At 62.8% G+C, this 55,846-nt stretch carries 54 protein-coding genes and 5 pseudogenes (2 of these 59 cut by a window edge); 30 read left to right on the top strand and 29 right to left on the bottom strand.

Translation table 11 applies throughout. The features are described from left to right. The 5 genes in view from CT676_RS18875 to CT676_RS18855 are tightly spaced (at most 11 nt apart) and all read right to left on the bottom strand, a layout consistent with a single transcriptional unit that may run on beyond the window. Window positions 1-1,102, bottom strand: the 5' portion of a protein-coding gene (locus CT676_RS18875; protein WP_135215150.1) for an ABC transporter ATP-binding protein. It extends 431 nt beyond the left edge of the window; only the first 1,102 of its 1,533 coding nucleotides appear in the window; the start codon lies at window positions 1,100-1,102; its stop codon lies beyond the left edge, outside the window. Next, window positions 1,099-1,782: an isochorismatase family cysteine hydrolase gene (locus CT676_RS18870; protein WP_135215149.1), complete on the bottom strand. Its 684-nt coding sequence runs from the start codon at window positions 1,780-1,782 to the stop codon at window positions 1,099-1,101. Before CT676_RS18870 ends, CT676_RS18875 begins: the two co-directional genes overlap by 4 nt. 11 nt (window positions 1,783-1,793) lie before the next feature. Continuing rightward, window positions 1,794-2,720 (bottom strand): ABC transporter permease, encoded by a 927-nt coding sequence (locus CT676_RS18865; RefSeq protein WP_135215148.1) that lies wholly within the window; start codon window positions 2,718-2,720, stop codon window positions 1,794-1,796. A gap of 1 nt (window position 2,721) precedes the next feature. Continuing rightward, window positions 2,722-3,834 carry an ABC transporter permease gene (locus tag CT676_RS18860; protein ID WP_135215147.1) on the bottom strand — a complete coding sequence of 371 codons (1,113 nt, stop codon included), beginning with the start codon at window positions 3,832-3,834 and terminating at the stop codon, window positions 2,722-2,724. Next, window positions 3,831-4,943, bottom strand: coding sequence for a BMP family ABC transporter substrate-binding protein (locus CT676_RS18855; protein WP_135215146.1), 1,113 nt, complete (start codon window positions 4,941-4,943; stop codon window positions 3,831-3,833). The genes CT676_RS18860 and CT676_RS18855 overlap by 4 nt, the downstream gene beginning before the upstream one ends. Before the next feature lie 395 nt (window positions 4,944-5,338). Between CT676_RS18855 and CT676_RS18850 the strand changes: the two genes are divergently transcribed. Both CT676_RS18850 and CT676_RS18845 read left to right on the top strand, forming a co-directional pair. Next, a complete protein-coding gene (locus CT676_RS18850) occupies window positions 5,339-6,613 on the top strand; it encodes an allantoate amidohydrolase (protein WP_135215145.1) in 1,275 nt (424 codons plus the stop codon). 101 nt (window positions 6,614-6,714) lie between these two features. After that, entirely contained in the window at window positions 6,715-8,088 is a 1,374-nt protein-coding gene (locus CT676_RS18845) for a hypothetical protein (protein WP_135215181.1), read from the top strand. Between the two features lie 8 nt (window positions 8,089-8,096). On the opposite strand, the gene CT676_RS18840 is transcribed toward CT676_RS18845, so the two are convergent. After that, window positions 8,097-9,416, bottom strand: coding sequence for a dicarboxylate/amino acid:cation symporter (locus CT676_RS18840; protein ID WP_063982032.1), 1,320 nt, complete (start codon window positions 9,414-9,416; stop codon window positions 8,097-8,099). A 181-nt stretch (window positions 9,417-9,597) separates the two neighbouring features. On the opposite strand from CT676_RS18840, the gene map reads away from it, so the two are divergent. Next, window positions 9,598-10,350, top strand: a complete 753-nt coding sequence (gene map, locus CT676_RS18835) for a type I methionyl aminopeptidase (protein ID WP_135215180.1) — start codon at window positions 9,598-9,600, stop codon at window positions 10,348-10,350. A gap of 86 nt (window positions 10,351-10,436) precedes the next feature. Here the strand turns inward: map and CT676_RS18830 are convergent, their stop codons facing one another. Next, window positions 10,437-10,658 carry a hypothetical protein gene (locus CT676_RS18830; protein ID WP_028152899.1) on the bottom strand — a complete coding sequence of 74 codons (222 nt, stop codon included), beginning with the start codon at window positions 10,656-10,658 and terminating at the stop codon, window positions 10,437-10,439. Between the two features lie 365 nt (window positions 10,659-11,023). Between CT676_RS18830 and CT676_RS44085 the strand changes: the two genes are divergently transcribed. After that, window positions 11,024-11,206, top strand: coding sequence for a hypothetical protein (locus tag CT676_RS44085; RefSeq protein ID WP_028152900.1), 183 nt, complete (start codon window positions 11,024-11,026; stop codon window positions 11,204-11,206). Window positions 11,207-11,231: 25 nt separating this feature from the next. Here the strand turns inward: CT676_RS44085 and CT676_RS18820 are convergent, their stop codons facing one another. The 3 genes from CT676_RS18820 to CT676_RS18810 all read right to left on the bottom strand — a co-directional run bounded on the left by CT676_RS18820 (window position 11,232) and on the right by CT676_RS18810 (window position 13,908). Then, window positions 11,232-12,611 (bottom strand): VWA domain-containing protein, encoded by a 1,380-nt coding sequence (locus tag CT676_RS18820; RefSeq protein ID WP_085405918.1) that lies wholly within the window; start codon window positions 12,609-12,611, stop codon window positions 11,232-11,234. Between the two features lie 5 nt (window positions 12,612-12,616). Continuing rightward, entirely contained in the window at window positions 12,617-13,564 is a 948-nt protein-coding gene (locus CT676_RS18815) for a MoxR family ATPase (RefSeq protein WP_085405733.1), read from the bottom strand. Between the two features lie 146 nt (window positions 13,565-13,710). Then, window positions 13,711-13,908, bottom strand: coding sequence for a hypothetical protein (locus CT676_RS18810; RefSeq protein WP_028152902.1), 198 nt, complete (start codon window positions 13,906-13,908; stop codon window positions 13,711-13,713). A 227-nt stretch (window positions 13,909-14,135) separates the two neighbouring features. Here CT676_RS18810 and CT676_RS18805 point away from each other — a divergent pair, with 227 nt between their 5' ends. After that, window positions 14,136-15,110, top strand: coding sequence for a quinone oxidoreductase (locus CT676_RS18805; RefSeq protein WP_135215143.1), 975 nt, complete (start codon window positions 14,136-14,138; stop codon window positions 15,108-15,110). Between the two features lie 44 nt (window positions 15,111-15,154). On the opposite strand, the gene CT676_RS18800 is transcribed toward CT676_RS18805, so the two are convergent. Continuing rightward, window positions 15,155-15,430, bottom strand: coding sequence for a hypothetical protein (locus CT676_RS18800; RefSeq protein WP_063982037.1), 276 nt, complete (start codon window positions 15,428-15,430; stop codon window positions 15,155-15,157). A 99-nt stretch (window positions 15,431-15,529) separates the two neighbouring features. Continuing rightward, a complete protein-coding gene (locus CT676_RS18795) occupies window positions 15,530-16,138 on the bottom strand; it encodes a S24 family peptidase (RefSeq protein WP_028152904.1) in 609 nt (202 codons plus the stop codon). A 166-nt stretch (window positions 16,139-16,304) separates the two neighbouring features. On the opposite strand from CT676_RS18795, the pseudogene CT676_RS18790 reads away from it, so the two are divergent. Both CT676_RS18790 and CT676_RS18785 read left to right on the top strand, forming a co-directional pair. Continuing rightward, window positions 16,305-16,834, top strand: a pseudogene (locus CT676_RS18790) (GcrA family cell cycle regulator). Window positions 16,835-16,869: 35 nt separating this feature from the next. Continuing rightward, complete coding sequence (locus tag CT676_RS18785) at window positions 16,870-17,442, top strand: hypothetical protein (protein ID WP_135215142.1); 573 nt, start codon at window positions 16,870-16,872, stop codon at window positions 17,440-17,442. Window positions 17,443-17,492: 50 nt separating this feature from the next. On the opposite strand, the gene CT676_RS18780 is transcribed toward CT676_RS18785, so the two are convergent. After that, window positions 17,493-17,849 (bottom strand): hypothetical protein, encoded by a 357-nt coding sequence (locus CT676_RS18780; protein ID WP_063982040.1) that lies wholly within the window; start codon window positions 17,847-17,849, stop codon window positions 17,493-17,495. Between the two features lie 672 nt (window positions 17,850-18,521). Between CT676_RS18780 and CT676_RS18775 the strand changes: the two genes are divergently transcribed. Together CT676_RS18775 and CT676_RS18770 are read left to right on the top strand one after the other, a co-directional pair. Next, window positions 18,522-18,707 (top strand): hypothetical protein, encoded by a 186-nt coding sequence (locus CT676_RS18775; protein ID WP_135215141.1) that lies wholly within the window; start codon window positions 18,522-18,524, stop codon window positions 18,705-18,707. A gap of 146 nt (window positions 18,708-18,853) precedes the next feature. Next, window positions 18,854-19,195 (top strand): phasin, encoded by a 342-nt coding sequence (locus tag CT676_RS18770; protein ID WP_135215140.1) that lies wholly within the window; start codon window positions 18,854-18,856, stop codon window positions 19,193-19,195. A 50-nt stretch (window positions 19,196-19,245) separates the two neighbouring features. Here CT676_RS18770 and CT676_RS44080 read toward each other — a convergent pair whose 3' ends face one another. The 3 genes and pseudogenes from CT676_RS44080 to CT676_RS18760 all read right to left on the bottom strand — a co-directional run bounded on the left by CT676_RS44080 (window position 19,246) and on the right by CT676_RS18760 (window position 22,274). Further along, entirely contained in the window at window positions 19,246-19,422 is a 177-nt protein-coding gene (locus tag CT676_RS44080) for a hypothetical protein (RefSeq protein WP_167768088.1), read from the bottom strand. Between the two features lie 78 nt (window positions 19,423-19,500). Continuing rightward, a complete protein-coding gene (locus CT676_RS18765; protein ID WP_135215139.1) occupies window positions 19,501-20,331 on the bottom strand; it encodes an alpha/beta hydrolase in 831 nt (276 codons plus the stop codon). A gap of 148 nt (window positions 20,332-20,479) precedes the next feature. Continuing rightward, window positions 20,480-22,274: pseudogene (locus CT676_RS18760) on the bottom strand (POTRA domain-containing protein). A 131-nt stretch (window positions 22,275-22,405) separates the two neighbouring features. Between CT676_RS18760 and CT676_RS18755 the strand changes: the two are divergent. Together CT676_RS18755 and CT676_RS18750 are read left to right on the top strand one after the other, a co-directional pair. Next, complete coding sequence (locus CT676_RS18755; protein ID WP_167768087.1) at window positions 22,406-23,653, top strand: FecR family protein; 1,248 nt, start codon at window positions 22,406-22,408, stop codon at window positions 23,651-23,653. 61 nt (window positions 23,654-23,714) lie between these two features. Next, window positions 23,715-26,460: pseudogene (locus CT676_RS18750) on the top strand (EAL domain-containing protein). Between the two features lie 19 nt (window positions 26,461-26,479). Here CT676_RS18750 and CT676_RS18745 read toward each other — a convergent pair. Continuing rightward, a complete protein-coding gene (locus CT676_RS18745; protein WP_135215137.1) occupies window positions 26,480-26,740 on the bottom strand; it encodes a hypothetical protein in 261 nt (86 codons plus the stop codon). Window positions 26,741-27,017: 277 nt separating this feature from the next. On the opposite strand from CT676_RS18745, the gene rocF reads away from it, so the two are divergent. The 4 genes from rocF (at window position 27,018) to CT676_RS18725 (ending at window position 30,354) form a co-directional block, all read left to right on the top strand. Next, complete coding sequence (gene rocF, locus CT676_RS18740; protein ID WP_135215136.1) at window positions 27,018-27,995, top strand: arginase; 978 nt, start codon at window positions 27,018-27,020, stop codon at window positions 27,993-27,995. 160 nt (window positions 27,996-28,155) lie between these two features. Then, entirely contained in the window at window positions 28,156-29,427 is a 1,272-nt protein-coding gene (gene soxC, locus CT676_RS18735; protein ID WP_135215135.1) for a sulfite dehydrogenase, read from the top strand. Then, entirely contained in the window at window positions 29,414-29,956 is a 543-nt protein-coding gene (locus tag CT676_RS18730) for a cytochrome c (protein WP_135215134.1), read from the top strand. Before soxC ends, CT676_RS18730 begins: the two co-directional genes overlap by 14 nt. 113 nt (window positions 29,957-30,069) lie before the next feature. After that, a complete protein-coding gene (locus CT676_RS18725; protein WP_135215133.1) occupies window positions 30,070-30,354 on the top strand; it encodes a hypothetical protein in 285 nt (94 codons plus the stop codon). 116 nt (window positions 30,355-30,470) lie between these two features. On the opposite strand, the pseudogene CT676_RS18720 reads toward CT676_RS18725, so the two are convergent. Next, a pseudogene (locus CT676_RS18720) lies at window positions 30,471-31,704 on the bottom strand (divalent metal cation transporter). An 816-nt stretch (window positions 31,705-32,520) separates the two neighbouring features. Here CT676_RS18720 and CT676_RS18715 point away from each other — a divergent pair. Further along, complete coding sequence (locus CT676_RS18715) at window positions 32,521-32,694, top strand: DUF3606 domain-containing protein (RefSeq protein ID WP_085405743.1); 174 nt, start codon at window positions 32,521-32,523, stop codon at window positions 32,692-32,694. Between the two features lie 34 nt (window positions 32,695-32,728). On the opposite strand, the gene CT676_RS18710 is transcribed toward CT676_RS18715, so the two are convergent. Both CT676_RS18710 and CT676_RS18705 read right to left on the bottom strand, forming a co-directional pair. Then, a complete protein-coding gene (locus CT676_RS18710; RefSeq protein WP_014493715.1) occupies window positions 32,729-32,914 on the bottom strand; it encodes a hypothetical protein in 186 nt (61 codons plus the stop codon). Between the two features lie 167 nt (window positions 32,915-33,081). After that, entirely contained in the window at window positions 33,082-33,240 is a 159-nt protein-coding gene (locus tag CT676_RS18705; protein WP_193560894.1) for a hypothetical protein, read from the bottom strand. 127 nt (window positions 33,241-33,367) lie between these two features. On the opposite strand from CT676_RS18705, the gene CT676_RS18700 reads away from it, so the two are divergent. The 3 genes from CT676_RS18700 (at window position 33,368) to CT676_RS18685 (ending at window position 34,619) form a co-directional block, all read left to right on the top strand. Beyond that, window positions 33,368-33,682 carry a hypothetical protein gene (locus CT676_RS18700; protein ID WP_135215132.1) on the top strand — a complete coding sequence of 105 codons (315 nt, stop codon included), beginning with the start codon at window positions 33,368-33,370 and terminating at the stop codon, window positions 33,680-33,682. Window positions 33,683-33,724: 42 nt separating this feature from the next. Continuing rightward, window positions 33,725-33,916 (top strand): hypothetical protein, encoded by a 192-nt coding sequence (locus CT676_RS18695; RefSeq protein ID WP_231142698.1) that lies wholly within the window; start codon window positions 33,725-33,727, stop codon window positions 33,914-33,916. A gap of 454 nt (window positions 33,917-34,370) precedes the next feature. Next, on the top strand, window positions 34,371-34,619 hold the full coding sequence (locus CT676_RS18685; protein WP_014493719.1) for a hypothetical protein: 249 nt from the start codon (window positions 34,371-34,373) through the stop codon (window positions 34,617-34,619). A gap of 38 nt (window positions 34,620-34,657) precedes the next feature. Here CT676_RS18685 and CT676_RS18680 read toward each other — a convergent pair whose 3' ends face one another. The 4 genes and pseudogenes from CT676_RS18680 to CT676_RS18665 form a co-directional block, all read right to left on the bottom strand. Then, window positions 34,658-34,855, bottom strand: coding sequence for a hypothetical protein (locus CT676_RS18680; protein WP_028153017.1), 198 nt, complete (start codon window positions 34,853-34,855; stop codon window positions 34,658-34,660). Next, complete coding sequence (locus tag CT676_RS18675) at window positions 34,852-35,052, bottom strand: hypothetical protein (protein ID WP_135215131.1); 201 nt, start codon at window positions 35,050-35,052, stop codon at window positions 34,852-34,854. The genes CT676_RS18680 and CT676_RS18675 overlap by 4 nt, the downstream gene beginning before the upstream one ends. 126 nt (window positions 35,053-35,178) lie before the next feature. Next, window positions 35,179-35,496 (bottom strand): annotated as a pseudogene (locus CT676_RS45270) (hypothetical protein); the annotation flags it as partial. A gap of 371 nt (window positions 35,497-35,867) precedes the next feature. After that, window positions 35,868-36,470 (bottom strand): transcriptional regulator, encoded by a 603-nt coding sequence (locus CT676_RS18665; RefSeq protein WP_135215130.1) that lies wholly within the window; start codon window positions 36,468-36,470, stop codon window positions 35,868-35,870. A gap of 111 nt (window positions 36,471-36,581) precedes the next feature. On the opposite strand from CT676_RS18665, the gene CT676_RS18660 reads away from it, so the two are divergent. After that, entirely contained in the window at window positions 36,582-37,364 is a 783-nt protein-coding gene (locus tag CT676_RS18660) for an outer membrane beta-barrel protein (protein ID WP_071911808.1), read from the top strand. A gap of 914 nt (window positions 37,365-38,278) precedes the next feature. On the opposite strand, the gene CT676_RS18655 is transcribed toward CT676_RS18660, so the two are convergent. The 3 genes from CT676_RS18655 to CT676_RS18640 form a co-directional block, all read right to left on the bottom strand. Beyond that, window positions 38,279-40,267, bottom strand: a complete 1,989-nt coding sequence (locus CT676_RS18655) for an acyltransferase family protein (protein ID WP_135215129.1) — start codon at window positions 40,265-40,267, stop codon at window positions 38,279-38,281. A 1,004-nt stretch (window positions 40,268-41,271) separates the two neighbouring features. Continuing rightward, the gene (locus CT676_RS18645; protein WP_135215127.1) at window positions 41,272-42,801 is read right to left on the bottom strand and encodes an FAD-dependent monooxygenase; all 1,530 of its coding nucleotides are present in this window, start codon (window positions 42,799-42,801) and stop codon (window positions 41,272-41,274) included. A gap of 239 nt (window positions 42,802-43,040) precedes the next feature. After that, the gene (locus CT676_RS18640; protein ID WP_244623197.1) at window positions 43,041-43,475 is read right to left on the bottom strand and encodes a response regulator; all 435 of its coding nucleotides are present in this window, start codon (window positions 43,473-43,475) and stop codon (window positions 43,041-43,043) included. Window positions 43,476-43,936: 461 nt separating this feature from the next. Here CT676_RS18640 and CT676_RS18635 point away from each other — a divergent pair, with 461 nt between their 5' ends. The 4 genes from CT676_RS18635 to CT676_RS18615 all read left to right on the top strand — a co-directional run bounded on the left by CT676_RS18635 (window position 43,937) and on the right by CT676_RS18615 (window position 48,181). Further along, window positions 43,937-44,260 carry a hypothetical protein gene (locus CT676_RS18635; protein WP_135215178.1) on the top strand — a complete coding sequence of 108 codons (324 nt, stop codon included), beginning with the start codon at window positions 43,937-43,939 and terminating at the stop codon, window positions 44,258-44,260. Between the two features lie 660 nt (window positions 44,261-44,920). Then, entirely contained in the window at window positions 44,921-46,189 is a 1,269-nt protein-coding gene (locus CT676_RS18625) for a CoA transferase (RefSeq protein WP_167768092.1), read from the top strand. Window positions 46,190-46,378: 189 nt separating this feature from the next. Next, on the top strand, window positions 46,379-47,608 hold the full coding sequence (locus tag CT676_RS18620) for an acyl-CoA dehydrogenase family protein (protein ID WP_135215125.1): 1,230 nt from the start codon (window positions 46,379-46,381) through the stop codon (window positions 47,606-47,608). 9 nt (window positions 47,609-47,617) lie between these two features. Beyond that, complete coding sequence (locus CT676_RS18615) at window positions 47,618-48,181, top strand: flavin reductase family protein (protein ID WP_135215124.1); 564 nt, start codon at window positions 47,618-47,620, stop codon at window positions 48,179-48,181. A 24-nt stretch (window positions 48,182-48,205) separates the two neighbouring features. Here CT676_RS18615 and CT676_RS18610 read toward each other — a convergent pair whose 3' ends face one another. After that, the gene (locus CT676_RS18610; protein ID WP_167768086.1) at window positions 48,206-49,114 is read right to left on the bottom strand and encodes an NAD(P)-dependent oxidoreductase; all 909 of its coding nucleotides are present in this window, start codon (window positions 49,112-49,114) and stop codon (window positions 48,206-48,208) included. 166 nt (window positions 49,115-49,280) lie between these two features. Between CT676_RS18610 and CT676_RS18605 the strand changes: the two genes are divergently transcribed. The 6 genes from CT676_RS18605 (at window position 49,281) to CT676_RS18580 (ending at window position 55,633) form a co-directional block, all read left to right on the top strand. Next, window positions 49,281-50,264: an ABC transporter substrate-binding protein gene (locus tag CT676_RS18605; RefSeq protein WP_135215122.1), complete on the top strand. Its 984-nt coding sequence runs from the start codon at window positions 49,281-49,283 to the stop codon at window positions 50,262-50,264. 75 nt (window positions 50,265-50,339) lie between these two features. Beyond that, entirely contained in the window at window positions 50,340-52,034 is a 1,695-nt protein-coding gene (ilvD, locus tag CT676_RS18600) for a dihydroxy-acid dehydratase (RefSeq protein WP_135215121.1), read from the top strand. 121 nt (window positions 52,035-52,155) lie between these two features. Then, window positions 52,156-53,001, top strand: a complete 846-nt coding sequence (locus CT676_RS18595; protein WP_167768085.1) for an ABC transporter ATP-binding protein — start codon at window positions 52,156-52,158, stop codon at window positions 52,999-53,001. Further along, window positions 52,998-53,783, top strand: a complete 786-nt coding sequence (locus CT676_RS18590; RefSeq protein ID WP_135215119.1) for an ABC transporter permease — start codon at window positions 52,998-53,000, stop codon at window positions 53,781-53,783. The genes CT676_RS18595 and CT676_RS18590 overlap by 4 nt, the downstream gene beginning before the upstream one ends. Next, on the top strand, window positions 53,780-54,547 hold the full coding sequence (locus tag CT676_RS18585) for an ABC transporter permease subunit (RefSeq protein WP_135215118.1): 768 nt from the start codon (window positions 53,780-53,782) through the stop codon (window positions 54,545-54,547). Before CT676_RS18590 ends, CT676_RS18585 begins: the two co-directional genes overlap by 4 nt. A 39-nt stretch (window positions 54,548-54,586) precedes the next feature. After that, entirely contained in the window at window positions 54,587-55,633 is a 1,047-nt protein-coding gene (locus CT676_RS18580; RefSeq protein WP_028156630.1) for a peptidase M29, read from the top strand. Here the strand turns inward: CT676_RS18580 and CT676_RS18575 are convergent. Then, window positions 55,630-55,846 carry the 3' end of a 3-hydroxybutyryl-CoA dehydrogenase gene (locus CT676_RS18575; RefSeq protein ID WP_135215117.1) on the bottom strand. It continues 776 nt past the right edge of the window, so 217 of the gene's 993 nt are visible here — the last part of the coding sequence; the start codon falls outside the window, past its right edge; it ends in the stop codon at window positions 55,630-55,632. The two genes, CT676_RS18580 and CT676_RS18575, sit on opposite strands and share 4 nt — an antisense overlap.

Raw genomic sequence — 55,846 nt, 5'->3', positions numbered from 1 at the left:
GGAAGGCGATGTTGTCGGCGACGCTCATGCCGCCGACGCAGGCGTTCTTCAGCGGCTCCTCGGGCAGGAGCGACATCTTGTGGCGGCGCATTTCTTCGCGGCTGGCATGATAGGAATCGCCGGCGACGCGGACTTCCCCGCTCTCCGCCTCGCGCTGGCCGGCCAACACCTCGACCAGCTGGCGCTGGCCATTGCCGGAGACGCCGGCAATGCCGACGATCTCGCCGGCGCGGACCGTGAGTGAGACGTCATGCACGGCGATGGCGCCTGCGTCGTCGAGCGCGCGGACTTTCGCCAATTCCAGTTGGGCCCGGCCGGCTTCGCCGGTGCGCGGCGGCTGCACGGTCAGTTCCTCGGCGCCGATCATGGTTCGCGCCATCGCATCCGGGGTGAGTTCGGAAACCTTGCCGGCACCTGCGAGCTTGCCGCGGCGCAGGATCGTGACGTCGTCGGCGAAGGCCATGACCTCGCGGAATTTATGCGTGATCATCAGGATGGTCAGTTCGCCCTTGACGACCATGTCGCGGAGCATGCCGAGCACTTCGTCGGCCTCCGCCGGCGTCAGTACCGAAGTCGGCTCGTCCAGGATCAGGAAGCGGCGCTGCAGATAGAGCTGCTTGAGGATCTCGCATTTCTGCCGCTCCCCGGCGGAGATGTCGGAGACCTTGGCGCCGAGCGGCACCTTGAACGGCATCCGCGCCAGAAAAGCCTCGAGCTCCTTCATCTCCTTTGGCCAGTTCACCACGGCCGGCACATCGTCGCGGGCCAGCACGAGGTTTTCGGCGACCGTCATGGCCGGCACCAGGGTAAAATGCTGGTAGACCATGCCGAGGCCGAGCGCGTGAGCGTCCTTTGGATTTGCGATCGACTGCTCGCGGCCGCCGACCAGGATGTCGCCTTCGGTCGCGTGGTAATAGCCCATGATGCATTTGACGAGCGTCGACTTGCCGGCGCCGTTCTCGCCGAGCAGCGCGTGGAACGAGCCCGGCCGCACCTTCAGCTCGACATTGTCGAGCGCGAGGAAATCGCCGAAGCGCATGGTCATGGCGATGGCGTCGACGCCGAAGGCGCCTGCTGGCGGCGGCGTTTCGCCGATGATCACGAAATAGCTCCGATGAAGGCGTCGGACGTCGAGACCGCGCCGAACACGCCGCCCTGCATCTTGATCATCTTCAGCGCGTGCTCGTGGTTGCTCTTGTCGGTGGCGCCGCAGCAATCGTGCAGCAGGACGCATTCGAAGCCGCGGTCGTTGGCCTCGCGCATGGTGGTGTGGACGCAGACGTCGGTGGTGATCCCGGTCAGCACGATATTCTCGATGCCGCGCACGCGCAGGATCAGCTCCAGGTCGGTGGCGCAGAACGAGCCCTTGCCGGGCTTGTCGATGATGGGCTCGCCCGGCAGTGGTGCAAGCTCTTCGATGATGTCCCAGCCCGGCTCGCCGCGCACCAGGATACGGCCGCAGGGACCAGGATCGCCGATGCCGGCGCCGATCTGGCGCGAGCGCCAGCGCTTGTTGGCGGGAAGGTCGGAGAGATCGGGGCGATGGCCCTCGCGGGTATGGATGATGTGAAAGCCTTGGGCGCGCATGGCCGCGAGCAGCTTCTTGATCGGCTCGATCGGCGCCCGCGTCAGCGAGAGGTCGTAGCCCATCTTGTCGACATAGCCGCCGATGCCGCAGAAATCGGTCTGCATGTCGATGATGACGAGCGCGGTGTTTTGGGGGCGGAGATCGCCATTGTAGGGCCAGGCGTAGGGCTCGGACTTGATATAGCGCGCGGGCATGATTTCGTTCTCTAACGGGTGATCGACAATTCGGCCGGGGCTCCGGTCAGTGTGCGTTTCGGCGAGCAGGTGATGATCATGATCGCCAGCGTCAGGATGTAGGGGGCGGCGTTGAAGAGGTGATAGCCGGAGGTGACGCCGACCGATTGCAGTGCAGGGCCCAGGGCCGCGGCACCGCCGAAGGCGAGCGAGGCCCACAGGCAGAGCAGAGGATCCCAGCGCGCGAAGATCACGAGGGCCACGGCCGTGATGCCCTGGCCTGAGGAGAGGCCCTCGTTCCAGCTTCCGGGATAAAACAGCGACAGGAAGGAGCCGCCGATGCCGGCGAGGAAGCCTCCGACCATGGTCGCGCGCAGGCGGATCAGCAGCACTGAATGGCCCATGGCGCGCGCGGCATCGGAGCTCTCGCCGGCGGTACGGATCAAAAGGCCCCAGCGCGTGGTGCGGAAGGCCCAATAGAGGATCGGCGCCAGCGCGACGCCGATCAGGAACAGGACGTTGACGCGCAGCGCGGCGCGGACCTGCGGGATGTCGCTCCACCAGCCGAAATCGATCGCGGGCAGGCGCGGCGCGGTGGGCTCGATCAGCGGCTTGCCGAGATAGAAGGCAAGGCCGGTGCCAAGCAGCATCAGCGCGATGCCGACCGCGATATCGTTGACGCGCGGCAGCGAGCAGATACCGGCGTGCAATGCGCCCAGCAGTGCACCTGTGATGCCGGCGGCGAGCACGCCAAGCCAGGGCGATCCCGTGAGATACGAGATGCCGTAGGCGCTCATCGCCCCCATCACCAGCGTGCCCTCGAGGCCGAGATTGATGCGGCCGGAGCGCTCGGTGATGCATTCGCCCAGGCTCACGAACAGGAACGGCGTCGAGACGCGGATGGCGCCGCCGAGCACAGCGAGGGGGACAGTCCAGAGCCCGATCGATCCGTCTGCCATCTCAGGATTTTCCCTTCAACAATCCGATGCGGCCGTAGAGCGCGTCGCTGGCCAGCACGAAGACGAAGATGATGCCCTGAAGCACCAGAACGGATGCGTCGGGCAATCCGAGGCGGCGCTGCAAAAGGCCGCCGCTGGCGCTGATGCCGCCGAGCAGGATCGCGACGGGAATGATCGCGAGCGGATTCTGCCGGGCGAGGAACGCGACGAGGATGCCGGTGAATCCGTAGCCCGCCGCAAGGTTGGCGTTGGTGCGTCCCTGCACCGCGGCGACCTCGACCATGCCGGCAAGGCCCGCGGCGCCGCCGGCGAGGAAACAGATGGTCAGGATCAGCTTGCTGACGCCGAGACCGACGATCTTTGCGGCGCGGATGTTGCCGCCGGCGACCCGCGCGGCGAAGCCGAACACGGTGTGATAGATCAGGACGTAGGCAGCGATCGCGGCGATCAGGCCGAAGACGAGGCCCCAATGCACGTCGGTGCCGGGAATGCTGCCGATCATGTTGGCGGCGCCGATCTCGCGCGTCGACGGCTTGTTGAGGCTGGCGGGGTCGCGCATCAGCCCCTCAACGAGATGGTTGAGGATCGCGAGCGCGATGTAGACGAGCAGCAGGCTCGAGATGGTCTCGTTGACGCCGCGATACTGGCGCAAGCCGCCCGACAGCATGATCCACAGGCCGCCCCCGATCACGCCGCCGATAACCATGGCAATTTGGACGACGAGCGGCGGCATGCCCTGAAGCGCCAGCGCGGCGCTGGTCGCCGACAGCGCGCCGATCAGGAGCGCGCCTTCGCCGCCGATGATGACCATGCCGAGCTGTGCCGGCAGTGCGGTGCAGAGCGCGGTGAGGATCAGCGGCGCGGCACGCGTCAACGTGTTTTGCCAGGAGAACCAGGTGCCGAAAGCGCCGTAGTACATGTAGAAATAGAGGTCGAGCGGGTTCTTGCCGAACATCGCGACGAAGATGCCGAAGATCACGAGCGCGCCGGCCAGCGCCGTGCCCGGGATCAGGATGTATTCGATTGTCGCGCCGTGGCGCTGGAGAAAGCCGGGACCGGCGGCCGGGGCGATTGTCCCGGCCGCTTCAGTGGAATCCGCGGCTTCCGTTGTCACGAAGTCGCTCCGATCACACCGTCGACCAGGTAGTCCATCTTCTCCAGCTCAGGATCCTTCTGGCCGCGATCGGTGCCGGCCGCGATCACCGTCTTGCCCTTGTTGTCGACCAGCCCGCCCTTGAAGATGGCGTAGCCCTCCGCCGACAGGAATTTGGCCTTGACCTCGTCGGCGTGCTTGCGCGCCTCGGCGGAGACTGCCTCACCGTAGGGCGAGGTCTTGACGATCTCTTCCTTGAGTCCGCCGCGATAGAAGTTCGGGATGTTTTCGCCGGCGGCGATCATCTTGACGAACTTCGGATAGAGCGCTTCCCAATTCCACTCGGCGCCCGTGAGATACGCCTTCGGCGCCAGCGGCGACTGGTTGGTGTGATAACCGCAGACGAAGGCGCCGCGGCGGGCCGCATTCTCGACCATGGTCTTCGGACCGTCGACGTGGCAGGTGAGTACGTCGACGCCCTGATCGATCAGGCTGTTGGTGGCTTCGGCCTCCTTGACCGGCATCGACCAATCGCCGGTGAAAATAACCTGGGTGGTGGCCTTGGGATTGGCGAGCCTGGCGCCGAGCGCGAAGGCGTTGATGTTGCGCAGCACCTGCGGGATCGGCTTGGCGGCAACGAAGCCGAGCTTGCCGCTCTTGGAGGTGTAGCCGGCGACGATGCCCGAGATGTACTGGGCCTCGTCGATATAGCCAAAATAGCTGCCGGCGTTCTTTGGATCCTTGTCGCTCCACAGACCGCCGCAGTGCTCGAAGCGCAGCTTCGGGAACTTGGTGGCCATCTTGATCATGTGCGGGTTGTAGTAGCCGAACGAGGTCGGGAAGAGCAGGGTGGCGCCGTCGAGGTTGATCATCGACTCGATCGTCTTCTCGACCGCGTCGGTCTCCGGCACCTTCTCTTCCTCGACGACCTTCAGCCCCGGAATTTTCTTCAGTGCCGCCGCGCCCTGCGCATGCGCCTGGTTGTAGCCGTAGTCATCGCGCGAGCCGACATAGATGAAGCCGATGGTGGTATCGGCCGCGAAGGCGGGACGGACGCCCGCTGCCGCACCGAGGGTCAGGGCCGCGCCGCCCTGCAACAAATGACGTCGTGAAATCTTGCCGAAATCCATTGCTCGCTCCCCTTGGCGGATGTCCCGCCTTAATCTCGCGGCCGCGCCAGTCTGGCGGAGCCCGGGGATAAGATGTCGCAAGCTTCGTGCCAGAGGCCACGGAGTGATCAATTGATCTGAAGCCGTTGAAAAGTATCGTGTTTATGGATTCTCAGAATCCTGCCGAGTAAACCGTCAGATTAATTTTTGAGCAAAATATAGAAGTTGTATGCAATGGAGTTGAGCAGCCAGGCCAGGTCGCGTGTGTGCGTGACGGGAGCTACGGTCTGCCGGCCGCATTCATGCTACCCACTCGCGGATCGGGACCACGGTCGTGATTTTTTGCTGGCACCGAACTTGTATCGATCGCCGCCAGGACCGCCGCCGCGGTCCCAAGAGATGGGAAGCTCGCCGAGATGGTTGCTGGTAACGCCGTTCAGAATGCATCGCTCGGCGGGGAGATCGTGCGACGGATCGACGAGCTCGCCGCGATCTCGGAAGACGGCGACAAGCTCACCCGCATCTATCTCACCAACGAGCTGCGCAAGGCCGCTGACCTCATCCTGGGCTGGATGCGCGAAGCCGGCATGAGCGCGCATCTCGATGCGATCGGGAATGTCTGCGGACGCTACGAAGGCGAGCAGTTGGGGGCGCCCTGCCTGATGCTCGGCTCGCACTACGACACGGTGCGCGATGCCGGCAAATGGGACGGGCCGCTGGGGGTGATCACGGCGATCGCCTGCGTCGCCGATCTCAACCGCTGCGGCAAGCGCCTGCCGTTCGCGATCGAGGTGATCGGCTTTGCCGATGAAGAGGGGGTACGATTCGCTTCGACGCTGCTCGGAAGCCGGGCGGTGGCCGGCACCTTCGACGAGAGCGTCCTGAACACGCGCGACCGCGACGGCGTGTCGATGCGCGATGCGCTCGTCGCGTTCGGCCTCGATCCCGATCACATCGGCGCGGCCGCGCGGGCCCGGCGCGAGCTGCTCGCCTATCTCGAATTGCACATCGAGCAGGGCCCGGTGCTGGAAGCCCAGAACCTGCCCGTCGGTGTCGTCACTGCGATTGCGGGCGCGACACGGCTCGCTGCGCGGCTGACCGGAATGGCCGGTCATGCCGGCACCGTGCCGATGGCGCTGCGCCGCGATGCGCTCGCCGGCGCGGCCGAATGCATCGGCGCGATCGAGCAGTTTTGCCGCACCGACGCGGACGGGCTGGTCGGCACCGTCGGCTATATCCAGGCGAGGCCCGGGGCGACCAATGTCATTCCGGGCGAAGTATCGTTCACCATCGACATGCGGGCACCGACCGACATGCATCGCAAGCGCGCGGTCGCCGACGTCGTTCGGCAGATCGAGGCCATCGCCAAGCGCCGGCATTTGGCGCTTCAGCTCGACGTCACTCACGAGAACCGCACCGCGCCTTGCGCACCCTGGTTGAAGGACCAGATCGCGCAGGCAATCGCCGCCGAAGGCGCGTCGGTGTTCGAGCTGCCGAGCGGGGCAGGGCACGACGGCATGGCGATGATCGATATCGCCGATGTCGGCATGATCTTCGTCCGCTGCCGCGACGGCATCAGCCACCACCCGGACGAGCACGTCGAGCTCGCCGATGCCGACGCCGGCGCGCGCGTGCTGCTGCGGGTGATCGAGAATTTCAGGCCGCGGGAGGGCCGCGCCGGCGCGAAGTGATTGCCTGAAGCCCGCAAGTCACCGGGTAGAGATACGAATCAGTCATGTTTAAAATGGTGGCCGCCATCACGGGGTCACGAGACATCAGCCGATTGACGCATATGAACAGCGACATCTCTTTCCCATCACATCGTGAGAACCGGTTCTACCAGGGAATGGCTGCGACCTTTGTCGCCAACGCGCTTCAGGCGGTCAATTTTCTCGGTGATCGCTTCCTGAGACAATCGCATCATGCGTTGTCGGACATAGAGGACCTCTACCGGCACTCGATGGACAGTGCCTTTTCGGTGACCGAGGCCTTCCTCGTCACGGGAGCGCCGCACGCCTCCGCCTATTACCCGCGCGACTTCGCCTGGTTTTACCCCGACGTCCTGGACCCTGAAACCATCATGGATGCGCAGGACGCGGTCCGTCGGGCGCGCCTGCTCGAAAAGAGCGTTCGCCTCCTGCTGGAGGCGGTTCGCGCCGACGTGGTCACGACGACCATCGTTCCTGCAGGGCGCGGGCGGTACCTCGGCGTGAATTATTTCTCGCGGCCCTCGGATACGCTGCTCGGCATTCTCGCCGGTCTCCAGCAGATGATAGGTGCCGACGAGAGAGTGTCTTCCTATCTGGCAATGTCGCAATGCGCACATGCCGGCCGCCTGCTGCTGACCGAATATGGCGTCGACCTGAAGCGCGCGATCCTTCAGCTCGCGAGTGAGCTTGAGCCATTCGACGCTGACAGCACCAGATATTTGCTGTGCGATGCCGGCGGGCCTCGCTCCGCGGCAACGGATACGCGGGCCGAGCGCAGGCGCTTCGTCACCAACGCCTGCGTCTACACGACGTTCGTGTGGGGCGTGCAGCTCGGGATCGTCGACGAGAACGAACTGAAGCGGCTGCTCGGTCGCGACCTTGCGCAGTACAAGCGAGATCTGCTCCGCCTGTTCGGCAAGGACGGCCATATCAGGCATTCGCTTGACGGCCCGGCGGGCGCACCGGTGTCCTTGGTGGCCCTGGATTTCGTCAGCGTGCATCGCGGCTTCTGGGACATGAACGATGCCAGCGAGCGGGCGCTGTTTGCGGCTACGACGGATCTGATCATCGCCGAGCCGCGATTTCGCATCCCCAGCACGTTCCACTTCCTGGTGTCGGCGGATAATCCACGGAACAAGATGATCCACAGGATCGCGGCGCCGGCCTATCAGGGGCGTTCGTCGTGGCCGACATTCAATGTCGAATTCGCGGATCGGATGCTGGATTTTGATGAAGCCTCAGGGAGCGATACCTATCGGGCTTGCGCGCAGGGGATATTGAAGGACATTCGGACCGCGACCGAGGTCCATGGCGGCTATCAGGAGCTGATCTCGGAGCAGGGCCTGAAGTATCGCACGTGGGCGTATAAGGGCGCCGTGGCGCACTCCTGGTTTCCGCGCTTCCTGTCGGTCTGGAGGAGGGCGTATGGAACGCCACTCCTCCAGTGGGATGATTGATCCGCGGCCTATCCCGCGGTCACGTCCACCAGCTCGCCGCCCTCCAGCACCTTGGCCGCCTTGGCGCGGTCGAGATCGCCTTCCCAGGCGGCGACCACCACCGTCGCCACGCAATTGCCGACGAGGTTGCCGACCGCGCGGGCCATGCCGATGAACCAATCGACCGACAACACCAGCACGAGACCGATGGCGGGAATGCTCGGCACCGCGTTGAGCGTCGCGGCCAGGATCACGATCGCCGAGCCCGGCACGCCGTGCGCGCCCTTCGACGTGATCAGCGAGACGCCGAGCACCAGCAGGAGGTCGCCGAAGGACAGCGGCGTGTTGGTCGCCTGCGCGATGAAGACGACGGCGAGCGTCAGGTAGATCGAGAAAGCGTCGAGGTTGAAGGAATAGCCGGTCGGGATGACGAGGCCGACGACGGAATCCTTCACGCCCATCCGCTCCAGTTTCTTCATGATCTGCGGCAGCACGGCATCGGAGGACGCGGTCGCGAGCACGATGGTCAGCTCTTCGCGCAAGTAAGCGAGGAATTTGAGGATGTTGATTCCGGCGAGCGCCATCACGCCGCCGAGCACGCCCAGCACGAAGATGCCGACCGAGACGTAGAACAGCATCACCAGCGAGACGAGCTGCTTCAGCGAGCCGACGCCGTATTTGCCGACGGTATAGGCGACCGCGCCGAGCACGCCGAGCGGCGCGACCCGCACGATCAGCCCCATGACCCGAAACAGCACGGTGGAGGCCGCGTCGATGATCGATGTGACCAGCGCGCCCTTCTCGCCGCCGACGAGCGCAAGGCCGACACCGAACAGGACCGCGAAGAACAGCACCTGGAGCACGTCGTTGCGCGACAGCGCATCGAAGGAGGTGCTGGGGATCACGTTCATCAGGAAGGCGCCGATGCCGCCGCCGGACAGCTTGTGCGCGTTGTCGGCATAGGTGTTGAGCGCCTTGGCGTCGAGCGTCGAGGGATCGATGTTCATGCCGTGGCCGGGACCGAAGAGATAGGCGAGCAGCAGACCGACCACGAGGGCGACCGTCGTCATCACCTCGAAATAGACCAGCGCCTTGACGCCGACCCGGCCGACCTTCTTGAGGTCGCCGGCGCCGGCAATGCCGTGCACGACGACGCAGAACACGATCGGGGCCACGATCATCGAGATCAGCTTCAGGAAGGCGTCGCTGAGGATCTTGAGCCCGATGGCGAAGTCCGGAACGGCCATCCCCAGGATGACGCCAAGCACCAGCGCGGCGAGGACCTGGACGAACAGCGAGGTGTAGAGCGGCTTCGGCTCGGCGGTAGGTGCCGCGGTGATGGTCGACATGGTGGACTCCCCCGGTTTGACGCGTCTTGGACGTCAAAAAGGAGCAACAACCGTGCCAGATTGTCGCGGCCTAGTCTTGAGGTCATCCAGGGCGCCGCATAATCGGGGATTCTTGTGCGCGCTCTTCCGTTTGCAAGTCGGCATCGCAACAGCTATGCCCCGGCTTTCGCAAGAGCTCGATATGACAATCTCGAATGAGAACGATCTGATCTGCCTGAAAGAGGTCGGGCGTATCGTCGCCAATGCCCTTGAGGCGATGGGGAAGGCCCTCGAGCCCGGCATGACCACCGCGGAACTCGACCGGATCGGACGAGAGCTCCTCGAGGCCGCCGGAGCGCGATCGGCGCCGGAACTGGCCTATGCCTTTCCTGGCGCAACCTGCATCAGCGTGAACGAAGAGATCGCTCATGGCATCCCGGGTGCCCGGCGGATCGAGCGTGGCGACCTCGTCAACATCGACGTCTCGGCCGAGAAGAGCGGCTTCTTTGCCGATACGGGAGCCTCGTTCGCCGTTCCGCCTGTGACCCGTTCGATCGAGCGTCTTTGCAGGGATGGTCGGCGGGCGATGTGGACGGGCCTGCGGCAGGTCGGCGCCGGCAAACCGATTGCCGGCATCGGTCAGGCCATCGGGACGTTTGCGCGGAAAAACGGCTACATGCTCGTCAAGAACCTAGCCAGTCACGGTGTCGGCTTGTCGCTCCACGAGGAGCCGACGGAGATCGCGACATGGCCCGATCGCTCCGAGCGCCGCATCATGAGCGATGGCCTGGTGTTCACCGTCGAGCCGTTCCTGTCGCTTGGCGCGGAGTGGGCCGAGAACGGTGATGACGATCCATGGACGCTCTACAGCAACCCCGAGGCGCCAACCGTTCAGTACGAGCACACGGTTATCGCAACCCGAAATGGACCTTTGATCGTTACGTTGGCGGGTTGAGGTCATCCCCACGACACGCCGTCAGCGGGAACGCAAAAGACAATTTTCAGGCGATCATGCAGAGCTGTTGCGCGCGGACAGTCTCGTCACGCCACGAGATCCAGTAGCCGGCACGATCCGCGCACCAGCACCTTGCGTCCCGTCGGCGTCATCGAAGGTACGCCGTCATTGACAACAACGAGACCGAGCTTGACGAGACCTTCGACGAGATAGGCCTTCGAGAGGCGACCATTCGACACGGGGTTGCGAAGCGCTTTCAGCGCTTCCCATTGGTCCGGCGAAAGATCGAAGTCGATGTCGTTGCTCATGTTGCCTCAAGCGATAGTCCAAGTTCGCGAGCCCCTGTTAGCGGCGCCGCATGAACACCGTGCGACGACAATGAGTCGGGAATTCGGTAAGCTGTTTAGAACCTCTCTTCACGAATTGCCGCACTTCATTGCGCCACAACAGTTAAGATCGTTCGCGCACGAAAATGGTCCCGGTCTCCGATCACTAATTGATGATGTGCGCTTGATCGTGCAGCGAGAGTTACCGCAGTGCACGGGAAGCATCACTGTCCCATTGCGCGTCGCGATATGCACAGAAATCGTGAAGCGAGGGCGATTGGACTCTGTCTGGACTCTGCTACGTTGATTCGCAGGGGATTGGCTTCACACGACAGGAGTGTGAGTGCATGAACAGGCTGATGGCAATTCGCAGTCAGGAATTCCTCTGCCGAGAGCGCGCGGCGCTGGATTCGGAACGACGGGCGTTCTGGCTCGCGCAGGCCCAGGAATGGGAGCAGCGCGCGCTCGACGAAATTGCGCATCACTTTCGGGAGTGCAACCTCGTCCAGGCCGAGCTGACTGCCGCCTGACGCCAGCGGCGGACGTGATTGCCGTCTACTGATAAGTCGCCACGATGTCGGACACGGCGCGTTCGAGCTGCTGTGCGGTGGCGCATTGGCGCACGACAGTGCAGAAGGTCGCGTAGCGCGGCATCTCGGAATCACCGAAGCCCCAGGCGAGCCGTCCTTCGGGATTGAGCCAGACCACGCGCTTCGAGCGTTCGGAGATGCGGCGCAGGATGTCGGCGCGCGGGTCGAGATTGTTGCTGCGGGCGTCACCGAGCACGATCACCGTGGTCTGCGGCGTCAGCGTGCTCATAAACTCCTTCTCGAAATCGACGAGAGAGGAGCCGTAGTCGGATGAGCCGAAGCCGACCTTGGACATGATCTCGGCCATCGCCTCTTCGGGCGACTTCTTCTCCAGGATCTCGCTGACCTCGATCAGATGCGAGGAGAAGGCGAAGGAGTGGACGTCGTCGACCACCTCGTGCAGCGAGTGGATCAGGAGCAGGAAGAAATCGGAGACCTGCGCGACCGAGCCTGAGACGTCGCAGATTGCGACGATCTTGGGCCGGTCGCGGTGCTTGCGCTTCCACGCGGTGAGGAAGGGCACGCCGCCCCAGGCCGCGTTGCGGCGCAGTGTGCGGCGGACGTCGAGATGGCCGCGGCGCTGGCGCTTGCGCGGCTTCGAGTAGCGCTCGCGCAGGCGCCGCGCGATCTGGCGGATGAGCGCGCGCATCTCCGCGACTTGGCGCCGCTCGATGCGGGCGAGAGGCGCGTTGCGCAGGATCTCGTTGCGGAGGTTTTCGGCCTCTTCGCGGGCATAAAGCGCAAGGCCTTGCGAGACCGTGTCACGGACTGCTTCGCGCAACGCGTCCAGCGCGCCGCGCAGACGCTCGGCCAGCGACGGATTGGTCGCGGTGAGCGCGTCGAGATCGTCGCGCAGGCGCTGAAGGCCCATGGCGTCGAGGATGCGGCTGGAAAAGATCCCGCGCTGAGTCGAATAGCGGATGTCGGACAGCGAAGCCACACCGGAAGCGCTGGCGATCGCCGCTGCGATCGCGTTGCGATCCTGCGACAGCAGCATCTGCGCAAGCGGGCCCAATGCTTCGGAAGCCTGGCCTTCGCCTGCTTCACTGGCCGAGCTGGGTGAGGGGGTCTGATCCGCGTCCTGCGATGCGTCGTCGTTGTCGTCGGCCTCGGGTTGATCTTGCCGCGGCTCTGGTTGGCTGAAGAAGAGATCAAAGCAGTCGCCGAGGGCGAGCTTCTCGTCCTGCGACTTGGCGAGCGTCAGGAGCAGCGCATCGCGCAGGATGGCCCGGTCGGAAAAGCCGACCTCCTTGACCGCGCGCATCGCATCGATGCTTTCGGCGGGCGAGACATGCACGCCGGCACCGCGCGCCGCTCGAAAGAAACGATGGAGATTCTCGCGCATCGGCGTCAACCGAAGACGTTGGACCGTGCCGCCTTGGCAATGAAGGTCGTAACTTGCGGCGTTGCTGCCTCGATGTCGGCCTCGTACTTCAGGAGCACATTGAGCGTGTCCTTGACGATATCGGTGTCTAGCTCCGTGGCCTGAAGTAGAACCAGGACGCGCGCCCAGTCGATGGTCTCACTGACCGAGGGCAGTTTCTTCAGGTCGAGCGAGCGGATCTCGTGGATGAAGCCGACCATCTGCCGGCGCAGCGCCTGCGAGATGCCGGAGACGCGGCTCTCGACGATGCGTTCTTCGAGCCGCTGCTCGGGGAAGCCGATATGCAGATGCAGGCAGCGCCGCTTCAGGGCGTCGCCGAGGTCACGCTCGCTGTTCGAGGTGAGGATCACCGTCGGCGGCGTGATCGCCGCGACCGTGCCGAGCTCCGGGATCGTGACCTGGAAATCGGAGAGGATTTCCAGCAGCAGCGATTCGAATTCAGCGTCGGACTTGTCGATCTCGTCGATCAGGAGCACGCAGCCGCCCGGCTGCTCCAGCGCCTGCAGCAGAGGGCGCGGCTCGACGAACTCCTTGGAGAAGAACACGTCGCCGAAATCGTGGAGCTGATTGAGTGCGTCATGCAGCGTCTGCGCACCGCCGAGGACTTCGCCGAGCTTGTCCTTGAGGATCTGGGTGTAGAGAAGCTGTTTTGCGTATTTCCACTCGTAGAGCGCCTTGGCCTCGTCGAGGCCCTCGTAACACTGCAGGCGGATCATCTTCATGCCGCGCCAGGCGGCAATGGCCTTGGCAAGCTCGGTCTTGCCGACGCCCGCGGGGCCTTCGACCAGGATCGGTTTCTCGATCTGCTGCGACAAATAGACGGCGGTCGCGATCTGCCGGCTCGCGATATAGCCCTGCGCGGCGAGGCCGCTCTCCACTGCCTCGATCGAGGTCGAGGCCTTCTGTTCAGCCACGAAAGGGCGCTCCCAAAGGTCTTGCTTGAGGCTTGTTCTGCCTGCGTTCCCGGCAAAGAACAAGCCTCGTTTGGGACGGCCTGACCCGCGCTGAACGTCGCTTTTTCCGTTCAGCGCAAATACTTAAGCGATGGCTGATCGTGCGGTCAGTGCCGCAGCTCCGGCTTGCGGATGGTCTGCCGGACTTCCGCGCCGCAGTCCGCGCATTCATAGACGAAGTCGATCCTGGCAAGGCCCCAATGCGGTTCGACCTCGCGGACGTACATCGGCAGGAACCCCATGCAGGCGGGACAAATTACAGGCGCGATTTCGATATCCTGATGATGCTGTACATAAGCTGGCATCTCGGCTCTCCTTCGCAGGCGACCACCAAACCCCGCGAAAAGGCTACTGCCGGAACGCGCCGGTGCCGTCATCAACTCTTTCGAACAGAGGCGGAACGGCAGGCGTTTGTCGTTCGCTGTGACATTCTTGTTACGTCTCTGTACTGTAACGGGCCGACCGAATTCCTATTTCACAGGCCGATCCGTTTTCCACGGACCTTCACTGCAACAATAAGGGAGCAACGCCCATGACGCATGCCATTCGCTTTCACAAGACCGGCGGTCCTGAAGTCCTGGTCTGGGAGGAAGTCAGTGTCGGCAAGCCCGGGCCGGGCGAGGCGCGCATCCGCCACACGGCGGTCGGCCTCAACTTCGTCGACATCTACAATCGCTCCGGGGTGTATCCGGTACAATTGCCGAGCGGTCTCGGCAGCGAGGGTGCCGGCGTCGTCGAGGAAGTCGGGGCCGGTGTCACCGATTTGAAGCCCGGTGATCGCGTTGCCTACGGCGCCTCACCGCTCGGAGCCTATGCCGAGGCGCGGCTGATCCCGGCCGACCGGCTGTTGAAGCTGCCCGACGGTGTCGATGACAAGACCGCGGCGGCCATGATGCTGAAGGGGCTCACCACCCAATACCTGATCCGGCAGACCTATCGCGTGAAGGCCGGCGACACCATCCTGCTCCACGCCGCAGCCGGCGGCGTTGGTCTCATCTTGAGCCAGTGGGCAAAACATCTCGGCGCGACAGTGATCGGCACCGTCAGCAGCGACGAGAAGGCAAAGCTCGCCAAGGCACATGGCTGCGATCATGTGATCATCTATACGCGCGAGGATTTCGTGAAGCGCGTGGACGAGATCACGGGCGGCAAGAAGGTGCCGGTGGTCTATGATTCCGTCGGCAAGGATACGTTCCTGAAGTCGCTGGATTGTCTTGCGCCGCTCGGTGTTGCCGCGCTGTTCGGTGCGTCCTCCGGCGCTGTCGAGCCGCTCAACCTCGGCCTGCTCGCGCAGAAGGGCTCGCTCTACGTCACCCGTCCGACGCTGTTCACCTACGCTGCCAAGCGCGAGGCCCTGGTCGCCATGGCGAACGAGCTGTTCGACGTCGTGAAGTCCGGCGCAGTCAAGATCGAGGTGCACCAGACCTACCCGCTGAAGGATGCCGCCAAAGCGCATGCCGATCTCGCTGCGCGCAAGACCACGGGATCGACCGTTCTCACGGTGTGATATCCGGCCGGGCAGTGACGTGACGCAGGCCGCTTGGGCCTGCGTCACGTCTTCTCGTGCTTGCGCAGGTCGCGGGCGTGATCGAGGCGGATGGCCTGGAGGTCGACTTCTTCAGGCGGAACCTGGGGGAGGGCGGCCTCGGTCAGGATCGCCTCGGTCACGTCCTCGACCGCATTCTCCGCGATTTCGTGGATGAACGAGATGTTTCGATATTCACCCGAAACGACGCGGGAGATGACCTCGCGCCTTGTGATTTCGGGATCGACGACCGCCTCGCGTCCGCGCCGCCCATAGTCGATCATCACGACGAAATACTGCATGAAACGATCCTGCCGCGCCCCGTAGCCGGGAGTGCGGCGGAGTATTTCCGAAAAACAGAATTAAGTCAAGGGTGATTTCCGTAAATCGGAAATCGATGCCTACTTGCTCTTCTTGCGAGGGCGTGCCGATTTGGCGCGCAGCCGCTCGAGCTGGCCCTTGGGCATGGACAGGCAGATCTCGCCGACCCACTCGAGCTTGACGCCGACGATCGGCTTGGCGTTGAAGCTATTGAGATTGACGACGGAGGGAGTTTTTCCGCGTTCGATGGTCTTCAAATAGCGTTCACCGGTCTTGAGCCGGACCACGGCCTCTTCACCGTAGAAGCTCGACAGCGGATGGCGCTGGTCCTTGTAGACGACGATCACGTCGCCGCTCTCGTATTTGGGCAGCATCGAATCGCCAACGATCTCGAAGGCGACGGTCTCTTCCATGATCGGGAACGGCAGCGCGATATCGCCGAGGCCTTCCGGGGGAACCTGTTCATAATCGGGCTCGATCACAGCGCCGGCCCCGACGCGGCCCATGATCGGCGCGAGATTGAGCTCAAGATATTCCATGATCGGAATGATTTCAGACGCCTTCACCAGGCGCTCGCCGCCCAGGATCTCCGACACCGCGCCGGGCCGCACGCCCATGGCCGCCGCCAGGCCGCCCTTGCTCTTGCCCGTCTTCTCCAGGCCCCGCTCGATCATTGCAACGTCCAGCATGGTGATTCCCTCGATTGCCCATCGTCCCGCCTCTTGTAATCCGAAATTCGGAATTGATGCAATTATGAATATCAGAATTGTCGCTTGACATTCGCTTCGGAATAACGGAATGTAGGCGCCGCCTCGCGATCGAACGATCGGAGGAGGCGCATCACAGGACAGCAGCATGGAACCGGGTCATTGGCCGTCGGAGCACTCCGACGCGCTTCGCGACTATTTTCTCAAGGGAATGTCTTATGCGGAGATCGGAAGACAGATAAACGGAAGGTTTGGAACGGCTTACACACGCAACGCGGTGGCCGGCCGCGCCAAGCGGCTTGGACTCGCGGCACCGGCGCGGATGACGAGTCCATCGATCGTGCCGTCCTTGCCGTCAGGAGCCTGTCTCATCGGGCCGCCCCGTGCGGCGGTGCCGAACCTGAACTTGCCACCGAAATCCGCAATGAAGCCCGCGCGTGTCAAGTTGCGCTGCGTCGGCGTCCAGCCCCGCCTGGTCGCGCTGGGCGAACTCGGGCGCGACGACTGCCGCTATCCCTATGGTGGCGACAAGGACGGGGAGGGGATCGCCTTCTGCGGCCATCCGCGCCAGCCGGGCTCCAGCTATTGCACGCCGCATGCTCGCCTGACGCGAAGGTCTGAGCCGCGTCCGCTCGCACCGCCGGTCCCGTCGTCTTGAGGCTGATCTCAGCCGCCTGACGGGACCACTATCCAATTTTGCGAGGAGTATCCGAGTGGTAGGTGCACGACGCAACAAGTCCTACAGATTGACTGGAATCTACGATCGGCGCTCGCGCGAGGTGCCGTTCAATGCAGAGGTGGCGGAGGTCGAGGTCGACAATCCGCTGGCGCTCGATGCCGGCGAGAAGATCGTCGCCGTCCGCTCGATCCGCGGCGATCCGCTCGGCCGGTTGCACGCGCATCACCAGATCGACGAGGCGCAGTATCGCGGCGGGCGCGCCTTCCAGAACGACTGGGAGAGGGCGGAGCGCGGGCCCCAGGCGGTGGACCCGACGCGCGAATATGTCGATGGCACGCGCTCGCGTGAGCCCGTTACCGAGGACCAGCGCCAGGCTGTGCTGCGCCTGAACCGGGTCGAGCGCGAACTCGGTACCGACGGCGCCGCGCTGGTGCACGACGTCCTGGTGCTGGGGCTGACCATGGATCAGATCGGGGAGCGGCGCGCTGTTCGTACCCAGCGCTGGAACGACTATTTCGCGCGGCGCTTTCGCGAATGCCTGGACCGGCTGGCGCTGATCTACGGCTTTGCGACGGAAGGCCGGGCTCGGCGCGCCAAGCAGCGTTGAGAGTAGTGGTGCGCCTGCGGGTCTCGCCGCAGGCGCGCCCGGGCCGCTTGTTACGGATGCGGCACGATCTGGTAAGGCGTCGTGTAGGGCTCGACACGGAGAGACGCGTTGGCCAAGAGCCCGATCTTCGCGGTCGGCGCCTGTTGCAATTCACCGTTCGGGCCGCGATGCACGTTGTACTGCCAGACCGTGAGATCGCCCTTCTGCGCCAGCGCGTGCGCAACCGCGCTCGCATCATTGCCGCCGAGCGCCTGGAGCTCCTCCGCCGACAATCCGACGACGATTTCGTCCTTGATGGTGACGATCTTGAACAGATTCATCCTTGTCTCCTGCGCCCATGCGCCTTGTATCGAGAAAGTGAGAAGCGCGACGGCGCCGCCCTTGATGAGATCGCAGCGGGAAAGCATGCTGTCGTCCTTTGGTGCTGAGGCGCGCCCGAATCGAGAAGTCCGTCAGCCATGGCGCCCGTGGTCTGCGTGGCCGCTTCGCAACCGCTTGGTCGTTCCACCTTGAACGACGGTTCATTGGCGGAGATATCTTCGGACCGATGAACCCGGTACGGGGAACCGCGTCCAAGCCGAGCAGCTCAAGGGGGGCTTCACTGGCGGACGGATCAAGACGCTGCAGGCCGGCTGCGCGGCTCGACGTTCATTTCGCCGACGATACAACCGCCGAGGTCGAGCTCAACAATTACGTGTATACGCTGAAGAAACTTTAATCTGGCCTCGTTCACACCGGAAACACGGCGAAACGCCGCACCGATTGGCAGCGCCCGAGGCGTGAGTGATGCCGCTTCTTGACGCAGGTGGGTGACGACGGTCCATATTCCTGTTATCCGGAATTGCCGTGGTGCGATGCGGACGAAGCATCGCTACGGCGACGGTTGGGCTTGCCGGAAGGGTTGTTTCTTGACATAATTGCAACCTGTTCGGTTGAGCCAGTATATGGTTTAGCGTGTTAACCCACCGGGTGCCCCGGCCGAGATCTCAGGGTCACCATGGCGTCCGGTCATGGTGTTCGGTTCTCGAGCGAGACCTCGACGTGTGATCACGAGGGCTGATGCTTGTCATAGGTGCGAGATGAAAAACCTCAATTTCGCGGCTGAACTGCACCTCAAGCTCGGCGCGCCTGCAAGCAGCACCGTTGAAAGTCTGCGCCTGCTTCGTGCGTTCCTGAAGCTCGGGCCTCGACAGCGTTTCGAGGTCATCAAGCTGGTCGAAGACCTCGGCACCAAAGAAACCCTTCCCGAGCACCCCCTGTCCTGACCCCGGCCGCGCGCCGGCCGTACGCCTCGTCCCTCGTTTTCCGGCAGGAGCCGGACCGCCGGGCGACGTTTGTCCCCCAGGCTGCCGCTGGAATGCGGTCCGGCAAGTGTGGTATTCAGTTGGGAAAAACGGGGAGGAGTATGACCATGATCGAACCGAAGCTCGAAGTCCCGGCCGAACTGCGCGACCTGGCCGAAAAGACGATCGACCAGGCGGAACAGGCGTTCGGCATGTTTTTCGAAGCTGCCACCAAGTCGATGACGTCGGTTCCCGGAGCGGGTACCGACGTGTCCAAGCAGGCGCTCGCGTTCACTGAGCAGAACATGAAGTCGGCGTTCGAGCACGCGCGCAAGCTCGTGCATGCCACCGACCTTCAGGAAGCGATGCGAATCCAGTCCGACTTCCTGCGCAGCCAGTTCACCAGCGCCGGCGACCACATGCGCCAGATGACCGGGAGTTTCATGCAGCCCGGCAAGGGAAAGTCCTGAGTTCCGGTGTGCGCCGCGTGCCCGCAAATTGATCCTGCGCGACGCCGCGCTCAGCCGCAGCACGATCCCGGAAATTGCGAGAGATCGATGCGGGCGATGATCGACCGCAGCAGCTTGCGGGTCGCACGATAGAGATGCCGCGCGAATGCCGGTGTCCTCGCAGCTGGCAGGCCAAGGCTTGCCGTCTCGAGACGTTTCGCATCAAGGCTTTCGATGGAGTGCGACACGTGCCTCTCCGGGATGGTGAGGCCCTTCCTATCGTCGCCAGTCTGGAGCTGCCTTGATCTGCCGCAAAGGGGGCCCGGCTAGTAGTCGCCGGGGTTCATGATCATCGGGCTTCTGGTGTCAGCCGGCGCGAGCGAGCTGCTGGCGCTGTCACGCAGAAAGCGGTCGAGTGTCGCCTGGATCTTCTCCTTGACCGCATCGGGACCGCGATCGCTCATCTCGGTGTGCTGAGCACCGGTATGGACGATGTCGATGCCGCGCGCTTTGGCCTCTTCAGGCGTCGGCAGCACGCCCGGGTCGGTCTGGAAATGCGGATCCTTGGAGCGGAACGACAAGATCTTCAGGTTGTCGTTGAGCACGAAGGGCACCCGCAGATTGTCGAGCGTGATGACCTTCGACACAATCTCCGGGTGCTGATGGGCGACATACATCGAGACGTCGCCACCGTTGGAATGGCCGACGAGGGTGATGTGGTCGTAGTCGGTGTTTTCCAGCCGTCGCTTCAGTTCGGCCAGGGCGAAAAGGATGTTGGCCTCGCAGCGGATATAGACCTCGCGCCGCCCGACATATTGCTGACCGACATGGGTCATCAACGGCGGATCGCTCGGCAGGTCCTGCTGGATGCTGGCAACGAGATAACCGCGCGCCGCGAGCACGTTGGCGAGGAAGGAATACTCGGTCGCCTTGACGGTGTTGCCGTTGCTGATGATGGCGAGCGGGAGCTTCCAGAGCCCGAGATTGGCCTTGGTCTCGTAGTCGCGCCGCACCGCGATCTCGACCGAGATCGGCCGTTGGCGCGAGGCATCGAACAGGGTCAAAATCTCATGTCGGATCGCGAACCGGCTGACCACGAAATACTGGCCGACGCCGAGCACGCAGAGAAAGGCCAGGATTGCAAACACCCTCTTCATGGTTCCGTCCCAATCACTTTCGACTGAAATTGGTCATTGCAAGCCCCCGGATCGAGCGATCGTGAGCAGGTTACGGGATTAAATTTAGGCAAGTCTGTGAGCAAGGCCGCAAAAGGGCCGCATGCCGGGTGTGCTCAAAGCGCGGCAGCTAGAGGCAGCCGCCCCTGCCGCGTTCGGGGCAGAGCCGGAATGCGCTCGAGAGGGTGAACAGGAAGCGTGGGCTACGGCGCTCGTTGTCTGGCGCCCGGTAGCTCAAGGGGACGGCCACGCCGAGATCGGCTTGAAGATCATCCGGCAGAAAGAACCGCACGCCGGCTCCGGCCGATGTCAGCGACAGGCCGTCGCTCAGGCGGTAACCGTCGTTCCAGACTGCGCCGGCGTCGCCAAAGGCGTAGAGCTGATAGCCGGTCCAGTAGCGGAAATTGAGCTTCTGGTCGAAGCGCAGCTCGAGCGAGCCGGCAAGACCGTTGTCGCCGCTGATCTCGGCCGCGCCATAGCCCCGGCCGAAAGCCGCGCCGCCGAGATAGAACTGCTGCGAAATGAACAGCGGCCGCGATGCCGTCTGGCTGGCCGCGGACAGCTTGAGCGACCAGGCGTCGTTGAGGGTCTGGTAGCGCGTGAACCAGAGGTTCAGCACCGAGAAGTTCGACGCGGCGCCGTCGCGCGACAGCAGATCGTCGTCGAAATGCGAGGCACCGAAGATGTCGAGACCTTGGCGGTAGGTCAGCGTCGCGAAATTGGTGCCGCCGAAGCGATCCTGGAGCCGGTAATCGGCGGTCAGGCTCGCGGTCCTGATGTGGTCGTTGTACCAGGGGCCGTAAAGATCGTGCTCGGACACGTTGCTGAAGGCGCCGGCCAAGGTCAGCGTCAACGCCGATGATTGCGACATGAAGGGCACGGTGCTTGCCCGCAGCTCGAACGCCTCTGTCGTGGTGATGTCGCTGTCGAGGCGGCGGGCGTCACCCGGCCGGACCGCGCTGTACAGGACGGAAGCGCCGAGGCGCACGCCGTCGACGCCGACCGGGCGCGTCATAGGATAATCGCGCAAAGCCAAGCTCACGCGGGTCGTTGGCAATGGTCGACAGGTTGACCGCCAGCGTATCGCCGGGCGTGAGATAGGAGTTGAAAGCGCCGGTCGCGTAGGTCTGCCACGGGCCGACCGACGATGAGCCCAAATTATCCACGCCGACCGACGAGAAGACGTGCCAGGTTTTCAAATGGACGATGAGGCGAAAGCGGCCGGTGGCACCGCCGATCTCCTCGAGCGCGGTGTCGGTGATCCGGATGCCCGGCCCGCTGTTGATGAGGAAGAACTGACGCTCGAGCGTTGCCAGGCGCGACGGCTGCTCGGCGAGAACCGGCCCCAGCATCGGCCTCACGCCAAACTGCTCGGCGCCGTCGCCTTTCAGCTCGGCCTGCACGATGGCGCCTTCAATCACCTGGATCCGGACGCGACCGTCGGCGATGTCCTGCGGCGGCACGATCGCCCGGCTCAGATGAAAGCCGTCTGCGCGGTAGAGATCGCTGATCGCGCCGGCGATCGTGGCGAGGTCGGCTTGCGAGACCTTCTTGCCGAGATAGGACTGATAGGCTGCGGCGATGCGATCGCGGGGAATGGCTTGGGCGCCGCCGACATCGATCCCGCGCAACACGAATTGCGGTTTCGTATCCCCGCCTGTGTTGGGCCGGCCGACCGCCGGCAGCGTGACCGGAGGACGGCTCAGCGATTCCTGCTCGGTTTGGTTTTCAAAGTATTTCTCGGGCTGCCGCGGATCGAAGCCGGGCTGGTTCGCCTGTTGAGCGAACGCCTGCGAAATTCCCGTGATCGGTGCCGCCAGCACCAGCGCAATAAGGAGATGCCGCTTCTCAATGCGCGCAGCGAGCTGCTCACCGTAGTTTAACGGAGCAGTGCACAAGAGCCGGTAAGAGTTCGTTAGCTGCATGATTTTTCTTAGTTTTTTATGGTCAATGATTGGTTAATGCAGCCATTGGACTTGCCGGTTCCCGCTAATTCTCTCTTGAGTGATTTCGGATACGCCTCAGGACTGGCTGTAGAGCGGCACTGAGGATCGTGATGCTGGGCAGAGTTGGAATGCGGTGCGCCTTCGTGGCCGCGCTGATCCTTGGTGCGGCCTCGTTCGCATCTGCCGCGGACGATGGCGTCTGGTCAGTCAGCAAGTCCTCGGGTGAGGTCTGGCTTGCCGCCAACGGCGCGCCGCCTGTGTCATTGACCCAGGAAGGGACGCTGAGGGTCGGTGATACCATTCGCACCGGACGCAACGGACGCGTGCTGCTCGTCCGCGGCGAGGAATCGATTTTGATCTCCCCGAACTCGGTGGTCGGTTTGCCGGCCGAGAAGAAGGAAGGGCTCGCGACCACCATCATCCAGCAGGCGGGTTCGATCCTGCTCGAGGTCGAGAAGCGCAACGTCAAGCATTTCGAGGTCGAGACGCCGTATCTCGCCGCCGTGGTCAAGGGAACGCAATTCAGCGTCACCGTGAATGCTGGCAGCACCAAGGTCGCCGTGCTCCGCGGCCAGGTTGAAGTGTCCGACTTCAAGTCCGGACAGATCGCACAGGTCATGCCGGGACAGGCCGCCACCTCCTTTGAGCACGGCAAGCCCGGCCTCAGCCTGAGTGGTGCCGGGACCTTCAATCCGATCGAGCACGGCAAGCCGCGCGCCTCGACGATCGAGCGTGTCCCGGTGCCGAAATCGGGCCTGTCGGCACCGCGCAATGCGGCGAACGGTCATGCGATCCATGCGCTCGGTCCGATCGACAAGGGGACCAAGGCGGCCGGCGCGCCGGCGCAATCGCATCAAGCGGCCGGTGGTCAGGCGCCCAAAGGCGGCGTCGTGCGCATCTCCAGTTCGCTCGGCGAGGTCAAGCTGAACGTCCACAAGGTCACGAACGGGCTCGCTCACGGCGCCGCGACAACGGGGCACGTGCGCAATGCGAACGCCAGCACCGGGACCGAGACGGTCTGGAGCGATACGAAGGCGAGCACGACGACCACGGCCGCCAACAGCTCCAACGTGACGGCGGTTACGGTGAGCAGCAGTGCACCCGCGGCCAGTGCCACGTCGACGTCGTCAAGTACGACGACGACGGTTGCGACCACCTCTGGTTCGACCAGCGATGTGTCCGGCGGAAGCGCCGGGAGCGGAAGCAACGGGACTGGTACGACCAGCAACGGAAGCGGCGGCACCGGCAATAATGGCAACAACGGCAACGGGAACAGCGGAAACGGGAATAACGGCAACAACGGTAACGGCAATCATGGCCACCACTACGGTTGGTATTGGGGCAGAGGCCATCGCTAGGACCGTGTCGTCGGCATAGGGGAGCGCCTGGCGGCAGGGACCGCCGGTGCAGGGGAGCAAAGTGAAACGCCATCGGCCGCATATTCTTGTCATGATCGCGCTTGCGGTCGTGCTGTCCACGGGGTGGCACGGCGCGCTTCGCAACGCGCTCACCGATCTGCGCTTCGCCTGGCAATCGCGTACGGCCAGCGGCAATGTCGTCGTGGTGGCCATCGACGCACCCTCGATCGACCAGATCGGGATATGGCTCTGGCCGCGCCGGCTCCACGCGGAGCTGTTGCACAGGCTCGAGGCGGCGGGGGCACAGGACGTCGCCTTCGACGTCGATTTCAGCACACCATCGGATCCGGCCTCTGACGAAGCCCTCGTCACCGCGCTTCGGGAGGTTGGCGGTTCGACGATCCTGCCCTCCTTCAAGCAGCCGACGCCGAATGGTGGCGTGGTTCACATCAATCGTCCACTGAAGCCGTTCAGCAACCAGTCGTGGCCGGCCGTCGTCAATGTTGCGATCGAATCCGACGGGCTCGTGCGCCGCTATCCGGTCGGAGAGAAGCTTGGCGATGCCGTGATGCCGTCGATGGCCGTCGTGCTGGCCGGGCAGGACGCCAATCGGCGCCCGCCCTTCCTGATCGATTTCGGCATTCGTGCGGCCTCCATCCCAAGTGTCTCCTATTTTGACGTGCTGCGCGGCGATGCCGCGACCTTGGACAAGCTGAGAGACAAGAAGATCATCGTCGGTGCTACCGCGCTCGAACTGGGCGACCGGTTCAGCGTTCCCAACGGCAAGATCGTCTCTGGACCCGTCCTCCAGGCCCTGGCGACGGAATCGATCCTCCAGAACCGGATGCTGCGCTGGACGTCCGATGTCGGCATGATCATTGGCTTGGGCCTGATCTGCCTGGCGATGATGTATTCGTGGCGCCGTTCCGCACCGGGCGTCCGTGTCACGATCCTCGTCGCGGCAGGAGCGGGCGTGGAACTTGCCGCTGCGCTCGTGCAGGCGAGCTGGCCGCTCATCATCGACACGTCGCTGTTTCACATTGCGATCATTGCCTATCTGACCGCGATTGCACTCGACGAGATCGATTTCCGTAGTCTCCTGGGACGTATTGCCGAGAGCCGCTTTCATCGTATCGCGATGTCGCTCGGCGACGGTCTGATCTGCACCGACGAGGATCATCGGATCACGGTGTGGAATCCGGGCGCCAGTGCGATCTTCGGTTACATGCCGACCGAAATGATCGGGCGTCCGTTCGAAACGCTCTGTGCGGAGCCCGCCGGCGGTGGCGCAAAGGCATTTGCCATGCGTGATGCTGCGCGCCAGGCGCTGTTGGTGCCCGGCGGTGCCGTCATCGTCGAGTTCCAGGGGCGGCGGAAGAACGGCGAGACGTTCCCGGTCGAAGCGAGCTTTTCGGGCTGGCAGGGCACGGACGGCTTCCAGTACGGAGCGATTCTGCGCGACATCTCGGTCCGCAAGCGCGAAGCCGAACGCGTCAGGTATCTCGCCGAACATGACGCGTTGACCGGTCTTGCCAACCGCAACATGCTGCATGCGAATCTCGCCAATCTGATCGCCGCGGCGGAGCCGCGATCGTCCGACGTCGCGCTGCTCGTGCTCGGCCTCGACGGCTTCCAGCAGATCAACGACATGCTTGGACATTCGGCCGGCGACCTCGTGCTGCGGGCCGTCGCGGAGCGCCTCCGGACCAAGGTCGATGGCAAGGCGGTCATCGCCCGGCTCAGCGGCGACGAAATTCGCCATCGCGCTTGATTGTACGGAGGCTGGCGAGCCGATTGTGGAGTTTGCCGAGCGGATCGCGCGCGCGTTCGAAGTGCCGCTCGCAACGGGCGCGCGCCAACATCGCGTCAGGATCAGCATCGGCGTCGCCGTCTATCCGGAAGGCGGGCACAACGCCGACGATCTTCTCGGCAATGGTCATCTGGCGCTGAGCAAGGCAAAGATGACGCGTCGCGGCAGCCACGTGATCTTCGAGAGTGCGATCAGGCAGGAGCTGGAGAACCGGCTGACGCTGGAGAGCGAGCTGGCGCTTGCCGCGGATCGCGGCGAGTTCGAACTGTTCTATCAGCCACAGGTTCGGCTGGTCGACGGCAGCCTGCTCGGGGCCGAAGCGCTCATCCGTTGGCGGCATCCCGTGCGCGGGTATGTATCGCCCGGGGAATTCATGCCGGTGGTCAACGCCTCGTCCCTGTCCGAGCGGATCGCGAACTGGGTGATGGAGACCGCCTGTCGGCAGGCGCGAGCCTGGGAATTGTCCGGAAACAGCGTGCGCGTCGCGATCAACCTCTCGCCGTCGCAGCTCGAGTCCGGCGACCTCGCGCATTCCGTTGCGGCGCTGCTCGCGGAGACGGGGCTCACGCCGTCACTGCTCGAGCTCGAAGTCACCGAGGATATCCTGCTGCATGACGAAAGCCGCGTGCTCGACATGTTCGAGCGGATCCAGCAGCTCGGCGTCCGTGTTCTGTTCGACGATTTCGGCACGGGCTATGCGAGCCTGAGCTATCTGAAGAAGTTTCCGCTCGACGGGCTCAAGATCGATCGGTCGTTCGTGCTTAACCTGCTCGCCGATTCCAACGACGCCGCGATCGTCGGCTCGACCATCGGTCTCAGCAAGCAGCTCGGGCTCACTGTCGTGGCGGAGGGCATCGAGAACCGTGCCACGGCCGACTTCCTGGTCAGCATGGGATGCGAGGAAGGGCAGGGATATTTCTTTGGCCGCCCGATGCCTGCCGAGGCGTTCGAGAGGCAATTCCTGCCGGCTGAACTCGAAGCTGTCAGCGCGGCCTGAACCGCTTCGACTCCGACCGCTAGCGCCGGCGTGCGACTGCGACGCCAAAGAGGAAGGCGACGAACAGACTGGCCAAGGGCGCTTCGCGCGTGATCGCGGCGACCGTCGCGAGCGGTTTACCCGGCTTTCGAGCGTCGTCGATGACATGCGTCAAGCGGTCGACAGCGGCGCGCAAGCCTCCTGCGACCTCTCCGATCGTGTGGGAGACGTCGGCCGCCGCGTCGATGGCGCGCTCGGCCATGCCGGGCTGGGACGGGGGCTGCGGAATCTCGGTGCTCAAATTCGTAAACTCCGCTTCTGATGAAGTGAATGAGGCCGGCACCTTTGGCTATCCGCGCGAGCGCTCGTTTTGAACAGCGGGTCCGAAGACCTTTGGCTATCCGCGACAGGCGCCGTAATGTATGGCGGGTGCCGGCCTTGCAGGGAAAATGCGGCGCGCGGGATTTTGTTCCGGGACGGCTTCTCGCGCGGCGTCTTTTCGGCGGGAAATACCCGTGAAACGACGGGTCCGAATCTCTGTTAGGCTGTCACGACCTTGTGGATGTCAGGAGACTGCCGTGACCGATCGGACCATGCCGGATCGAGCCCGGCGCATCGCCTTGCTCGGCGCGCCCATCGACATGGGCGCTTCGCAGCGCGGCACCTTGATGGGCCCTGCGGCGCTGCGCACCGCCGGGCTTGCGGCATTGCTCGAAAGCCTTGATTTCGAAGTTGTCGATTATGGCGATCTCTCCGTGGCGGAGGTCAGGGACCTCGCTGACAGGCTGCCCGAAAAAGCCAACCACTATCGCGAAATCCAGCGCTGGACGCGCCTGCTGAGCCGCAGAGGCCATGAGATCGCACAGACCGGCGCGTTGCCGATCTTCCTCGGCGGCGATCACACATTGTCGATGGGCTCGGTGAATGCCATGGCGCGCCACTGGCAGGAGCGCGGACGCAAGCTGTTCGTGCTCTGGCTCGACGCCCATGCCGATTACAATACGCCAGAGACGACGATCACCGCAAACATGCACGGCATGTCGGCGGCGTTCTTGTGTGGCGAGCCCGGCCTCGACGGATTGCTCGGCGATGATCCGCGCGCCTCGATTGATCCCGACAGGCTGGACCTGTTCGGCGCGCGTTCGATCGACAAGCTCGAAAAGGAATTGATGCGCACGCGCCGGATCAGGGTTGTCGACATGCGCCAGATCGACGAGTTCGGCGTCGCCGTGCTGATCCGGCGCGTCATCGAGCGCGTCAAGGCGTGCGATGGCGTGCTCCATGTCAGCTTCGATGTCGATTTCCTCGATCCGTGTGTGGCGCCGGGGGTCGGCACCACGGTGCCGGGCGGAGCGACCTATCGCGAGGCGCATCTGATCATGGAGCTGCTTCATGATTCCGGCGTGGTCGGATCGGTCGACATCGTCGAGCTCAATCCGTTCCTGGACGAGCGCGGTCGCACCGCGCGCACTGCGGTCGAGCTGATCGGCAGCCTGTTCGGACAGCAGATCACCGACCGCCCGACGCCGAGTAACGCGATCGCACCGGGCGAGTGACGCCGAGAGCTGTTTTGCATTGCGAAGAACGGATTGGCTGTTGCGGCTGGCTGATCTAGATCAGTCCTGGTCGAAATCGCCTGTTTTTGAAATAGGTGCGGATTGCAAACGCCCTTCGCGGAGGGTTTGATGCGGGGCGCGCTTCAGCCGAGGATCCGCAATGAGCAGCACGATCGACGCCGCCGGAAAATCCGCGAGAACATCACGCCGTCGCTTCCTGCAGGTCGGCACCGCGGTGGCGGGCGGCGCCGTTCTGGGCGCTGTTACGTCGGCCGCGGCGGAGACGGACAACCTTCCGCCCAACATTCCCGAATGGATGAAGGCGCCGGGCGAGCCGATGGGAGCCCAGCCCTATGGCGCGCCGTCACCGTTCGAGAAGGGCGTCGTCAAGAACATCTCGAAGACTCTCAAGCAGTACATATCGGCCTCCAGCCGGACGCCATTGCAGGAGCTCGACGGCATCATCACGCCGAATGGACTGTTCTACGAGCGGCATCATGGCGGTGTTCCGACCATCGACCCGGCGCAGCATCGGTTGATGCTGCACGGCCTCGTCGAGCGGCCTCTGATCTTCACGATGGACGATCTCAGGCGCTTTCCGTCGGAGTCGCGCATCCACTTCCTCGAATGCTCCGGCAATCCCGGTTACACCAAGCCCTATGGCAAGACGGCATCGGACCTCGTGGGTCTGGTGAGTTGCGCCGAATGGACCGGCGTGAGCCTGAAGCTCGTGCTCCAGGAGGCCGGATTGAAACCGGACGCCAAATGGGTCGTCGCCGAAGGCGCTGACGCCGCCGCGCTGACGCGCAGCATTCCGATCGAGAAATGCCTCGAGGACGCCCTTCTGGTCTACAGCCAGAACGGCGAGCGCTTGCGTCCGCAGCAGGGCTATCCCTTGCGGCTGTTTCTGCCGGGCTTCGAAGGCAATATGAGCGTGAAGTGGCTGCGCCGCCTGCACGTGACTGCGGAGCCCACTTATTCGCGCGAAGAGACCTCGAAATACACCGATCTCTTGCCCGACGGCACGGCGCGCGAGTTTTCCTTCTACATGGAAGCGAAGTCGATCATTACGCGCCCCTCGGGCGGTCAACGCCTGAGCGCGCCCGGCTTCCACGAGATCACCGGCATCGCCTGGAGCGGACATGGCAAGATCAAGCGTGTCGAGGTTTCGGTCGATGACGGCAGGAGCTGGCAGGATGCGCGATTGCAGGAGCCGGTGTTGACGCGCGCCCTCACGCGCTTCCGCCTGCCTTGGCAATGGGACGGCAAGTTAGCCGTGATCCAGAGCCGTGCCGTCGACGAGACCGGCTATGTGCAGCCGACGCTGGCCGAGCTGCTCGCGGTGCGCGGCGAGAACTATTTCTACCACAACAACGCGATCTGGCCCTGGCGCATCGCGGCCGACGGCGAGGTGACCAATGCGCTGGCGTGAGACCTGCGGCGTTGCCGTCGCAATCGTGCTGGGTGCCTTCGCGAGCGGAGCGCAGGCGCAAAGCCCTTATGGCATCGGTCGCCCTGCGACGGCTGCGGAGATCGCGGGCTGGAATATCGATGTCGGACGTGACGGCCGCAATCTACCGCAGGGAGGCGGTTCGGTCAGCCATGGGCGCGAGGTGTTCGCCCAGCAATGTGCTTCGTGCCATGGCGATAAAGGCGAGGGTGGCTTGGGTGACCGGCTCGCCGGTGGGCAGGGCACGATCGCAACGGCCAAGCCGATCCGCACCGTCGGCAGCTATTGGCCTTATGCGCCGACGCTGTTCGATTATATCCGCCGCGCCATGCCGCAGAACGCGCCGCAGTCGCTGAGCGACGAGGACGTCTATGCGGTGTCCGCCTATATCCTGAACCTGAACGGGCTGGTGGGAGCCGATGCGACACTCGATGCCAAATCGCTTTCGGCTGTCAAAATGCCGAACCGCGACAGCTTTGTCGGCGACGCGCGCCCGGACGTGAAAAAGTGATCGCATCGGGACGATCGGTTCCGCGCAGTGGCTCGGAACTTGCTTAAGCGAAGGGCGGAACTCGCAGGATGCGTTTGAGTTAACCCGCGAGAGGAAACAGCACGGGTCCTTCGATGACAACACATCGCTTCGCAAACTCCATGTCCTCGGCGCTTCGCCATCCCGGCGTGATCGCGCTGATCGTGGCCGGCTTGGCGATTGCTGCGATGGTGATCGTCGATCACGGGCCGTGGAACCGCGCCAAGACTCAGCCGGCTCATGTTGCGATGTATGCGACGACGGGCGAGGCCGCACATGCCGCCGGCGCCAAGGTGCTTCCCACCGCACCGAAGTCGCCGGTCGAGCCGGAGCGGCCGGGGCCGAAGACATCTCCGACCGTCAATCCCGTGACGCCGTAATACGGTTCATCAGCGTGCGGGCCGTGCTCGCGGCCTTCATCATCGTCGTCGCGTCGCAGATTTTGGCGTCGCAGATCTTGGCATCGCAGATCTCGTCGTCGCTGTCGCCGGTCTGGTCAGCCGATCGCGGACGAGCCGAGCAGAGCGAGGACGGCCAGCACCATGATCGCGGTGCCGAGCCAGCCCAGCGCGACCAGCCGTGAGCGGGCCTTGAAGCGGCCCATGATCGCACGGCTCGAGACGATCAGCATCATCATGGCCATGACCGGTACGGCAACGATGCCGTTGAGCACCGCGCTCCAGACCAGCATGTGTATCGAGTCGATGCCGGTGAAGCCGAGACCGAAGCCGATGATGGTTGCGGCCGCGATGATGGCGTAGAAGCCGACCGCCTTTTCCGGCTTCGCCTCCAGCGTGGCGTGCCAGCCGAAAGTCTCAGCAACGGCGTAAGCCGCCGAGCCCGCGAGTACCGGGATCGCCAGAAGGCCGGTGCCGATGATGCCGAGCGCGAACAGCGCGAAGGTGAAATCGCCGGCGAGCGGACGCAGCGCTTCGGCCGCTTCCGTCGCCGAGTTGATCCTGGTGATGCCATTGCCGTTCAGCACGGCCGCCGTGGTCAGGATGATGAAGAAGGCGATGCTGTTGGAGAGCAGCATGCCGACGATGGTGTCGGCCTTGATGCGCGCGATTTCAGGGGCGCCCCCGGTTGAAAGGTCGCGCAGCGGCTTGTCGCGCTTGCCCTGGTTCATCTCCTCGACTTCTTGCGAGGCCTGCCAGAAGAAGAGATAGGGCTGATGGTGGTGCCGAGCACGGCGACGAAATAGTCGGCGCTGATCGTCGCCTTCGGCCATACCGCGGCGAGCAACGCGGTGCTCCACGGGATCTCCACGGTGAAGGCGGTGGCGACATAGGCGAACAGCGTCAGCGTCAGGAATTTCAGCACCGGCGAATAGCGGCGATAGGGCACGAACACCTGGAGCAGGGTCGAACCCGCCGCGAAGATCAGGGCGTGCTCGTGATTGAGCCCGCCGATGACCAGCGAGAGCGCCTCCGCCATCGCGGCGATGTCGGCGGCGATGTTGAAGGTGTTGGCGATACGAGCAGCGAGACGAGCCCCAGCACGATCCAGCGCGGCGCGAGCTGCAGGACGTTGGCGGCGAGCCCTTTGCCGGTGACCCGGCCGATGCGAGCGCTGACGAGCTGAATCGCGATCATGAACGGCAGGGTCAGAAACACCGTCCAGAGCAGCCCGTAGCCGAATTGCGCACCCGCCTGCGAATAGGTGGCGATGCCCGACGGATCGTCGTCGGCTGCGCCGGTGATGAGCCCGGGCCCCAGCCGTTGCAGCAGCCCCGGCCCGGACTTCGCCGATCCTTCGGCGCTGTCGTGCGTGGCGGCGTGCTGCTTCGATCGGTTTGACAGGGGCTGACTTTCCGGCTTCCGGAATTGCGAAGTGTGCTTCAAGCCCGTCATGGCCGCAAAGTTCCTGCGTCGGCCAGCGCCCGCGCCGTCTGCTGATGCCAACACCCCGTCATCCTTTGACACGTCGGGCAAAACACACGTAGAGTAGTACCATCACAGAGATCGTCGAGCCCGCACCGTCACCGGTTGCGGGCTCTTCCTTTTCCCTCCGTTCAAAACGGTCGCCAGCCTCTCGCGCGATAAGATGTCGCCGACAGTCGGCCGATCCCTGGACACGGAAGCCGTCGGCGATCAGGCAGCACCTGCTCGGCTGTCCGCTGTCGCGCGGCACGGTTTGATTCTCATGCCAGTGGCGTCCGCCGACCGGTGGGGTTATCGTTGCTGTGATTCGCGCCTTCCGAAAACCTGGAACCAAAGCTGGATGAGCGCGTCGCGGTGCCGCTCGACGGGCCGTTCCAACCCGCCCCGGCAGCAAAGTCACGGTGCGGTCCTGCCTTGCCCAAGGCGGGGCCGCGCGCCGTACGAGCAAAGAATTTGCAACGACAAAAGGGGGCACATTTGGCCGCCGATCTGGTTTTCAGAATTGCAATTGTCGGGCTGTTTCTGTTTTCAGCGGTGCTCGCTTCCATGCTGTGGCTGAACGTGTGAGCCTCGACGCGTGAGCTCCGACGTATGGTCTCGTCCTGCCGTTTGGAACGGCCGGTCCATGGTGGCGTTTTGCTCTTCCATGAGGGAGGACACGCGATGGACAATCTGACGAAGCGCGGGCAACCGGACCGCAGCAAGATCAACATGCACGAGGCCTTCGAGGTCAAGTACTGGACGCACGCGCTCGGCATATCGAAGGAGGAGTTGCAAAAGGCCGTCGACAAGGTCGGCAATTCCGCCGCCGCCGTCCGCAAGGAATTGGCGAGGTAACGCGCCCAATGCATGCGCGCCGACGCGCGTGCCGCTACTTGATGCTGACGAACATGCCCCAGGCGGCGGCCAGCGCGCCGCCGGTGAAGACGACCACCGGGTTGTCGCAGAACGTGCTGCCATAGCTGCACACGTTCGCACCGAACTGGCCGAGCTCGTGATGGCTCGCGGAGTAGAACAGTCCCGACAGCACCAGCAATGCGGCGGCGACGTAATACATCGACGGAATCTCCAGCTTGCCCATGCGCCCTCGCAAGGGACATGTCCCAGCATGACGCGGGGAGATTTCATTCCGCCGAATCCGCTTCGCCGCATTTGGATAAAATTCGAAGCGTCAGGTAGCAGAGTGAACCGTGTGCCAACGCGCGGGCCACGACGGGCGACCCACTAGGCGCGCAGGCCCTGCCGGGTCGAAATCCTCTTCATGCCGCCGCAGGCGCAATGGACGATCGCATCATCGGCGTACATTCCCAAAATCGTTTCGATGTCGCCGGTGCGGTAGGCGTCAAGCCAGTCAACCGCAGCGGCCATCGGGTCAAAGGACATGTTTCCTACCTACGTGCCGTTATTGGCCGCAGCTTTAGGCAAGGCACCGTGAACCCGAAGTGAAGATCGTATTGACTCATTGTTCATGATTTGTTCTTATTGTCCCGTCGTCAGGTGGAGATGGGCCGTGGATAACCGCATCAATGAAATCCGCAACATCGTCAGAGCGTTACGCGTCAGCATGCGAGAGGCCGAGGCCATCATGCATGAGCAGATCAATCGCGACGAGGACTGCACCTTCGTGGCGGAAGAGATCATGAAGATGCGCGTCGTGATGAGCGGCCTGGTTCACGAGCGGACACGGCTCGGCGACAGCGAACCTATTCTTGTGAACAGCCTCTTCGTTCCGCGCCGGCCGCCGGCAGCGCCGCGGACTGGTCTTGCCAAGCGCCGCCTCGTACCGCGCGGAATTGAGCAGCAACGGGGCCACGCACGCCAGTGATCATGGATGGACAATCTCAGGCGGTTTCCGGCGCCGTGGGTCATGATCGCGGAAGAGGAGTGCTTCCGAGTCAAGGACGCGAACGGCTTCACGATCTGCTGCGTTCTTCATCGCGATGATCTGCACTCGTGGGGCTACCAATATGCCCACCAGTATCTATCGCGCGACGAGGCGCGACGGATCGCAACGGCAATCGCGCGATTGCCGGAGCTGTTGAAGCGTCCTCAGTATTGAGCTGTTCGCTTTGCCAGGTCCCCCATTGGAACTTCTTGCTCCAAACTGGAATTAGCTTTGTGGTCGGCCCACCGCCGATGGCCGGCCTGGAATGGCGGCTCCGGCGCCCCCAGCCCCCCGTCCCGCGCCGGGGCCGTTTTCAGGAGTTAGGGCTGGTCCGACAAAAACATCGGTGCAGGCCCTTTGCATCATCGGCAGACCTTCAGCAGGCACCGGTAGATCGTGTTCTGGAGATCGTTTTCGGTCTCGACGAAACACGCCTGAAACATTGCTGAAACCCGATTGTCCTGAACGCCGCGCCCGTTGGCCCCGACCAACGGAGCGAGAAGGAGACAAGTCATGATCCAGGTCGGTTCGAAGGAAGAAGTCGCGTTTCTGCTGGCGCTGTTCGGCACCCACACCCAGCCGGTCAAGCGACCGAACCCGAAATCGCAGCAACGCTGAAGGCTGAGCCATGCCCGGTTTGGCCGATTGCCAGAGCCTCTTGCGTCTCTTGATCGCAAGGGGCGATCCGAGGGCTATTCCGCTCGCCAAAGGCGCCATCGATCAATACTTGAACACCGCGCCGGCCAGCCTCCGGGGGCGTGGCCTGCGCGTCCTCCAGCGCGACGCGCTCGACCAGCATGGTGCCGCGGTGGGGGTGCAGCGCTCCTTCGCCGAGACGGTGGACGCCTATATCGAGCGCAAGCTTGCGGAGGAGTGACGCCTTCCGGTGCGGCGGTTCAGGCGCGTGGCTGCCAGTCAGGCTGCGATGGGCGGCGTGGCTTGCGCCAGCAACAGCCCGATCTTCCGGTCGAGCTGCCAGACCTCGACGTTGCCCCGGCGCGTGAACTGTTGTGCAACGCGAAGCGCGGATGCATCGGAATCGGCCTCGAACGCTTCGGCGGAGCGAAACACGCCGTTCTCGCCGACCAGATAGGCGCGGTATTGCCGGCTCATGTCGGCGCCCTCAGGCCCGGCGAATGCAGCCAGGACTCGATCTGCATGGCCGTCTCGTCCTGTCGCGCCCGGCGCAGCAGGATCTCACGGCGCCGTCCCGGCGCAAGCGCCTGGGCCTCGTCGCGAAGGCGTGCAGCCTCGTCTGCGAGCCGCTCCTTGAGAGTTTTGACCTGTTTAACCCGACGCCGCTTCAGCATGACACTGCTCCCTCATTAGAGTGGGGCGGGAGCGCAACTGGCGTTCTCATCACCGACCGATGCCAAGTGCCGCTGCGGTGACATTTCAACTCTACGCTTCGGGCCGAGGAGAGTCAGTATCATTTGTTAAGTGGTTCGAAGAATCTCTCGGGCGTCATCGCAGCTCGGTTTGAGCAGTTTATTTCCTATCGCGTGCAGGTAGTTCCTAAGTTCACGATTGAACGGAAGTGGCGTCGGCGATTGGAGGTCTATCCTCCTTGTCTGCGCCCGCGCCACGATTTTGAGCGCTTGATCTGACAAAGGCCGTTGCAGCGCCTTGGCCTCGTCCCATGGCGCCCGCAGCCAAACATCTCGTTCTTCGGCCGTCGTCAGGATCACCGGCATTGCCTTTTGATGAATGGGCTCGACAATGGCATTCGGCGCCGTCGTGAGAAAGCCATAGACCAACGTCCCGGGGACCTAGCGCAGGGCAGGGATTCCGAAATGCACGGGCTGACGCTTTCGACCCATTCGGAAAGTACCACCTATTCGAAAAGAGGTGGCTGAGCGAAGTCGATCTCAGGGGCTTCGCTTTCGAGGCTGGCGAGGTGTCGAAGGGGGCCGCCCAGACTGGCTCGGCATTGCTAAGCTCGCGGATCACTACCGTGAGGTACTCGCCGCCGCCGCACTGGTCGCGGGACGTGGTACGCGGTCCTGCACATCATGCGAGGTCCGCGGGTTTTCTTTGCCGTTTTCTGGCTTGAAAGAATTTCCCCTACGAGTCCACCAGCCCGGTCGCAGATAAGTGCTGGGAACGGGGCTCAACTTGAGAAATGCTAAGGCCGCTCGACCAGGGTCTTTCGCGGTCGACCAAGCTTCGGACGGGGTGGTCTGACCTTGGGCTCAGTCGACGGCACGACCTCCAGCCTGACCCGGAAAGTCTCAAAGAGACTTAGGACCCGGCTTAGCTGCGGATCGACGGTTCCTCCGAACGTCTTGTAAACCGTCGTCCGCATAATGCCGAGTTCGCGCGCGAGCGAGGTGACGTTCTGCGATTTGACGACGGTGCTCAGCTCCCGGATGGTGTCAGTCGGATCGTCGAAAGCGAAGGCTTGACTGAGCCGTGTAGCGATCGCGCTGGGGCTGGCGATCCCGGACGCAGGCGTAACCCGGGCCTTTACGTTCAGCGCTTCGAGCAGCCTAAGAACCCGGCTGAGCTGCGGGTCGATTCGACCGCCAAACGTCCTATAGAGGGTGTCGCGTCGAAGGCCCGCGTCCCGTGCCAGGATCTGTACGTTATGAGCTCGCGTGACGAGGCTGAGCGCCGTCTTAGCCTTTAGTATCTCATTTTCTTCAAAGTTATCAGATAGATAGATGGCGATAGCCGCTGGATTGTCGCGGACTAAATTGGCTATGTCTTCTTCGTTGCCAGCCAGCATTTCCAGAGCGTTTGTCCGTCACTGTGGCCTTCCAGCTACAGCATTATCGGCCAATACGTCTAGATTACCTCACAGACATCGACGACGCTTCCACTTGGGGTAATTTTGACAATGAAAAAGACTTTGCTCGCTCTCGCCGCGGTTGTGGCGATGACCGGTTCGGCCTCGGCCGCTGACCTGGCTGCCCGTCCCTATGTGAAGGCTCCGATGCCGGCGCCGGTCGCCAATTGGACCGGCTTTTACATTTTCGGCGGTGGCGGTGGCGGCCTCTCGAATGCTGACCAGAGCGTTGTGGATACGGTTTCCGGTACGCCGCTGACGATCACACAGCGCCAGGGCGGCTCGGGCTGGTTCGGCACCGTGGGCGCCGGTTACGACTGGCAGTTCAGCGGCACCTGGGTCGCTGGCGTGTTCGCTGACGGTCAGTTCGGCAGCATCCGCGCCACCATCCAGGATCCGCTCAATCAGATCACGGGCTCCCAGAAGCTCGAGACGTCGTGGGCCGCTGGTGTGCGCCTCGGCTGGCTGGCCGCCCCGAACGTTCTCACCTACGTCAACGGCGGTTACTCGGGCGCCCACTTCGGCCAGACCAACTTCACGGACCTCGCCGGCGTTCCCGTCGGTGCCCACCTCAACAGCTACAACCGCAACGGTTGGTTCATCGGTGGCGGCGTCGAGAATAGCCTGAACTTCTTCGGCATCAGCTCGCCCGGCTGGTTCATGAAGACCGAATATCGTTCGGCCTTCTACAACGCCAAGACCCAGGACGAGCTGTTCGACGTCGGCAACGTTCCGGTCGGCAACAGCATCCGTGCCAACAGCTGGAATCAGACGATCTCGACCTCGCTGGTCTACCGCTTCAACTGGACCGGTCCGGTCGTCGCGAAGTACTGATCTGAACTGAACCAAAATTCAGACGTCAAAGCCCCGGCATCGCCGGGGCTTTTTCGTTTGTCCTGAACGCTCGTGCAACACGAAGTGCGATGGGATCCAGGCAAACGCCTAGCGCTGGAATATGCAAAATGACCTGCACGATCACATTGAATGCCGAATTACGCTCGCCCGGACCTCCGCGGCGGGCTTTGTCGTTTCGGCCGGTAATGAAGGTCGGGGGTGCTTTCGGCCTCGGCTACGTTGCCGGCGGCTGTGGCTGAGCGTTCTTGGAAGCTTCGGCGCGACGGGCGATTTCGACGAAGAGCTTTGGCTGCGTTCGCAGGAGAATACATGAGCACTGACCGACAGAAGCCGCGCCAACCGCGGATTGAGTCAGATCCCCCAGCTCAAGGCATTGCGGAATTGACCGGTTGGCCGCGCTGGATGGCCGACGCGCTTGCATACAGACCACAGAGCCCGGCTCTAGGCGTCGGCTCGCCGGGTGAAACGGCTGCATTGGAGGGCAACGCGACCGGTTCGGTGGGCTTGGCGTCTCTCTAGTGCAAGTCTCAAAAGTCCCTGAAAACACTGGCGATCACTACAATATGGTAGGGGGCGTACCCCCCAAAGGTCAAGTCGAGGCAAGCCCAATTGATGTGACCGTTGTGACAGTGCTGTGACCACAATTTGCCGACGCACGCGGCATGGGGGAAACTTGCAAGCGTCAACCTATCTGATGCCCCCACAAAAAAATCCGTCATTCTTCGCAAGTTTAAGTTGGCGCACATCCCAGCGTGTACTTGTCGGACACAGGAGAGCTCGTGCATGAATCCAAATCTTACTCCTGTTACTTCATACGTGATCGACAACGTGCACCACGCGCACGACGAAGTATGCGAGAGGACGGACCTCGTCGAGCGCGAAGGCGAAATGGATCAGTTCTCAGTTGGTGCGCCTGAAGACATCGCGTTCGATCGACCCAGGATGAACGTGCGAAATGTTGAGGCAGCCCTATCGGTCATGAAAGTCGATCCGGCCAAGGTAAAATGCGTAGCGTCCCAATAAAGCCAATGGCCTGCGTGATACGTTGGGCACGTTTGGTAGCAGAGATAATCGACCGGTTTGAGCAAGTCGACCCTTCCGGGATACTTAGACTGCACACGGGCGAGCATTGCATTGATGGCTGCGCCCGCCGCTACCGCGTTCACCTTTGACATGGGCGAACATGGGGGAGGTGGCACATGAGGCAGCGGCCCTTGAAGTAACCGCGGCCGATTGATCTCGCAGCCGGCAGGAACTTGGGCGCCCACAATCATTACACGCCGAACAGGCGTTAACACGCGTAGCGTCTCAGAAAGGGCCGCTTCGAGCTTGGCGAACGATCCAGCATCGTTCGGCCACATGCCTGGTTGGTCGTAATCGATGCCCGCATCGTCATAGGTTTCCCACCGCTGGATGAATATCAGCGGGCGCGTTTGGGTCTCAAGTTGAGCGATTTGCTCATCGCGACCCCGAAGACAATCCACGCGTCGTCGCGATCTGATGGCTGCTCCTTTGACAATCGGGCATCCGGCAGTGCCAATGTACTGAAGGTTTCCACCTAGGCTCTCGACTAACGGCAACATTGCCGCCACGTACATTTCAGCATGGGAGTCTCCAGCCAAGTCAACAATCGGTAGGCCCGGCGGCCAAACGACTTGATCAGTAGTGGGAGAACTGTCGAGCCTTCCATCCGCCAAAACCGACTCAGGCACCCGCCATGCAAAGCCCTTCAGAATGAATGTTGCGTGAGTCAGAATCGCAAATGCCAGAATAGCCGCGCTGAATTTCATCAATGTCTTCAACGGCGCTCCAGAGGCTGCGCCTCCAGCAACGATGAAGCGACGTTCCACGAAATAGTACATGCTGGTAGCGACGAAAAGCATCGTTACAAGCATGACTATATTGCCTCCAGCAGTGTCGGCCGCCTCACCAAAGATGAAGCGCGAGTAGAAAATGATCGGCCAGTGGCAAAGATAGAGTGAATACGAGATTGTTCCGATGGCGGTTAGCGCCTGAGAGCGTAGAGCGCGAGAAACGAAGGTTGTATCTCCGGTCCAAATCACAGCAGCAGCGCCAAGGCATGGGATCACAACGAGCAATTCTTGCCGTGACGTGTCTGGCTGCAACAAAAGGGCACTGGACAAGATCACAGCGAAGCCAGCCGCCGAAAGCAATTCACGGACCGATTGGCGGCGTGGCGTTTGACCGGCGAAAAGCACCAAGGCGCCACAACCGAACTCGAACATGCGAAACGGCATCAAGAAGAAAACGGCAGAGCTGTCGATGGGGCCAACCCATATCGTGGCCAAGAAGGATGCAAGCGACAACAGGACGATTGCCGATCTTATGCATCCAACGCGCGCCGCGGCGATCAGGAGTGCGGGCCAAATAAGATAGAACTGCTCTTCAAGCGACAGCGACCAACAGTGAAGCAGAGCGAGTTCGTCCGACTTCGCTGCGAAGTAATGGCTTGCTTCTCTCCAATATTGGATGTTTGCGATCGACAGCAGCGCATGCGTGCACTCCTTCGCAATATCGAGAAACAGTAGAGGCGCCGTCCATAACGCGCCCGACAGGTACGTCATAAGCACCGTGAAGATCAGGGCTGGATAGATGCGCCTCGTTCGTCGCAAGTAGAACGCGCTGAAGGAGAAGCGACCGCCAGCGTCGTCCACGAGGATATTGCGAGTGATCAAGTAGCCGGAGATGACGAAAAAGACGTCGACTCCGACGAAGCCGCCCTGAAAGCCCGGTACTTTCAAGTGAAACAGCAGAACGCTCAGGACAGCAATCGCTCGAAGTTGAACGATTTCCCTGCGAAAGCTCGTCCCCTCCGAACCTATCATCTCCAATGAGGCCACCAGAAGCTGCAACGTTTCCAAATATTTCTACTGGATTGCAGTCTATTACCTGAGAGGATTTCAGGGTGTAAACCTCAATTTTGGCTTCAAATAAAGGTAGCCGTCCTACCCGCCGTACAGCGATCTAGACAAACAGCTAGGGCCAATCCCGCTATTGGGGTCTAACTCTAGGGGAAAAAGGCAAAGACAGATGCACGAGGGAGTGGACAGGGCGCTAGGCCCCGCCCTTTCTTAGGTTCTCGCTTCGCCACAGCGGTTGGAGGTTGCTGAAGTGGCATAGCGCGATCAATTCGCTTGGTGTTCGCGCCGACGAAAGCAGCCTGATATGATCGACTTCCCATTGCCGATACCTCTCCCAACGCATTCCCGTACGAAACTGACCAGCGATATGATCGCGTAATTCGGTATGGTCGCAGCCGACCGCATAAGCGGGGCTGACGCGGCCCCTCAGAGCCATGCCAGTCCGTCTCAGCGTATTGCGGTACATCCTGAACGACGGATCTCTGAAGCCTCTCAGCGCCTCTCACTGGCGTGCCTTCTCATTGGTGACGTTGTCGCGATAGCGCGTGAGAAGCTGCGCAACAGTGATTGTATTGAGAGATCGTACGTCATTGGGGATCAAAGTCCGATCTAACTCGGCTTCGATCTGCCGTGCCCAACGTTGTGCATCAGATTTTGATTGAAACGACTTGGCTTGTTGTGTGTGTCCGTGGCGTCTGACTTGGACCTGCCACTTCCCGTTCCTGAACCGTAGGCTTGCCATTCAAAAAGCTCCTCTCGCGTGACCAGCTTGTGACCGGCCGGTCTGAGGAGCTTTTGAGGAGCTACCACCAACGCTCTAAGAGGTTGGTAGATCGAGAGAAACACTGGCGCACCCGACACGATTCGAACGTGTGACCTTTGCCTTCGGAGAGCAGCGAGCGGCGTAATGTTCGGATATTGAGCCGTGTTTCGAAAACCTGATGCCAATCAAGCCCGCGGAATCCCGCGGGCTTTGTTTGTATGGCGCCTCTGACGTTCGCGCGCTACACCGCAGCAGCCGGTCCAAACCAGGTGGTCAGCGCGTCCTCGAGTCCTCGTTGGCTTTCATCGCCGACCCACGCCACGTGCCCGTCTGGCCGAACCAGCACGGCTTCGGGCGCGGCGACCTGCCCGATGGCGGGGAGCTCCCACGCGCCGTCGTGGCTGGCGTTGACGACCCTGATGCGGTCTGCCCAGGGTGCGATGTCGAACCCGCCGGACTTGCCGAAATTGATCAGCAGGGCCTGCGCTCCGTGCAGCAGCGTGAACAATCTCTGCGGATGGCCCTCGACGATCAGGTCGAGATCGGGCATCCGGCGCCCGAGCAGTTCGTGTCCTTCGCCGAGATCATAGCGGATGTCGAGTCCGCTCATCATCGCGCCAAAACGTTGGCGCGGCTCGTCCATGGCGAGCAGGTCGGACACCACGTCGCGCGCGGCCTTGAGGCCAGCCTCGCCGCGGCGGAGCATGGCGATTTGCGCCAGGGTGTTGCGCAAGACGCGCGCAGCAACGGGATGACGCTCGGCGTGGTAGGTATCGAGCAGGCCGTCGGGCGAAATTCCCCTGACCACCTGCGCCAGCTTCCAGCCGAGATTGACCGCGTCCTGCACGCCGGTGTTGAGGCCTTGCCCGCCGACGGAGTGATGGATATGCGCGGCATCGCCGGCGAGCAGCACGCGCTCCCGGCGATAGGACACGGCCTGCCGCGCCGCATCGGTGAAGCGGGAGATCCAGGCGGGATTTTGGAGCCCGAAGTCGGTGCCGTACACGGCGACGAGCGCATCGCTGAGATCGCGCAGGCCGGGTTCGCCGGTGCGGTCGAGCGTCGCTTCCGTCACGACGACCAGCACGCGACCGCTCTCCGCCTTGCTGAGGCCGTGAAAGCCGATGGCGTCGTGGCGGAGACCCCATACCGGCTCGTCGCGCATCTCGACTTCGGCCATGAGATTGCTGAGCGTCGGATCGGAGCCGACGAAATCGATGCCGGCCTTCTTGCGTACCCGGCTGCGACCGCCGTCGCAGCCGACGAGGTAGCTTGCGCGCAATGTCTTGCCGCCGGCGAGCGCAACGTCGATGCTGGTCGCATCCTGAACGAAGCCGATCACCTCGGAGTTTCGATAGATCGGCACCGCGAGCTCCTCGACCCAGTCGGCCAGGATGCGCTCGATGTGGCTCTGCCGCAGCGCGAGGCCATAAGCGTGCCGGGTGGGGAGATCGCCGATGTCGAGCCTGGTCCAGGCGAAGCCCGCGAGCTGGGTGACTTGCCCCTCGCGCAGGAAGCGCTCCGCGACGCCGCGCTGATCGAGGATCTCGATGGTCCGCGCGTGCAATCCGCCGGCCCGCGTACCGACGAGCTCCTGATCCGGGCGCCGCTCGACCACGGCGACGTCGACATCCGCGAGCGCGAGCTCGGCGGCCAGCATCAAACCGGTCGGGCCGCCGCCGGCGATCAGCACGGCATGGTGACTCGCGCGGCTGGCGCCGGCCCGCTTGGTACGGCCGCGCGGCCGGGACGACGGAAGCAATACAGGCATGTGGACCCCCTCGCGTTGCTGCTTTGGATGCTCATTGGGGCGGGGGTTCTACGGCAGGGCGGGGGACTTGAAGCAAGCCCCTTGCGCACCACATATCAAACTGGGAGGAAGGGCTCCTTCTTCCGCGTTCGCCGTGTTGACACGTCGGGCAAAACACCGGCTGAATGGCATCATCGACCTGAGTTTGGTTCGACCCGCGCGGGAGCTCCCGCCGCGGGTTTTCTTTTGGGCTCTGGCGTTCAGCGAACGCCGGTGGTTCGCCGCATGGTGTCGGGGGGCTCCTCGAACGAAAACGGCTTCCTGATCATTGGCAGGCCCCCGCGCCGCGGTTCGCGCCCCGATAATTGCAGGATCTTCAATTCCGGGCGTAGCTGCTTCGCCAGTTCGGCCAGTTTCTGACCGTCCATGCCCGGCATACTGATGTCCGTGATGAGGATGGAGATGTTCTCGTTCTGCCTGAGCCGATCAAGCGCATCCGGGCCGCTTTGGGCGCTTGTCACCTCGCAGCCGAGATCTTCCAGCATGCCCACGATGACGTCGAGGACGCCGGGATCGTCGTCAACAACCAGTACAGTATGGCTCATCGCGCGCACGGTCCTTTGACCGAAGGAATAAACGCGCCGCTCTTCGGCTAAGTTCCGGCACGGTGTGGTCGAACGAGGGATGTTTGACATGTCGAAACACTGGCAAATGACATCATCGAGACGAGTTTGGTCACCCGCGCTGGAAGCACCCGCCGCGGGTTTTTCGTCTCGATTTTGAGATCAGACGGTGGCCGCGCATCCGGCCACGCACTCGCTAGACCACGTTCAAGGAACGCCGACCGGCGCGGCGCCGGGTCCGTTGCTCGCGCCGCTGCGGTCTCGGGGCTCACGGACATAGGGTTCGCGCCCGAGACGATCGCGCTTGGTCACGCGATCTGCCGCTTTCTTCCTTTTAGTGGAGAGACGATGACCGCCTAACTGATATCGCTCGCACTCGCGGGCTTGGTTGCAATCGTGTTGTGGGAGACATTTTCTTGAAAGATGAGATCGAAGGCGAGCTCGCGAGCGAGCCGGCCCGCCCGCCCGCGCGACGGAAGACGTCTAAGGCGCGGATGCTGACCGAGACTGATTGTATCCTTCTACTTCGCCAAGTGTCGTTTCGAGAACGTTGCAAGGATCATCAACCAGATGATGAAATCAGGGCGATCGTGGCTGAGACACTTGCCGAGCAACACAGGCTGCAACAGGAGAGCATCGATGCCTTCGTACTGAAGGCCGTCGCATCGGTGCTAACTTCCTTCGGAATCGAACACGACGACCGGAAGGAGCTAAGGGCTGATCTCCAACACGTGCGGAGGTGGCGAAAGAGCGTGGAGCAGGCGCAGAGCTACACCTTCAAGGCCGTTATCACGGTGATCGCGACCGGACTGATGGGGGCCGTTTTGCTAGGCGTTAGGGTCGTGCTGGGCAAGTGAGCTCCCACGGTGCCGACATCTCTGCACTTGCACGCACGCTATTTCCCGCAAACGGGCCGTACAAAATTCGTATCGTTGATGCATCCGATGACGACCTCGTCGATACGTTGGCTGATCTGCATCGGTCGACGCTCTTCGACGCGGCGGCCATGCCGCAATTCGAGTTGGGAGCGTGGTGGCATGGCGATGAGGCGGTCGCATTTGCCGGCGTCATACCGTCGACGCACATTCGAAACGGCGCTACTTCTCAGGGTCGGCGTGCTGCGACGGCATTCGGAGCGGGGACTTCAGGGGGCTGCGTATCGAAAGGGATGCCATTCTCTTGAATACGACGGACAACTTCATCCAGGCGGGCTATCGGCTCTTCGAGCCAGAGGACCCGAGGCCTCGGCGCACACGCTCTATTGGCGGAAGTGGCTTCGCTGAGCGGGGTTTCCCGTAATGCGGAACGAGTTTTTCTCGGTGCAGGATGGCCAATGCGAGACACAGCGTAGCTCGCACTCCCAAAATGTTCGGGCCCGACGGCTTGATGGCTGCCGGGCTCTTTTTGCGTATTGAAGCGATGCGGGTGAAGCACTTGCGAAGTTGGCGGCGCCGGGCTTTAAGTTTGCTCTTGCAAGAAATTCGGCAACCATAAGCCGATGTAAGGGAGCGCCGTCGATGCCCACCAAGCCTCAATTACCGGAACGTTCGTCGCGGGCGACGGGCGCGCCTACCGCGCTCGACGGTCTGTTGGTCGTCGATTTTACGCGGGTCGTGGCGGGGCCGGCCTGCACGCAGACGCTTGCCGATTTCGGTGCACGCGTCATCAAGATCGAGAATCCGGATGGTGGCGACGATACGCGCGCCTACGAGCACGCCGAAATCGGCGGCGAAAGCGCCGCTTATCTGAGCCTGAACCGCAACAAGCGCGGTATCGCGCTCGACCTGACCGTGCCGCAGGCTCGCGAGATCGCATTGGACCTGATCCGGAAGGCGGATGTGGTCGTGGAGAATTTTTCAAGTGGAGTCATGAAGAAATTCGGCCTCGACTACGAGGCGGTCGCGCCGCTCAACCCGCGGCTCGTCTATTGCTCGATCTCGGCTTACGGACGCTCAGGACCATTTGCCGCGCGGCCCGGCTTCGATCCCATCACGCAGGCGGAAAGCGGCTTCATGTCCCTCAATGGGTTTGCCGATGGGCCTGCGGTTCGTACCGGCCCCCCGATCGTGGACATGGCGACGGGGATGTCCGCCTGCAACGCCATCCTGCTGGCGCTTTTGGCGCGCGATCGGCTCGGCCGTGGGCAGCATGTCGAGGTCGCCCTGTTCGACGTCGCCATGGGCATGACCGGCTTCTACGGCATGGCCTATCTGATCAACGGCGAAAACCCTGGCCGGTTCGGTAATTCGCCGAACGGGTCCCCCACGGTCGGTGTCTATGAAGCTTCCGATGGGCCGCTTTACCTGGCCTGCGCCAATGACCGGCTCTATCGTCGGCTGGTGGTCGAGGTGCTGAACCGCCCCGATTTGATCACTGATCCGCAGTTCGCGTCGCGCAAGGCGCGCTCTGAGAACAAGGAGCTCCTGCGGGCAGCCATTGCAGAGGTCTTCGCGAGCGATACCCTCGAGAACTGGATGGCAAAGATGAAGCTGGCCAATATCCCGGTCGGCTATCTCCGAACGGTCGAGGAGGGGTTCAATGCGCCCGAGGCCCGCGAGCGTCATCGCCTGAACAGGATTCCGCACCGTACCGCGGAGTGGGTCCCTAATATCGAACCTCCGATCAATATGAGCCTGACGGGAGCAATTGATCCCGTCGCTGCTCCCTTGTTAGGCGAGCATACCGAAGACGTCCTGCGTGATACGCTCGGTTACGACGAGCGCCGGATTTCGGAGTTCACTCAGAAGGGCGTCTTTGGATCAGGCAAGCCATCGACCTCAGGCTAAGCTTGAGCGGTCAGCTCCGTGGAGCCAGGCATCGCAAAGCTTGCGGAAAGCTGCTTTGAGAACACGGTGTACGCGACATCGCATTCCTGCGAACAGCTGGGGTGTAGGGGCGACCACGCAACGTTAACCCTGCCCAGCTTGATTTGGCGAAGTTCCCGCCGCATAACTATGTGAAAGCGAGGGACACGAATGGCGCCTGGTCAAGAGCCGAGCATGGGCCAGCCGACGGGGCAGGAAGCCGGCGAACGCGCCTATGCGGCAATGATCGCGAGGACCCGGGCGCTCGTGCCGCGGCTGCGAGAGCGGGCTGCCCGTACGGAGGAACTGCGGCATCTTCCGACGGAAACCGAGAAGGATCTCCACGACGCCGGCCTGTTCCGCATGCTGCAGCCGAAGCGCATCGGCGGTGCCGAGCTTGACTATGTCGCTCTTGTCGACTGCGCCGAACTGCTGGGAATGGCGGATGCGTCAGTGGCGTGGAATCTCGCTAACCTGGCGAGCCACCATTGGATGCTCGGCATGTTCGAGCAGAAGGCGCAGGATCTGGTCTGGCGCCGTGATCCCGACGCGCTGATTGCGTCCTCGTTCATTTTTCCAGCTGGTCGTGCCACGAGGGTCGAGGGCGGTTACAGGTTGCACGGCAGCTGGCCGTTCTCCTCGGGCGTTGCCTCCTGCGAATGGAACATGCTTGCAAGCGTTGTCTATTCTGACGACGAAGCGGACGGCATCGAGTACCGAATCTTCCTGTTGCCGAAAGTCGACTACAAGGTGCTCGACACCTGGAATGTTACGGGACTGCGCGGTACCGGCTCCTGCGACGTCGAAGTCAGGGACACTTTCGTGGCCGACTATATGACGGTCGCGGTCGGTGATCTTGCCGGCGGCCCGACGCCGGGAAGCAAGGTCAATCCCAATCCGCTGTATTCGCTACCTGTGTTCTCGCTTTTTCCTTACGTCCTCTCTGGCGTCGCGCTGGGGAACGCTCAAGTATGTCTCGACGATTATGCGGAGGTCGCGCGTCATCGCATCTCGACCTACAACCGTGCCAAGCTCAGCGACTTTCAAAGCACGCAGATCAAGATCGCGGAAGCCTCGGCCAAGATCGACGCTGCGCGCCTGATCATGCGTTCGGCCTGCGTCAATGCAATGGAAGATGCGAGGCGCGATCGTATTCCTGATATGGCGACCAAGACCAGATATCGTCGCGATGGAGCATTTTCGGTGAATCTGTGCACCGACGCAGTTTCGATGCTGTTTGCGGCGAGCGGAGCGCGCGGTCTGTTCACGACGGGCGTGTTGCAGCGGCAGTTCCGCGATGCGCACGCGATCAACTCGCATCTTGCGTTCAACTTCGATGCGGCCGGAACCAATTACGGACGGGTGGCTCTGGGCCTGCCGTCCGAGAATCTCACGCTGTGAGGCCGGCCGATGAATGATTTGCCGAAGCAGCCGGCCATTTCCGATCCAGCCAATGAACTCGCCAGCGACAGTTCGCCGATCGATCCTCGCGATTTTCGCAACGCGCTTGGCTCATACGGAACGGGCGTAACGATCATCACGGCCATGGCCGCTGATGGAAAGCCCTATGGCATCACCTGCAATTCGTTCGCGTCAGTCTCGCTGAATCCCCCTCTGGTCCTGTGGAGCCTCGGATTCTATTCCTCAAGCCTCCCCGTGTTTCAGAACGCCAGCCATTTCGCCGTTCACATACTCGGCACGTCGCAGCAGGCGCTTGCAAACAAATTTGCAAAATCGTCCGAGGACAAGTTCGCCGGGGTCGACTGGACCCCGGGCCTCGGGAACGCGCCGGTGCTTGCCGAGAGTGTAGCCAACTTTCAATGCCGATCGGTCAATCGCTATTATGGCGGTGACCACGTGATCTTTCTCGGCGCGGTCGAGGCCTATGCCTACAGTGCCAAGGAGCCCCTGCTGTTTGCGCGCGGGGGGTATGGCCGGTTCCTAGCTGATGATGAACGCAAGAAGTTGCCATAAGGCGATTCAAGGACGCGCGTCGGCTCAGCGGTCTGTGGCCGAGAGCTTGTAGATTTCCAAAGCGTCCGCGTCGGCGCCGCGTGCAGCCTTGGCCAGCCTGAATATCTGTCCCGCGAGGGTCGCCATCGGCACCGGCGTTGACGTCGCCTGGGCGACATCGGCGACCGTGTCGAGATCCTTGAGCATTGTCGCGATATGGCCAAGCGGCGGCGAGTGGATGCCCTGGACCATGCGCGGCACGAAGAGTTGAAGCGGGATGGAATCCGCAAAGCCGCCGGCGAGCGCCTCGGGCAGCCGGCTTGCGTCAATTCCTGCGTTCGAGGCAAGGCGCGTTGCTTCCGCCAGAACGGCCATCGCGCATCCGACGATCACCTGGTTGCAGAGTTTTGTGGTTTGGCCAGCCCCGATCGGGCCCATGTGGGTGAACCTGCGTGCTATGTGCAGCACGTAGGGCCGTGCCCGCTCGATGTCAGCAGCTTCTCCGCCGGCCATGATGGCGAGCGTGCCTTCCTCTGCGCCCTTGGTGCCGCCGGACACCGGCGCATCTATCCAGCCTGCGCCATTCGCGTCTTTCAGCCGCGCTGCAAGATCGCGCGCGGCGTCGGGATGGATTGACGAGAAGTCAACGACGAGCTTGCCTGCGCCGGAAGCCGCTGCAAGACCGTCGGGGCCGAAAATCACGTCTTCGACGGCGGCGGCATCGGTTACGCACATGAAGACGATATCCGCGTTCGCCAACATGTCGCGGGGCGTGGCTGCGCGCCTGGCGCCGGCCGCGACGAGCGGAGCGACCTTGCCCTCCGAACGATTCCAGACAGCGACCTGATGGCCGGCTTTGAGCAAGCGCCGGGTCATCGGCGTTCCCATCAGTCCAAGGCCGAGATAGCCGAGCCTCTCGACGCCCTGCGGGTTTGTCTTGCTCGCATCAGCCATAGGTTGCCTCCTTCTGTCGCAGCGCAAACGCCGCCTTACCATACATTGCGGGTCGGACAGCGAAACCGTCCGGCTCGCATGGCTTGCCTGATTGTTTGAACCATGAAACATTTGAGTGGTCGGGTTGGGCGGCGCCGGTCGGCGCCGGAGCAGCGGAGTGGGCACGATGCGAACCGTTTCGAAGTGGATCCTGGCTTTGGGAGCGGCCGCGGCTGCGAGCGCGGGGGCAGGCCCGTCATGGGCACAGCAGACCATTCGCGTCGGCTGGACCATTCCGGCCGAGGAATCCAAGTACTGGATGATGCGCAGGCCGGCTGAGTTTCCCAATATCGGCAAGGCCTACAACATCGAATGGACCCAATTTCAGGGCACCGCGCCGATGACGCAGGCATTGGCGGCCGGCGCGCTGGACTGCGCGACGCAAGCGCCGCTGTCGCTCGCCAACGGTGTGGTTGGCGGCAATCTCAAGGCCTACATCGTGGCGCAGCACGTCTTCGAGAAGCCCGGCGGTTTCTCGGTCTATTGGGCGGTGATGGATGACTCGCCGATCAAGACGATCGCCGATCTCAAAGGCAAGACGGTCGGCATTTCCGTGATCGGCGGCGGCACGCAAGGCCCCTTCAACCTGTTGCTCAAGCAGAATGGTGTCGATCCGGCGAAGGACATCAAGCTGGTCGAGGTCGGATTTGCCGTCTCCGAAGATGCTCTGCGTCAGGGCCGCGTCGACGCAGTCAACATGAACCAGCCGTTTGCCGCACGTGCGGAGGCGAAGGGGGGCACAAGAAAGCTGTTCTCGTTGTCGCAGGCGATGCCGAACATCGTGCACATCCTGGAAGCCTGCCGCGCTGATTTCGTCGACAAGAACCCCGACTTGGTGAAGGCCTACGTGCGTGACATTACCTCAGGTATGAAGAAAGCGCTGGCCGACCGCGAAGAGACGCTAAAGGTCGTGAATGAGGTTCTGAAGGCGCCTATTCCGGTGCTTGAGACCTATCTGCTCAAGGACAACGATTTCGGCCGCGATCCGGGTGCGGCGCCGAACTTCCCCGCGATCCAGAAGATGCTGGACATCTACGCGGAGACCGGAATGCTGCCGAAGCTGGATGCCATGCAGTTCAAGCACGCGACGATCGTCGCGCCGCTGGAATAGGCGACGGGCGAATTGTCCCGACAAGGGGCGCGGCGTCCCGGATCATCCCGGACGTTGCATGAAAAAGATGCGCGCATGAAGAAGTTGCGATCACGGGTCACGACTGACGGCCTCGACCGGGCCCCACACCGCGCTTTCATGCGCGCAATGGGGCTCGACGACGCAGCGATCGCCAAGCCGATGGTGGGCGTCGTCAGCATGAAGGGCGAGCAGACGCCCTGCAATATGACCCACGACTTCCAAGTGGCCGCGGCAAAGACGGGAATCGAGGAGGCGGGTGGCACGCCGCGCGAATTCTCCACCGTGTCGGTCTCCGACGGCATCAGCATGAATCACGAGGGAATGAAGTTTTCTCTCTTTTCGCGCGAGCTGATTGCCGATTCGATCGAAGCCGTCGTTCATGGTCTCGCCTATGACGCGCTGATCGGGTACGGCGGATGCGACAAGACACTTCCCGGCGTGATGATGGGCATGGTTCGTTGCAACGTACCGTCCATTTTCATCTACGGCGGCAGCTCGCTGCCGGGCCGGGTGGACGGGCGGACGCTCACGGTGCTCGACTCCTATGAAGCTGTCGGCAGCTTCATGACCGGAGAGATCGACGGCACCACGCTCGAACGGATCGAGCGCGCCTGCCTGCCGACCATTGGCGCGTGCGCGGGCCAGTTTACCGCGAACACGATGGGGATGGTGTCGGAGGCGATGGGGCTGACCATTCCCAACGTCTCGATGGTGCCCGGTGTCTATGCCGAACGTGCACAGATCTCGCGCCGCGCCGGGCGGCTGGTGATGGAGATGCTGGAACGTGGCGGCCCGCTGCCGCGCGACCTCGTGACTCGGAAATCCCTCGAGAACGGTGCGGCGATTGTTGCCGCCACGGGCGGCTCGACCAACGCTGCGCTGCATCTGCCGGCGATCGCGAATGAGGCCGGGATCGCATTCACGATCGATGACGTCGGCAAGGTCTTTGCCAGGACGCCGCTGATTGGAAACTTGCGGCCGGGCGGCAAGTACACTGCGAAGGATGTCTACGACATCGGCGGCGCGGCCGTCGTGATCCGCGAGTTGATCCAGAGTGGGCACATCGATGGGAGCTGCTTGTCCGTCACGGGGCGCACGCTCGCCGAAGAATATGGCGCGGCCAACGCTCCCGATGGTGAAGTCGTTTACGCGTCTCGTGCGCCGATCATGCCTGATGGTGGCGTGGCGGTTCTGAAGGGCAATCTCTGTCCAGACGGTGCGGTGATCAAGGTCGCAGGTTTAAAGAGTCAGCACTTCGAGGGCGTTGCGCGCGTCTTCGAAGATGAGGAGGCGTGTGTCAAAGCGGTCCGTGACCGCGCCTACACGGCGGGCGAGGTGCTGGTGATCCGCAATGAAGGGCCAGTCGGCGGCCCGGGCATGCGTGAGATGCTCGGCGTTACCGCGCTGATCTACGGCCAGGGTATGGGCGAGAAAGTGGCCCTGATCACCGATGGACGGTTCTCCGGCGCTACTCGCGGCATGTGCATCGGCTACGTGTCCCCCGAAGCGTTTGTCGGCGGTCCGTTGGCGCTTGTTCGCGACGGCGACAGGATCCGGATCGATGCCGCAAACCGGCGGATGGATATGCTGGTCGACGACCAGGAACTCACGGCGCGCCGACGCGATTGGAAGCCGAGGCCGCCCCGTCACCGTGCAGGTGCGCTCGCAAAGTATGCGCGGCTGGTCGGACAGGCGCCGGGCGGGGCCGTCACACATGAGGGCCCTGCAGAATGGCCTTGGTTCGAATGACGCGCCGCTTCCGTGCGAGAATGACCGCCTGTCTGGCAAGTTTCTTGCTAAGCTCTGGCTGATGGAGGACATCAACGGATCGGTTGCGTGACGTTCGCGCGTGAGTCAAGCGAGAGACGGGATGAGGGTAGTGCCTTCGAGATCGAGCGAATGGGTGAATCCGGTGACGTCACAAAGGCCGGCTTCTGCGATCATCGAGATCGACCGCGTCTCCCAGGTTTTCCAGACCTCGGCGCGCAAGGATCATTTGGCGCTATCGGACATCTCGCTGACGATCGGGGAAGGAGCCTTCGTTTCCATCCTTGGTCCGTCCGGCTGCGGCAAGTCGACACTTCTTTATATCGTCGGCGGCTTCGTCAACCCGACCAGCGGCGTGGCGAGGATGAAGGGACAGACGATCACGGGGCCGGGTCCGGATCGCGGACCAGTGTTTCAAGAGTTCGCTCTGTTTCCCTGGAAGACCGTGTTGGGCAATGTGATGTATGGCCCGCGCCAGCAAGGTGTGCCTGCCACCGAGGCCGGAGCACAGAGCCGGGCCTTGATCGAGATGGTCGGCCTCAAAGGCTATGAGAACTTTTATCCCAAGGAGCTCTCGGGTGGAATGAAGCAGCGCGTCGCGCTGGCCCGGACATTGGCTTACCACCCTGAAGTTCTGCTGATGGACGAGCCGTTCGGCGCGCTCGACGCGCACACCCGTACACGCCTCCAGAATGATCTCCTGAACATCTGGGAGCGTGACCGCAAGACGGTGCTGTTCGTGACCCATTCGGTCGACGAGGCCGTCTTCCTGTCGGACAAGGTCGTGATGATGTCGAAATCTCCCGGCCGCATTCGGCAGGTGATCGACATCGATCTGCCTCGGCCGCGTCGCCGCAACGAGCTGTTGCTCGATCCGCGCTACCAGAAATACGTCGTCGACATCGAGCGCATGTTCGACGAGGTTGACGAAACCGGAACGCCGTCATGACATCGCTGGCTGCAGCCTCCAGACGTGCCGCCCCGGTGTTCGCTTGCATCGGGCTGCTGGCGGTGTGGCAGGTCGCGTCGCTCGCGCTGAAGAACGACAGCTTTCCGACGGCGATCGAGGCGATCCGCGCGATCCCGGACATCCTTGGCGACAAGGAGTCGCTGATCAACATCCTGGCCTCGCTTCGCCGCATGGCGATCGGGTTCGGCGTAGCCGTGCTGGTTTCGATCCCGCTGGGTCTGTTGATGGGGCGTAGCCGCGCCGTCGCGGCCTTCTTCAACCCGCTTCTAATGGTGATCTATCCGGTGCCGAAAGCGGCGCTGATGCCGATCATCATGCTTTGGCTGGGCGTCGGCGACATCACGAAGACGCTGGTGATCTTCCTCGGCGTCAGCCTCCCCGTGATCTATCACAGCTTTGAGGGCGCCCAGGCCGTCGAAGAGAAGATGCTGTGGTCGGGCGCCGCGATGGGACTTTCGCCGCTGCAACGGCTGGTGCGGATCGTGCTGCCGGCGGCGCTGCCGGAGATCCTGACCGGATGTCGCACCGGTCTCGTGCTGGCGCTGATCACGATGATCACCAGCGAGATGATCGCCCGCCAGTCCGGCGCCGGCAACATTCTGTTCAATGCGCTGGACATGGGCCAATACGACACCGTCTTCGCGATGATCATCATCGTGGGGGCGATGGGAATTTGCCTCGATGCGATTTTCGAGCGGGTCCGCGCACGGCTGGTGCGCTGGTCCGAGCCTCAGTTCGACATGCCGCTGAGCTTCTCATGACATCGCGTCTTCCCTCAGCAAACGTCGTTCTCGGGCTCGCGCCAATTGCGCTGGTGATCGCGGTTTGGCAAGGCCTCGTATCGTTCGGCTTTGCGCCTGCGGTCTTGCTGCCGCCCCCGGGATACGTCTTCAGCAGGTTGCTCCAGCAACTCGTGACGTGGACGTTTCAGCAGGAGATCGCGGCGACCCTGATCCGGCTGTTTGCCGGCTTTGCGATTGCGGTCGTGCTCGGTGTAAGTATCGGCATCGCCGCGGCCGCCAATCAAGCGATCAATGCCGTAGTTCGGCCAATCGTGCGCGTATTGGCGCCGTTGCCTAAAGTCGCACTCTATCCGGCGCTGTTGCTTCTGCTCGGCTTCGGCCACGGATCGAAGATCACGCTGGTGGCGGCGGACGCACTCTTTCCCATTCTGCTGTCCACTTATTACGGCGCATCAGCCGTCGAGCAGAAGCTGATCTGGTCGGCGATGGCAGCGGGAACGCCGCGCTATGAAATCTTGTTCAAGGTGGTCTTGCCGGCAGCGATGCCCTCGATCCTGACCGGCTGCCGGATCGGCCTTGTCATTTCCTGCATCGTGGTGTTTCTGGCCGAGATGATCACGTCGACGGACGGGTTGGGGCACGTGCTGGTGACGGCGGCCCGAACTTTTCAGGCCGTCGACATGTTCGTACCGCTGATCACGATTTCGCTGCTGGGGTTGATCCTGAACGGCTTGCTGGGTGCCCTGCGATCGTATCTCTTGCGGGGCTTCCCCGAAGCGTGATCTGACTGAACAAAGAAACCAGAAGACCGGGAGTGAACCATGCTGGCGGATCGCATCGAGGCAAAATGGATCGACGCGTTTTGCGAGATCTTTGAGCGCTGCGCCGTCAAGGCCGGCGACACCGCGGCAATCCTCTCGGAAACCCAATCGCGCGCGCTGAACGTTCATTTGGCGGAGCTCGCCCTGCTGCGGATGGGCGCGCGGCCGTTTCATGTGGTGATGCCGACGCCACGTAACCGGAATATCGTGCCGGTTCGCTCGACCGGGGCAAGCGAGGCAATCCAGCGGCTTGGTCCGGTCATCACCGCACTCCAGCAGGCCGGCTTTGTGGTGGATTGCACCATCGAGGGCCTGATGCATGCGGTGGAAACGCCGGAGATCCTCAAGGCCGGTGCGCGGATACTGGTGATCTCCAACGAACATCCGGAAGCGCTGGAGCGGATGGTGCCGGATCCCGCACTCGAGAAGCGCGTTCGCGCGGCGGCGAAGTTGTTGCGTGGGACGAAGCGGATGCGCGTGACATCGAAGGCCGGCACGGCGCTCGACGTTGACATGGTCGGTGCGTCCACGGTCGGCGTGTGGGGCTGGACCGACAAGCCCGGCACGCTGGCGCACTGGCCGGGTGGCATTGTGGTTAGCTTTCCCAAGAGCGGAACGATCAACGGGACGTTGGTGATGGCCCCCGGTGACATCAATCTGACCTTCAAGCGCTACCTGGCGTCCCCGGTGAAAATGACGCTGAAGGACGATTATGTCGTCGAGCTGGAGGGCGAGGGCACAGATGCCGCGATGATGCGCGCCTATCTCGCAGCGTGGGGCGATCGCGAGGCCTATGCGGTCTCGCATGTCGGTTTCGGCATGAATCCGGGAGCCCGCTACGAAGCCCTCTCGATGTATGACCAGCGCGACACCAACGGCACTGAAATTCGTGCCGTCTCCGGCAATTTCCTGTTCTCGACCGGCGCGAACGAATTTGCCGGCCGCTACACGGCGGGCCACTTTGATTTGCCGATGATGGGAACGACGATCGAACTCGACGGCGTCGCGGTCGTTCGCGAAGGCGTGCTGCAGGACGTCTTCGGCTAGCTGCGGTCGAGGACCGGTGGGCGCGCCAGGCCGAAATGCCGGAGCAGGTCGACCATGGCCTGAAGCCGCTTAACGCGATAGGCGTCGACGTCCATGCCTGAATAATCGAGGAAGCCGGCACCCGTTCGCAAGCCGATGCGGCCTTCTTGCATATTGCGGGAAATGACGTCTGGCGCGCGATAGCGATCGCTGCCGAGCGCGCCTTCGAGATAC

It is taken from the genome of Bradyrhizobium sp. MOS001, from assembly GCF_004634465.1.
Lineage (GTDB): Bacteria > Pseudomonadota > Alphaproteobacteria > Rhizobiales > Xanthobacteraceae > Bradyrhizobium > Bradyrhizobium barranii.
This window is presented reverse-complemented; position numbering and strand designations above follow the sequence as displayed.

Coding starts and splice junctions, on each gene's coding strand:
- CT676_RS18610 (WP_167768086.1), bottom strand. CDS start 49,114: ATGGCTGATGCGAGCAAGACAAACCCGCAGGGCGTCGAGAGGCTCGGC.
- CT676_RS18845 (WP_135215181.1), top strand. CDS start 6,715: ATGAACAGCGACATCTCTTTCCCATCACATCGTGAGAACCGGTTCTAC.
- CT676_RS18850 (WP_135215145.1), top strand. CDS start 5,339: ATGGTTGCTGGTAACGCCGTTCAGAATGCATCGCTCGGCGGGGAGATC.
- CT676_RS18775 (WP_135215141.1), top strand. CDS start 18,522: ATGAAAAACCTCAATTTCGCGGCTGAACTGCACCTCAAGCTCGGCGCG.
- CT676_RS18810 (WP_028152902.1), bottom strand. CDS start 13,908: ATGCCAGCTTATGTACAGCATCATCAGGATATCGAAATCGCGCCTGTA.
- soxC (WP_135215135.1), top strand. CDS start 28,156: ATGAGCAGCACGATCGACGCCGCCGGAAAATCCGCGAGAACATCACGC.
- CT676_RS18855 (WP_135215146.1), bottom strand. CDS start 4,943: ATGGATTTCGGCAAGATTTCACGACGTCATTTGTTGCAGGGCGGCGCG.
- CT676_RS18840 (WP_063982032.1), bottom strand. CDS start 9,416: ATGTCGACCATCACCGCGGCACCTACCGCCGAGCCGAAGCCGCTCTAC.
- CT676_RS18645 (WP_135215127.1), bottom strand. CDS start 42,801: ATGCCTGTATTGCTTCCGTCGTCCCGGCCGCGCGGCCGTACCAAGCGG.
- CT676_RS18795 (WP_028152904.1), bottom strand. CDS start 16,138: ATGCTGGACGTTGCAATGATCGAGCGGGGCCTGGAGAAGACGGGCAAG.
- CT676_RS18695 (WP_231142698.1), top strand. CDS start 33,725: ATGATCGCGGAAGAGGAGTGCTTCCGAGTCAAGGACGCGAACGGCTTC.
- CT676_RS18665 (WP_135215130.1), bottom strand. CDS start 36,470: ATGCTGGCTGGCAACGAAGAAGACATAGCCAATTTAGTCCGCGACAAT.
- CT676_RS18685 (WP_014493719.1), top strand. CDS start 34,371: ATGCCCGGTTTGGCCGATTGCCAGAGCCTCTTGCGTCTCTTGATCGCA.
- CT676_RS18865 (WP_135215148.1), bottom strand. CDS start 2,720: ATGGCAGACGGATCGATCGGGCTCTGGACTGTCCCCCTCGCTGTGCTC.
- CT676_RS18605 (WP_135215122.1), top strand. CDS start 49,281: ATGCGAACCGTTTCGAAGTGGATCCTGGCTTTGGGAGCGGCCGCGGCT.
- CT676_RS18680 (WP_028153017.1), bottom strand. CDS start 34,855: ATGAGCCGGCAATACCGCGCCTATCTGGTCGGCGAGAACGGCGTGTTT.
- CT676_RS18780 (WP_063982040.1), bottom strand. CDS start 17,849: ATGCTTTCCCGCTGCGATCTCATCAAGGGCGGCGCCGTCGCGCTTCTC.
- ilvD (WP_135215121.1), top strand. CDS start 50,340: ATGAAGAAGTTGCGATCACGGGTCACGACTGACGGCCTCGACCGGGCC.
- CT676_RS18725 (WP_135215133.1), top strand. CDS start 30,070: ATGACAACACATCGCTTCGCAAACTCCATGTCCTCGGCGCTTCGCCAT.
- CT676_RS18710 (WP_014493715.1), bottom strand. CDS start 32,914: ATGTATTACGTCGCCGCCGCATTGCTGGTGCTGTCGGGACTGTTCTAC.
- CT676_RS18770 (WP_135215140.1), top strand. CDS start 18,854: ATGATCGAACCGAAGCTCGAAGTCCCGGCCGAACTGCGCGACCTGGCC.
- CT676_RS18730 (WP_135215134.1), top strand. CDS start 29,414: ATGCGCTGGCGTGAGACCTGCGGCGTTGCCGTCGCAATCGTGCTGGGT.
- CT676_RS18625 (WP_167768092.1), top strand. CDS start 44,921: ATGCCCACCAAGCCTCAATTACCGGAACGTTCGTCGCGGGCGACGGGC.
- CT676_RS18580 (WP_028156630.1), top strand. CDS start 54,587: ATGCTGGCGGATCGCATCGAGGCAAAATGGATCGACGCGTTTTGCGAG.
- CT676_RS18820 (WP_085405918.1), bottom strand. CDS start 12,611: ATGCGCGAGAATCTCCATCGTTTCTTTCGAGCGGCGCGCGGTGCCGGC.
- CT676_RS18805 (WP_135215143.1), top strand. CDS start 14,136: ATGACGCATGCCATTCGCTTTCACAAGACCGGCGGTCCTGAAGTCCTG.
- CT676_RS44085 (WP_028152900.1), top strand. CDS start 11,024: ATGAACAGGCTGATGGCAATTCGCAGTCAGGAATTCCTCTGCCGAGAG.
- CT676_RS18715 (WP_085405743.1), top strand. CDS start 32,521: ATGGACAATCTGACGAAGCGCGGGCAACCGGACCGCAGCAAGATCAAC.
- CT676_RS18765 (WP_135215139.1), bottom strand. CDS start 20,331: ATGAAGAGGGTGTTTGCAATCCTGGCCTTTCTCTGCGTGCTCGGCGTC.
- CT676_RS18870 (WP_135215149.1), bottom strand. CDS start 1,782: ATGCCCGCGCGCTATATCAAGTCCGAGCCCTACGCCTGGCCCTACAAT.
- CT676_RS18620 (WP_135215125.1), top strand. CDS start 46,379: ATGGCGCCTGGTCAAGAGCCGAGCATGGGCCAGCCGACGGGGCAGGAA.
- CT676_RS18800 (WP_063982037.1), bottom strand. CDS start 15,430: ATGCAGTATTTCGTCGTGATGATCGACTATGGGCGGCGCGGACGCGAG.
- CT676_RS18595 (WP_167768085.1), top strand. CDS start 52,156: ATGAGGGTAGTGCCTTCGAGATCGAGCGAATGGGTGAATCCGGTGACG.
- CT676_RS18675 (WP_135215131.1), bottom strand. CDS start 35,052: ATGCTGAAGCGGCGTCGGGTTAAACAGGTCAAAACTCTCAAGGAGCGG.
- map (WP_135215180.1), top strand. CDS start 9,598: ATGACAATCTCGAATGAGAACGATCTGATCTGCCTGAAAGAGGTCGGG.
- CT676_RS18585 (WP_135215118.1), top strand. CDS start 53,780: ATGACATCGCGTCTTCCCTCAGCAAACGTCGTTCTCGGGCTCGCGCCA.
- CT676_RS18830 (WP_028152899.1), bottom strand. CDS start 10,658: ATGAGCAACGACATCGACTTCGATCTTTCGCCGGACCAATGGGAAGCG.
- CT676_RS18755 (WP_167768087.1), top strand. CDS start 22,406: ATGCTGGGCAGAGTTGGAATGCGGTGCGCCTTCGTGGCCGCGCTGATC.
- CT676_RS18615 (WP_135215124.1), top strand. CDS start 47,618: ATGAATGATTTGCCGAAGCAGCCGGCCATTTCCGATCCAGCCAATGAA.
- CT676_RS18640 (WP_244623197.1), bottom strand. CDS start 43,475: ATGTCAAACATCCCTCGTTCGACCACACCGTGCCGGAACTTAGCCGAA.
- CT676_RS18660 (WP_071911808.1), top strand. CDS start 36,582: ATGAAAAAGACTTTGCTCGCTCTCGCCGCGGTTGTGGCGATGACCGGT.
- CT676_RS18590 (WP_135215119.1), top strand. CDS start 52,998: ATGACATCGCTGGCTGCAGCCTCCAGACGTGCCGCCCCGGTGTTCGCT.
- CT676_RS18705 (WP_193560894.1), bottom strand. CDS start 33,240: ATGTCCTTTGACCCGATGGCCGCTGCGGTTGACTGGCTTGACGCCTAC.